General features: G+C 60.1%; 47 protein-coding genes, 1 rRNA gene and 2 pseudogenes (1 of these 50 running past the window's edge). 20 read left to right on the top strand and 30 right to left on the bottom strand.

The features are described from left to right. Together ACW55A_RS00250 and ACW55A_RS00245 are read left to right on the top strand one after the other, a co-directional pair. Window positions 1-261, top strand: the final stretch of a protein-coding gene (locus ACW55A_RS00250; RefSeq protein WP_003408535.1) for a sigma-70 family RNA polymerase sigma factor. Its footprint begins 312 nt before the window's first position; 261 of the gene's 573 nt are visible here — the last part of the coding sequence; its start codon lies beyond the left edge, outside the window; its stop codon occupies window positions 259-261. After that, the gene (locus tag ACW55A_RS00245; RefSeq protein WP_498810235.1) at window positions 258-923 is read left to right on the top strand and encodes a ChrR family anti-sigma-E factor; all 666 of its coding nucleotides are present in this window, start codon (window positions 258-260) and stop codon (window positions 921-923) included. The genes ACW55A_RS00250 and ACW55A_RS00245 overlap by 4 nt, the downstream gene beginning before the upstream one ends. A gap of 22 nt (window positions 924-945) precedes the next feature. Here the strand turns inward: ACW55A_RS00245 and ACW55A_RS00240 are convergent, their stop codons facing one another. The 3 genes from ACW55A_RS00240 to ACW55A_RS00230 form a co-directional block, all read right to left on the bottom strand. Further along, window positions 946-2,202: a 3-phosphoshikimate 1-carboxyvinyltransferase gene (locus tag ACW55A_RS00240; RefSeq protein WP_455807926.1), complete on the bottom strand. Its 1,257-nt coding sequence runs from the start codon at window positions 2,200-2,202 to the stop codon at window positions 946-948. A gap of 96 nt (window positions 2,203-2,298) precedes the next feature. Beyond that, window positions 2,299-2,781: a PAS domain-containing protein gene (locus ACW55A_RS00235; RefSeq protein WP_003365711.1), complete on the bottom strand. Its 483-nt coding sequence runs from the start codon at window positions 2,779-2,781 to the stop codon at window positions 2,299-2,301. 3 nt (window positions 2,782-2,784) lie between these two features. Continuing rightward, on the bottom strand, window positions 2,785-3,789 hold the full coding sequence (locus ACW55A_RS00230) for a response regulator (RefSeq protein ID WP_003433765.1): 1,005 nt from the start codon (window positions 3,787-3,789) through the stop codon (window positions 2,785-2,787). 265 nt (window positions 3,790-4,054) lie between these two features. On the opposite strand from ACW55A_RS00230, the gene parS reads away from it, so the two are divergent. After that, the gene (gene parS / locus ACW55A_RS00225; RefSeq protein ID WP_100072358.1) at window positions 4,055-4,504 is read left to right on the top strand and encodes a type II RES/Xre toxin-antitoxin system antitoxin; all 450 of its coding nucleotides are present in this window, start codon (window positions 4,055-4,057) and stop codon (window positions 4,502-4,504) included. After that, window positions 4,501-4,962 (top strand): RES family NAD+ phosphorylase, encoded by a 462-nt coding sequence (locus tag ACW55A_RS00220; RefSeq protein WP_003408520.1) that lies wholly within the window; start codon window positions 4,501-4,503, stop codon window positions 4,960-4,962. Before parS ends, ACW55A_RS00220 begins: the two co-directional genes overlap by 4 nt. 8 nt (window positions 4,963-4,970) lie before the next feature. Here the strand turns inward: ACW55A_RS00220 and ACW55A_RS00215 are convergent, their stop codons facing one another. From ACW55A_RS00215 to ACW55A_RS00140, 16 genes are all read right to left on the bottom strand, one after another. Then, window positions 4,971-6,149 carry an alginate O-acetyltransferase AlgX-related protein gene (locus ACW55A_RS00215; RefSeq protein ID WP_455807927.1) on the bottom strand — a complete coding sequence of 393 codons (1,179 nt, stop codon included), beginning with the start codon at window positions 6,147-6,149 and terminating at the stop codon, window positions 4,971-4,973. A gap of 11 nt (window positions 6,150-6,160) precedes the next feature. After that, window positions 6,161-7,576, bottom strand: coding sequence for an MBOAT family O-acyltransferase (locus tag ACW55A_RS00210; protein WP_498810231.1), 1,416 nt, complete (start codon window positions 7,574-7,576; stop codon window positions 6,161-6,163). Between the two features lie 18 nt (window positions 7,577-7,594). After that, window positions 7,595-8,269 carry an alginate O-acetyltransferase AlgF gene (locus ACW55A_RS00205; protein ID WP_498810229.1) on the bottom strand — a complete coding sequence of 225 codons (675 nt, stop codon included), beginning with the start codon at window positions 8,267-8,269 and terminating at the stop codon, window positions 7,595-7,597. Continuing rightward, entirely contained in the window at window positions 8,266-8,931 is a 666-nt protein-coding gene (locus ACW55A_RS00200) for an SGNH/GDSL hydrolase family protein (RefSeq protein ID WP_455807930.1), read from the bottom strand. The genes ACW55A_RS00205 and ACW55A_RS00200 overlap by 4 nt, the downstream gene beginning before the upstream one ends. A 16-nt stretch (window positions 8,932-8,947) precedes the next feature. Next, a complete protein-coding gene (locus ACW55A_RS00195) occupies window positions 8,948-12,823 on the bottom strand; it encodes a cellulose biosynthesis protein BcsC (RefSeq protein ID WP_498810227.1) in 3,876 nt (1,291 codons plus the stop codon). After that, window positions 12,799-14,010 (bottom strand): cellulose synthase complex periplasmic endoglucanase BcsZ, encoded by a 1,212-nt coding sequence (gene bcsZ, locus ACW55A_RS00190; protein ID WP_455807932.1) that lies wholly within the window; start codon window positions 14,008-14,010, stop codon window positions 12,799-12,801. The genes ACW55A_RS00195 and bcsZ overlap by 25 nt, the downstream gene beginning before the upstream one ends. 3 nt (window positions 14,011-14,013) lie before the next feature. Next, a complete protein-coding gene (gene bcsB / locus ACW55A_RS00185) occupies window positions 14,014-16,269 on the bottom strand; it encodes a cellulose biosynthesis cyclic di-GMP-binding regulatory protein BcsB (protein ID WP_498810224.1) in 2,256 nt (751 codons plus the stop codon). A gap of 14 nt (window positions 16,270-16,283) precedes the next feature. Continuing rightward, on the bottom strand, window positions 16,284-18,503 hold the full coding sequence (gene bcsA / locus ACW55A_RS00180; protein WP_003365732.1) for a UDP-forming cellulose synthase catalytic subunit: 2,220 nt from the start codon (window positions 18,501-18,503) through the stop codon (window positions 16,284-16,286). Window positions 18,504-18,558: 55 nt separating this feature from the next. Further along, a complete protein-coding gene (bcsQ, locus tag ACW55A_RS00175) occupies window positions 18,559-19,638 on the bottom strand; it encodes a cellulose biosynthesis protein BcsQ (protein ID WP_498810222.1) in 1,080 nt (359 codons plus the stop codon). Window positions 19,639-19,907: 269 nt separating this feature from the next. Further along, window positions 19,908-21,110, bottom strand: a complete 1,203-nt coding sequence (gene mltA, locus ACW55A_RS00170; protein ID WP_455807935.1) for a murein transglycosylase A — start codon at window positions 21,108-21,110, stop codon at window positions 19,908-19,910. A 243-nt stretch (window positions 21,111-21,353) separates the two neighbouring features. Then, entirely contained in the window at window positions 21,354-21,839 is a 486-nt protein-coding gene (locus ACW55A_RS00165) for a GNAT family N-acetyltransferase (protein WP_455807936.1), read from the bottom strand. A gap of 49 nt (window positions 21,840-21,888) precedes the next feature. Then, window positions 21,889-23,130 carry a phospholipase D-like domain-containing protein gene (locus ACW55A_RS00160; protein WP_455807937.1) on the bottom strand — a complete coding sequence of 414 codons (1,242 nt, stop codon included), beginning with the start codon at window positions 23,128-23,130 and terminating at the stop codon, window positions 21,889-21,891. Window positions 23,131-23,194: 64 nt separating this feature from the next. Continuing rightward, complete coding sequence (locus ACW55A_RS00155; protein ID WP_003365740.1) at window positions 23,195-23,845, bottom strand: MotA/TolQ/ExbB proton channel family protein; 651 nt, start codon at window positions 23,843-23,845, stop codon at window positions 23,195-23,197. A gap of 25 nt (window positions 23,846-23,870) precedes the next feature. Continuing rightward, window positions 23,871-26,153, bottom strand: a complete 2,283-nt coding sequence (locus tag ACW55A_RS00150; RefSeq protein ID WP_003433789.1) for a TonB-dependent receptor — start codon at window positions 26,151-26,153, stop codon at window positions 23,871-23,873. A gap of 20 nt (window positions 26,154-26,173) precedes the next feature. Next, the gene (locus ACW55A_RS00145; protein WP_498810218.1) at window positions 26,174-26,938 is read right to left on the bottom strand and encodes an energy transducer TonB family protein; all 765 of its coding nucleotides are present in this window, start codon (window positions 26,936-26,938) and stop codon (window positions 26,174-26,176) included. 2 nt (window positions 26,939-26,940) lie between these two features. Next, complete coding sequence (locus ACW55A_RS00140; RefSeq protein ID WP_003380333.1) at window positions 26,941-27,348, bottom strand: ExbD/TolR family protein; 408 nt, start codon at window positions 27,346-27,348, stop codon at window positions 26,941-26,943. 201 nt (window positions 27,349-27,549) lie between these two features. Between ACW55A_RS00140 and ACW55A_RS00135 the strand changes: the two genes are divergently transcribed. The 3 genes from ACW55A_RS00135 to ycaC all read left to right on the top strand — a co-directional run bounded on the left by ACW55A_RS00135 (window position 27,550) and on the right by ycaC (window position 30,462). Continuing rightward, window positions 27,550-28,113: a GNAT family N-acetyltransferase gene (locus ACW55A_RS00135; protein ID WP_455807938.1), complete on the top strand. Its 564-nt coding sequence runs from the start codon at window positions 27,550-27,552 to the stop codon at window positions 28,111-28,113. Next, window positions 28,110-29,681, top strand: a complete 1,572-nt coding sequence (locus ACW55A_RS00130) for an alkaline phosphatase D family protein (RefSeq protein ID WP_498810215.1) — start codon at window positions 28,110-28,112, stop codon at window positions 29,679-29,681. Before ACW55A_RS00135 ends, ACW55A_RS00130 begins: the two co-directional genes overlap by 4 nt. Before the next feature lie 154 nt (window positions 29,682-29,835). Then, a complete protein-coding gene (gene ycaC, locus ACW55A_RS00125; protein WP_455807940.1) occupies window positions 29,836-30,462 on the top strand; it encodes an isochorismate family cysteine hydrolase YcaC in 627 nt (208 codons plus the stop codon). Between the two features lie 176 nt (window positions 30,463-30,638). Here the strand turns inward: ycaC and ACW55A_RS00120 are convergent. Further along, window positions 30,639-31,895, bottom strand: a pseudogene (locus tag ACW55A_RS00120) (methyl-accepting chemotaxis protein); the annotation flags it as partial. 317 nt (window positions 31,896-32,212) lie between these two features. On the opposite strand from ACW55A_RS00120, the gene ACW55A_RS00115 reads away from it, so the two are divergent. Then, complete coding sequence (locus tag ACW55A_RS00115; protein WP_054080613.1) at window positions 32,213-33,172, top strand: GDP-mannose 4,6-dehydratase; 960 nt, start codon at window positions 32,213-32,215, stop codon at window positions 33,170-33,172. Window positions 33,173-33,249: 77 nt separating this feature from the next. On the opposite strand, the gene gmd is transcribed toward ACW55A_RS00115, so the two are convergent. Beyond that, window positions 33,250-34,296, bottom strand: a complete 1,047-nt coding sequence (gmd, locus tag ACW55A_RS00110) for a GDP-mannose 4,6-dehydratase (RefSeq protein ID WP_003365756.1) — start codon at window positions 34,294-34,296, stop codon at window positions 33,250-33,252. Window positions 34,297-34,685: 389 nt separating this feature from the next. Between gmd and ACW55A_RS00105 the strand changes: the two genes are divergently transcribed. Together ACW55A_RS00105 and ACW55A_RS00100 are read left to right on the top strand one after the other, a co-directional pair. Further along, entirely contained in the window at window positions 34,686-35,879 is a 1,194-nt protein-coding gene (locus ACW55A_RS00105; protein ID WP_498810212.1) for a GGDEF domain-containing protein, read from the top strand. A gap of 81 nt (window positions 35,880-35,960) precedes the next feature. Beyond that, window positions 35,961-36,398 (top strand): GNAT family N-acetyltransferase, encoded by a 438-nt coding sequence (locus ACW55A_RS00100; protein ID WP_455807942.1) that lies wholly within the window; start codon window positions 35,961-35,963, stop codon window positions 36,396-36,398. Between the two features lie 8 nt (window positions 36,399-36,406). Here ACW55A_RS00100 and ACW55A_RS00095 read toward each other — a convergent pair whose 3' ends face one another. Next, window positions 36,407-37,681: a methyl-accepting chemotaxis protein gene (locus ACW55A_RS00095; protein ID WP_498810210.1), complete on the bottom strand. Its 1,275-nt coding sequence runs from the start codon at window positions 37,679-37,681 to the stop codon at window positions 36,407-36,409. A 53-nt stretch (window positions 37,682-37,734) separates the two neighbouring features. Next, window positions 37,735-38,064, bottom strand: a pseudogene (locus tag ACW55A_RS00090) (MCP four helix bundle domain-containing protein); the annotation flags it as partial. A gap of 258 nt (window positions 38,065-38,322) precedes the next feature. Between ACW55A_RS00090 and ACW55A_RS00085 the strand changes: the two are divergent. Continuing rightward, complete coding sequence (locus tag ACW55A_RS00085) at window positions 38,323-40,335, top strand: alkaline phosphatase D family protein (RefSeq protein WP_096108033.1); 2,013 nt, start codon at window positions 38,323-38,325, stop codon at window positions 40,333-40,335. A gap of 86 nt (window positions 40,336-40,421) precedes the next feature. Then, window positions 40,422-41,141 (top strand): phosphatidylcholine synthase, encoded by a 720-nt coding sequence (gene pcsA, locus ACW55A_RS00080; protein WP_003433808.1) that lies wholly within the window; start codon window positions 40,422-40,424, stop codon window positions 41,139-41,141. Between the two features lie 66 nt (window positions 41,142-41,207). Here pcsA and ACW55A_RS00075 read toward each other — a convergent pair whose 3' ends face one another. The 3 genes from ACW55A_RS00075 to ACW55A_RS00065 form a co-directional block, all read right to left on the bottom strand. Further along, the gene (locus ACW55A_RS00075; protein WP_499140163.1) at window positions 41,208-42,416 is read right to left on the bottom strand and encodes a sugar transporter; all 1,209 of its coding nucleotides are present in this window, start codon (window positions 42,414-42,416) and stop codon (window positions 41,208-41,210) included. A gap of 268 nt (window positions 42,417-42,684) precedes the next feature. Next, the gene (locus tag ACW55A_RS00070; RefSeq protein ID WP_003365768.1) at window positions 42,685-43,116 is read right to left on the bottom strand and encodes a thiol-disulfide oxidoreductase DCC family protein; all 432 of its coding nucleotides are present in this window, start codon (window positions 43,114-43,116) and stop codon (window positions 42,685-42,687) included. A gap of 108 nt (window positions 43,117-43,224) precedes the next feature. Beyond that, on the bottom strand, window positions 43,225-43,566 hold the full coding sequence (locus ACW55A_RS00065) for a zinc ribbon domain-containing protein YjdM (RefSeq protein ID WP_003433812.1): 342 nt from the start codon (window positions 43,564-43,566) through the stop codon (window positions 43,225-43,227). A gap of 260 nt (window positions 43,567-43,826) precedes the next feature. Here ACW55A_RS00065 and ACW55A_RS00060 point away from each other — a divergent pair, with 260 nt between their 5' ends. From ACW55A_RS00060 to ACW55A_RS00050, 3 genes are all read left to right on the top strand, one after another. Next, entirely contained in the window at window positions 43,827-45,848 is a 2,022-nt protein-coding gene (locus tag ACW55A_RS00060) for an acyltransferase family protein (protein ID WP_455807944.1), read from the top strand. Between the two features lie 65 nt (window positions 45,849-45,913). After that, window positions 45,914-46,573, top strand: coding sequence for an HD domain-containing protein (locus ACW55A_RS00055; protein WP_455807953.1), 660 nt, complete (start codon window positions 45,914-45,916; stop codon window positions 46,571-46,573). 161 nt (window positions 46,574-46,734) lie between these two features. Beyond that, window positions 46,735-48,357: a methyl-accepting chemotaxis protein gene (locus ACW55A_RS00050; protein WP_498810205.1), complete on the top strand. Its 1,623-nt coding sequence runs from the start codon at window positions 46,735-46,737 to the stop codon at window positions 48,355-48,357. Window positions 48,358-48,414: 57 nt separating this feature from the next. Here the strand turns inward: ACW55A_RS00050 and can are convergent, their stop codons facing one another. Continuing rightward, window positions 48,415-49,053 carry a carbonate dehydratase gene (gene can / locus ACW55A_RS00045; RefSeq protein ID WP_003345939.1) on the bottom strand — a complete coding sequence of 213 codons (639 nt, stop codon included), beginning with the start codon at window positions 49,051-49,053 and terminating at the stop codon, window positions 48,415-48,417. Between the two features lie 170 nt (window positions 49,054-49,223). Between can and ACW55A_RS00040 the strand changes: the two genes are divergently transcribed. Next, window positions 49,224-49,631 (top strand): hypothetical protein, encoded by a 408-nt coding sequence (locus ACW55A_RS00040; protein ID WP_003365778.1) that lies wholly within the window; start codon window positions 49,224-49,226, stop codon window positions 49,629-49,631. 9 nt (window positions 49,632-49,640) lie between these two features. Here the strand turns inward: ACW55A_RS00040 and rimI are convergent, their stop codons facing one another. Together rimI and ACW55A_RS00030 are read right to left on the bottom strand one after the other, a co-directional pair. After that, window positions 49,641-50,093: a ribosomal protein S18-alanine N-acetyltransferase gene (gene rimI / locus ACW55A_RS00035; protein WP_003365779.1), complete on the bottom strand. Its 453-nt coding sequence runs from the start codon at window positions 50,091-50,093 to the stop codon at window positions 49,641-49,643. Continuing rightward, on the bottom strand, window positions 50,086-50,898 hold the full coding sequence (locus ACW55A_RS00030; protein ID WP_455807945.1) for an energy transducer TonB: 813 nt from the start codon (window positions 50,896-50,898) through the stop codon (window positions 50,086-50,088). Before ACW55A_RS00030 ends, rimI begins: the two co-directional genes overlap by 8 nt. A gap of 144 nt (window positions 50,899-51,042) precedes the next feature. Here ACW55A_RS00030 and mksB point away from each other — a divergent pair, with 144 nt between their 5' ends. The 4 genes from mksB to ACW55A_RS00010 all read left to right on the top strand — a co-directional run bounded on the left by mksB (window position 51,043) and on the right by ACW55A_RS00010 (window position 57,254). Then, entirely contained in the window at window positions 51,043-52,320 is a 1,278-nt protein-coding gene (mksB, locus tag ACW55A_RS00025) for an Mks condensin complex protein MksB (protein WP_003404706.1), read from the top strand. Next, complete coding sequence (mksE, locus tag ACW55A_RS00020; RefSeq protein WP_003365786.1) at window positions 52,310-53,017, top strand: Mks condensin complex protein MksE; 708 nt, start codon at window positions 52,310-52,312, stop codon at window positions 53,015-53,017. Before mksB ends, mksE begins: the two co-directional genes overlap by 11 nt. Next, the gene (gene mksF, locus ACW55A_RS00015) at window positions 53,014-55,833 is read left to right on the top strand and encodes an Mks condensin complex protein MksF (protein ID WP_455807946.1); all 2,820 of its coding nucleotides are present in this window, start codon (window positions 53,014-53,016) and stop codon (window positions 55,831-55,833) included. Before mksE ends, mksF begins: the two co-directional genes overlap by 4 nt. A gap of 173 nt (window positions 55,834-56,006) precedes the next feature. Continuing rightward, complete coding sequence (locus ACW55A_RS00010; protein WP_455807947.1) at window positions 56,007-57,254, top strand: right-handed parallel beta-helix repeat-containing protein; 1,248 nt, start codon at window positions 56,007-56,009, stop codon at window positions 57,252-57,254. A 122-nt stretch (window positions 57,255-57,376) separates the two neighbouring features. Here ACW55A_RS00010 and rrf read toward each other — a convergent pair. Then, window positions 57,377-57,492, bottom strand: a 5S ribosomal RNA gene (rrf, locus tag ACW55A_RS00005). Between the last annotated feature and the right edge of the window lie 179 nt (window positions 57,493-57,671).

Below are 57,671 nucleotides of genomic sequence, written 5' to 3'. Positions count from 1 at the left end.
GTGCAGAACTCGCTGGAACAACTCGAGCGTCTGGAAGCTCCGGTAGATCGAACACTCGATTACAGCCAGCGCCAGGAACAACAACTCAACATCGCCATCCAGAACCTGCCTGCCGATCAGGCCCGAGTGTTGCGAATGTCGTATTTCGAAGCGCTCAGCCACCGGGAGATTTCCGAACGCCTGGGTATGCCGCTCGGCACAGTAAAGTCCTGCCTGCGCCTGGCGTTTCAAAAATTGCGCTCGCGGATAGAGGAATCATGATGGGTCCACAACATCATCCGGACGACGCCACGCTGGTCAGTTATGCCGCAGGGGCGCTGTCGCAGGTCATCTCGTTAGTCACTGCAGCGCATCTGGAGCGCTGTGCCGAGTGCCGGGCGCGGCTCAGGCAGGCCGAGGCGATTGGCGGCGTGTTGATGCAGCAGCACACCAGCAGTGTGGTGCCGCTCAAGGGCAGATCGGCCATGCTGGCGCGGCTTGATGAGCAGCAAGCGTGGCTTGTACCCGCCCAGCACTCGATGCCGGCGGCCAATCAGGACCCGGACCTGATGCCGGTCTGCATGCAGGCGCATTTTGGTCGACACCTGAGCACATTGAAGTGGAAGACCCTGATCCCCGGCGTACAACGAGTACGCGCCGAAGGCATCGAACAGGGCAACCTGATGCTGCTGAAAATCGCCCCCGGCGTGAGCATGCCGGTCCACAGCCACGAAAGCGGCGAGATGACCATGGTCCTCAAGGGCGCGTATTACGACGTACAGGGGGAGTTCGGACTCAACGATGTGGCCGACCTGGACAGCCATATCCATCACCAGCCCATCGCCTACCCCGACCGGGAATGCATTTGCGTACTGGCCACTGAATCGAAGCTGCGTTTTCACGGGTTGCTGGCGCGGATGATGCAGCCGTTTTTCGGGATTTGAAAAACGGCCGCTGCGCCCGCGGTCAGCGCTGGACGGTGACGCCCAATGAGGCCAGCGCATCCCAGTAGCCGGGGTAGGTCTTGCCGACGCAATCAGGGTCGAGAATGCGGATGCCGGCGATCTTCAGGCCCGCCAGCGCAAAGCACATGGCGATACGATGGTCGGAGTGGGTGTCGATCAAGGCATCGACCGTAGTGCCTGCCAGCGCCGGGTTGGCGTTGACGACCAGATCGTCACCCTCTTCGACCGCCAGGCCGGGTGCGATAGCGCACAGGCCGTGGGACAGTGCCGAGATGCGATCGCACTCCTTGACCCGAAGGTTGGCGATGCCGACAAAGCGCACCGGTTGACGATTGAAGGCGGCCAGTACGGCCAGCGTCGGAATCGCGTCCTGCATCTGCGAGCCGTCGATCACGGCCGGCATGTTCGGGAAGCTGGCGATGATCTGGCTGGCCAGCGCATCGGGTTGCGTGAACGCGTCGCTGGCCACGCCCAGGTCGATAGCGCCCTCGGTCAGGGCCTGCGCAGCCCACAGGTAAGTGGCCGCCGAGGCATCCGGCTCGATGTGGAAATCCGTAGCGCGATAACCGGTAGCCGAGACTTTCCAGGCGGCGTCGCCGATGGCCTGAACCTCGGCACCGAACGCGTGCATGGCCGCCAGCGTGAGGTCAAGGTAACCACGCGCGCCGATCTCGCTGCCTGTCAGTGCAACTTCCACAGGCCCCTTGCCACAGGCACCGGCCATCAGCAGTGCCGACACGTACTGGCTGGACAGGTTGCCGTCGATTTCGATATGACCGGCCTCAAGACCGCCCTTGCCCTTGATGGCCACCGGCGGGCAACCACTGGGTGCGCTGACTTCCACGCCCATGCGCTGCAAGGCATCGACTAGCGGCCCGATCGGACGCTTGCGCATGTATTCGTCGCCATCCACCACGAAGTCGCCTTCGAAGTTGGCCAGTGCCGCGGTCAGAAAGCGTGTCGCAGTCCCGGCGTTGCCGAGGAACAGCGCCTGCTGCGGCGCCTGCCAATGCCCGCTGCTGGTGACCACGAAGGTGCTGTCATCCGGCTCGTCGACCTGCACGCCCATCAGACGCAGGGCTTCGGACATCACGCGCGTGTCGTCACTCTTCAGCGCGCCGGTCAGGCGGCTGGTGCCTTTGGCCAGCCCGGCCAGCAACAATGCGCGGTTGGTGATCGACTTGGAGCCCGGCGGGCTGACACGCCCGACCAGCGGGCGCTCGACAGGCAAAACAGTGAGGGTGGCTTGAGGTCGCATGATGTCCCTGAGCGTCAGCGGAAAAATCGCGATCCTAGCACGAGCGGGATCAAGCCCGCAGTGCCGGTTTCATTCATCGCCAAGCCCGGGCGCGGCTCAGCTTTTCGCTGAGCCCGACAGTTGCTGCAGCTTGTTGTTGGCCGCCAGCAACTGATTGCGGTTGGCCGCGACGTCGGTAACGTCATAGATCACCAGACACACATGGCTGATCGCCCCGGTGGTCGACCGCAGCGGGAACAGGGTGGTGTTCTGATACATGAACTCCTCCTGCCCGGTGATCGGCTGATAATTCTTGAAACGCACCAGATACGGCCGCTGCTCCCAGATGGTGAACGCCGGCGTGCCGAGGGTCACGACGTTATCGATTTTCTTGCTGAACCACTTCGCGTTGACCTCCGGAAAAATCTCGAAAAAGGTCTTGTCGACTGCCACGTAGGGCACCACACCCGAGCGGTTTTCCATGAAGGTATTCCAGACCGTCACGCGGTAGTTCAGGTCCAGCACCACGATGCCTACGTCAATGTTCTGCGTAACGGCCAGCAACCAATGAAGCTCGTTGATTTCAATAGCGTTGCTCATGGGTCAGCTCATCATGTAGGCAAGTTTTTTGGTAAGCAGCTCGACCGAATCTTCGGTGAACAGCATCAGCAGATCGAAATGCAGATTGTGGCCTTCTACGCTGTAACTGATTTCGACCGCCAGGGTCTTTTTCCAGCGCTGTTGATTGATGCGGATAAGCTCGTCGATGCCGCCCTGTGCACCCAGCAACTGGGGATGGCCCTGCGAAAAGGCAATGTCGATCTGTTCGGCAATTCCGCTCAGGCAGGCGCCGATCAGGATCGTGGACAGATCGAGCAGCATCTCCATGTCGGAACTGTCGGAGTGATCGCCGCCCATCAGTTGCGAGATTCCGGAGATTTCCGAATCATGAAAAATCAGCAGCGCTTCACCAGAGATACCGCCACCGATGTAGCCCTGACACACCGCGGTCAGACGCTGGTCGCTGTGAGCGTCGGCCAGCGCCATGTGCAACTCGCCAACTTCAAGCATGTTGACGTTGGGCACCGGCAGTTGCACGAACACGCCCAGCACCTTGGCCAACAACGCCGCTGCACGGCCCATGGCGACGTTGATGGTTTCGCGGAAGGCATCCTGAAAGCTGATCACCCCGCCCTTGTTGTTGAGGGCCGGCAGTGCAACCGGTGACGCGGCAGGCTTGCCCAGCAGGCCAAGGCGCTCCAGTGTGCTTTTGAGTTCGTCCGGGTCGGCGGGTTTTTTCAAAAACGCCAGCGCGCCCAGCTCCATGACCCGACGAACGGCCTCGTCCTGCACGTCGCCCGACACCACAATCACCTTGGCGTCGAGGTTTTCGGCACGAATCGCCGTCAGCGTCTGGTAACCGTCCATCACCGGCATGGTCAGGTCGAGCAGGACCACCTGGCCCTGACCTTTACGAATCGCCTCCAGGCCTTCCTGCCCCTGGGTGGCCAGCGTGACCGACACATCCCAGTCTTCAGGTAGCGCGCGCAACAGCTGCTTTCGCGCCATGTTCGAGTCATCGCATATCAATAGCGCAAGCGTGGACATCGTGTGGTTCTCACTGCAGGAAAATCAGGCTGACCACGGCGGACAGCACATATTCGTTAGACGGCACCATCGGAAGCGACTGACATCGAGCCTATAACGCGAGATCAGCAACATTCAAACTAAACCTATAGCCTAAGTCGGTGATTTTTGAAGTTTCTGTAGTTTTATTCGCAATTAGTTGCTGCGAATCACTATCACGACGTCTGAAACGTGCCTATTATCAATTGATAGATTCAATTGCAATCACTCGATAGACAGGTGTGCCATGTCTTTGCCCATAAGCGACTACCATCCGGCCCTGCCCCGGCAGGACGATTTCTGGCAACACCTGGGTATCCCCGCACGAGGCGCGCGGCTGTACTCGGCGCTGCATGACGGCTTGCCGTATGAAGTCTTCGAACGTCTGGCGCATTACACCGACCTGAACCGCTCGACCCTGGCCGAGCATCTGGGCATAGCGCCGGCAACCTTGCAGCGACGCCTGAAGGTGCGCCGCTTCAACGCCGAAGAAAGCGATCGGCTGTTCCGCCTGGCAGCGGCGTACAAGGCGGCACTGGACCTGTTCGAAAACGACGCCGAAGCGACTCGCCTCTGGCTGGCCAACCCGGTCTACGGGCTGGGCAATCGCAGGCCACTGGAAATGCTCGCGACCTCGGCAGAGGCTCAGGCAGTGCTCGACCTGATCGGCCGCCTGGAACACGGGGTCGTGGCGTGATAGCGGTCTATCGACTGGTCAAGCGCAAATGGCTGGCACAGGCCTTCGATGGCGAGGGCGCCAAGCTCTACGGCGGACGCTGGAACAGCAAGGGCAACGCCTGCGTGTACTGCGCGGGCAGCGAGTCACTGGCGCTGCTGGAAGTGCTGGTGCACCTGAACAACGCGACTGTGGCTCAGCACTACACGATGCTTGAGCTGCAGATTGCCGAGGAGCACGTCCTCAATGCGCGCCCGGACACCCTGCCCCGCGACTGGCGTGAAGAACCCGCGCCACCGGCAACCGCCTCGTTCGGCGACGACTGGCTGGCCTCGGCTCAGAGCCTGGCACTGGCGGTGCCCAGCGTGATCATCCCGCGCGAGTCCAACTACCTGCTCAACGTCCAGCACCCAGAGTTCAGGGCGGTAGTGGCAACGGCGAAAGAGCTGGAGTTTGTGGTCGATCCGCGTCTCAAATAATCCCGGCCTTATTTCACGGCCGTGGTTCCCGGTGTTGCTATGGCGCTGCGCTCGACAGGCTCGATCGCCACATAAGGCGTCTGCAGATCCCGCTCGGGGATTTCCCATATGAGCAGTTTGGGCGGCGTCTGGCGGAAGGCCGGGTTGTCGAAGTAGACGTTGGCAGCGCCCGAGAACTCGCCGCCGTCCCTGGCGAAGTTGCCAATCGGGGCGCCGAGTTCGCGCTGTAGAAACCCGACAAAACCCGAATTGCGCGAGAACGACGTGCCGATCAGCGCGACGTTGGGCAGGTTACTGTCGCCGAACAGGTCGTCAAGGTTGTCGCTGCCCGCCGCCGATTCACTGGCAAGCTCGGTGATCTGCGTGGCGGCTACGCTTTGCGGCGCAGGTTGTAATGACGACGGCAACCAGTCGAGTCCGGCGAGGCGCACTAGATCGCCGGGGCGTTCGGCAATGGGTAACGTCTGAATCTGGAATTGACGCTGCGGAGTGGCCTGAATGCCGGCTTTTTGCACTTGCAAGCCGATGGCTCTGGCAGCGCTGTTGGCGCCACTCTCGCTCCAGTGCGTATCAGTACGCAGGTAAGCTGTTTCGCCCAGCGGTTGAAGGGTTGCGGTCAGGTCCAGAGCATCGACGCCAGCCGCTTGCAAATCATGCGTCCATTGCTCGACACGCGCCTGCAATACGTCAGGCCGGTAAAGACCGCACAGTCGGGTGGCGGCAATGCGACTTTTGTCCGGGACCAAGGCGACCAACAATTCGATACCGCGTTTTTTGAGGCTGCGCTGCACAGCGATCACCGCCTGGACTTTGCGCTGCGCATTGGCCTGCGCGTCGCGGTTGAGCCTTAACTCATCGGTCAGGAACAACCAACCCGGACACCCCTGGCGCACACGCGGGCCGGTGTCGTGGAGCAGCAGCCAGCTCGCACCGCGCTCGATATTGGCCGCATGCTGGCTCAGAAAGCTCCCGGACAGTTGTTTCGCCAGTTGGTGAGTCACTTCGCCGTGCAGCGCTGCGTCGAGGGTCAGCGGCCTGGGTAGCAGCTCGACCTTGCCGCTGACCAGCAACATGCCCGAGGCCAGCAAGCCAACGCCGAGGAACAGCGCCAGGGTAATGCCCGCCACACCACAGGTGCGCACGGCCAGTTCACTGGGTGGAGGCGGTACAGCAGACGGAGTAGTCATGGGCACCGGCCTCAGAACTGGAAGTACAGAAACGGAACCGTTTCGCGGCTGGCAATCAGCGCGAACGACAGCAGAAATCCGGCCACCGGCCACAGCGCGGCGCCATAGACGAATAGCGTCCGGTTGCCGAAACGCTGCTCACAGCGAGCCTGCAGCAACGGCGCGAGCACGCAGGCCACGCCCAACAAGGCGGCCATGCCGTGTGCCGGGCGCAGGGTCACGGCCAGCGCATCGCCCAGGCCCAGGCCGTGCAGGCCGAACTGCCCGGCATACATGTTCATCGCGGTGGCAAAGTCCGGGGCGCGAAACAGCGTCCACGCCAGGCACACAAACAGCAACGTCAGCAGGTGCGCCAGCGGCCTTGGAACAGCAGGCAGATTCGAGCGCGACCAGGCGCGATCGACGCACAACGCCACACCATGCGCCGCGCCCCAGAGCAGGTAATTCCAGCTGTCACCGCCGTGCCACAGACCGGCGATGGCCATGGTCAGGAACAGGTTGCGGTAGGTGTTCCAGACGCCGTGCCGATTACCGCCCAGCGCGATGTACAGGTAGTCGCGCAGCCAACTGGACAGCGACAGGTGCCAGCGTCGCCAGAAGTCCTGAATACTGCGGGCCAGATAAGGCCGGTTGAAGTTTTCCGGAAAGTGAAAGCCCAGCATCAGTCCCAGGCCGATGGCCATGGCGCTGTAACCGGCGAAATCGAAGAACAGTTGCAGCGAATACGCCAGGCAGCCAAGCCACGCATCGATCAGCGACGGGGCCGGCAGGTGAAAGGCCACATCGACCAGCGGCGACAGGGTATCGGCCACCAGCACCTTCATGCTCATGCCGATCATGAAGCGCCGCGCGCCCAAGGCGAAGTTCTGCCGGGTGAAGTAACGCTGCACCAGTTCACGGCGCACCCAGTCGTAGCGAATGATCGGCCCGGCGATGGAGTGGCCGAACATCGAAATGTAGGTCGCGTAATTGATGAAGCTGCGCTCGACCGGCACGGTATGCCGGTGTACGTCCACCAGATAGGAAATCGCCTGCAGGACGATGAACGACAGCCCGGCCGGCAGCGCCACCCGCTGCCAATCGAGCGGCATCGCGCCATACCAGGTGATCAGCGCATTCCAGGTGCCGGCGACGATGTTGGCGTACTTGTACCAACACAGCACGGCGGTGTTGAACACGATCAACGCCACCAACAGCCGCACTCGCCCTTTCGAGCCTTGCCGCGCCCGGTCAACCAGCAGACCGCCGATCCAGGCCACCACGGTCAGCAGCATGTGCAGCGCCAGAAACAACGGGCTCAGCCAGCCGTAGAACAACCAGCTGCCGATCAACAGCACGACATTGCGCCACGCCGCAGGGCTCGCCGTGTAGGCCAGCAGAAAAGCGGGCAGGAACACCATCAGAAACTCGAGCGAGGCAAATACCATGACGACGAAAGAGCCTGATCAGTTGGACAATGTGTCCGTGGCCGACAACAGACGCGGGCCTGTGGCGGACGGCACCAGCAGCACGCTGTAGCGCTCGCCGGCCTTGAGCTCGCCCAGGTCCAGCGGCGCGCCGACAGTGGCGTTGGCGCAGACCAGTTGCACGGAAAGGCTGACCGGGTTGATCGAACGGCGTTGCAGGGTGCCCGTGGCAACCGACTTGAACAGGTCGGCGCTGCGACCGGCAGGACGCAGGCTCGCCTCACTGCACCCGGCATCCAGGCTGAAGAACGCCAGCGAGGCTTTCAAACCGTTGAAGTCATCGGGCTGTTCACGGACAGTCACCGGCTGGAGGCGACCGTCGGACTGTGCGGTGAGTACGACGGTGGCGAACTCGCCGGGCTCGACGCTGACGTCCATCGGCAGTTTTTTGTCGCCGCTGACCAGTGTGCCCTTTATCGAACTGCTGGCCTGCACCGGGAAAAACAGTGAAACCGGTTTTGCGCTGTCCAGTTGCAACGGCGCCTGGCCTTCACGAGCGATCACTTGTAGCGGCGCGGTGGCCGCATTGACGAAGCGAATGAACGCCGAATCCTGCGCAGGGCCGGTGGGATACAGGGCGATGTCGGCCGCCTGCGCTTGCAGGCCTAGCAATACGGCAGCCGCACTGGCGGCGATCAGGCGCAAGGCGATCATTGTCTGGCTCCTGCTGCGCTGACACTGCTGACCGGTAGTTTGCCCAGTGCATCACTGATCGCAGTGCCCCAGGATTTGTAACCGGCCACGGTAAAGTGCTGGCCGTCGGTGGTGATCCACTGGCCTGGCTTGGAAAAACTCAGCGAGTCGATATAGGTGCAGGGTGCCACGTTGCTGGCCAGGAACTGCGACATCAACTGGGTCCGTGCGTCGTTCTTCTGGTACATGCCGCCCGCCTTGCCCCACGCCGGGCCGACCCATGCGCATTTGGTGCCGGTGGCGGCAATGGCCTTGGTCAGGCCGGTTACGCTCTGCCACGCCCAGGCCTTGGGAAACGAAGGCTTGTCATACGAAGCCATGGTGTCACCGATCACGATGACCACCAGGTCGGGCTTGTCGGCAGCGATCAGTTCGCCAATCGGCGTAGTAGTCGCGTCACGGCCCTTGATGACGATCTTGCCGTTGCCTTTCTGTTCGGCACCGCAATCGACCTTCTTGCTGATCAGCCAGTCACCGGCACTGGCCCCGCAGGCGCCAATCGAATGCACGATCGCACCCTGACGGGTCAGGTTGTCATGCAGCGGCTCCATCAGGTGGTCGGCCAGACTCATGTGGCTTTCTCCCAGGACCAGAAGGGTCATACCGGCAAGAACGGAAGGCATCGAATTTCTCCAGAAATCAGTTGGAATAAGGTGAGCGGTAAGGGCTGACCGGCAGCTCCATGGGGCCAGTCATGTCCTCGAACATGTAGCGCAGGTAAAGCGCTCCGCTGAACTGGCGATAGTCGCGGGCATTGTCCAGGCCCAGGTTGGCGCCCAGGAACAGGCTGGAATCGAGCTTGTATTCCCCCGCCGCGCTCAGGTTGTAGCCCACACCGGTCTTGCTCTGCCCTGAGTAACGCTGGCCGGAAGCGGCTTGCAGAGTGCTGTCGTCGGGGAAGAATGCGGCGCCATCCTGCTTGAAGTGCTGCACGCCGACCGAACTCTTGACCTGATAGCTGAAGCGCTCGGTGCGCTGCGCCCACATCACTGGCACGCCGATGGCGTAGAAGTTCTGCGGACTGAAATAGCCACCATGACCGTAAGTGAAGTAACTCTGGTCGTTGGCGTAACTCATGCCCATCAGACTCAGGCCCGCGGTCAGCTTGCTGTCCTCGGCATTGCGCAAGTACCAGTAGACACCACCACCGACTTCGCCACGGGTGTTGGATTTGACGTTGGTGCCGACCAGCTTGTGCCAGGAACCGTAGCCATAGCCGCCAATGGTCTGATCGTCATAGCTGATCTGCCCGCGGCCGCCGTTGGCGGTCACGCCGCCCCAGGACAGACCGCTGCGCTCGTCGGTGGAACCGGCAAACGAAGTCACGCTGTCTGTCACCGGACGCCGTGACACGTTGAGGCCGTAACGCAGATCAGGGTTATTGCCCAACGGCCGGTCGACGCTCACGCCGCCTGCGACCGTGCTGTATTTGAAACCCACGGGGGTGGTGCCGATATCAGCCTTGAGGCCCTCTTCGGAGCGTTCGAAGGCGACCGCCAGACCGACGCCCTTGTCGCTCTGCGAACCTGCTGCGCCGGCCGTTCCACCGCCAAAACGAGCGCCCGCATCGGATTTCACACTGCCGGCATTCAGCGACACCGGCGTGACGCGCACGGCCACGCGGTTATCGCCGGCCGGCACGTTGATCTCCAGCGGCGTCTCGACCACGGTGAGCTTGCTCAGGCCGGACTCGCTGTTATTGCTGCGCACGGCGAGGCCCTGACTGACGAAGCCGCTGCGCTGTTCGAGAATACGATTGAGCGCCTGCTGTGCGCTGCTGGCCTGATCGCGGTCGCCAGCAGCCAGAAACGGATTGCCACGCACGCTTTGCGCACGTCCGGCTGACAACGGTTGCTGCGCAGCGCTCTGGCCGGGGTAGGCCGTTTCACGCGTGGCCGGCAAGCCCGTCGCCGCCCCGCCGCTGAGCGACACCTGTGCCGGTGCCGGGATGGCAGACGCTGCGGCCAGGCTGCGTGAACCGCCCGCCGCGAACGGATTGGACGACGTCACACCCGACCCGCCCTGCGTAGCCATCAGACGCTGTTTTTCGCTTTGTTCGATGGCCACAGCCTTGCGCAGCAACTCGGTGGCCGCGCCGGTCTGGCCCATGCTCTGGTAGATGCGCGCGGCCTCGGTGAGGGTCTGCGGGTCGTTGCGCTGCAACGCGCGGAACTGGCTCAAGGCCTTTTCGGCAAAGGCATAATCATGAGCCTTCACGGCCGCGTCAGCAGCCCCCAGGAGTACTTGCGGATCGTTGGGCTTACGCTGCAACAACGGCTTGTAGAGTTCGAAAGCCTTGGCGCTGTCACCGTTGGCGGTGTACATCCGGGCGAAGGCCGACACCGCCTGAATGTCGTCCGGACGCTGGGCCAGGGCCGGGGCCAACGTGTCGTACGCGCCAGCCAGATCGCCGCCCTCACGCAGCAAATCGGCATGACGAATGCGGTAGCGATACAGCAAGTCATCGAAGCGTTTACGGGTCTGCACGCCCATGGGCTGGCCCTGCACAGTGCGCAGGATCGCATTGACCTGCACGTCATCCTCCGCCGCGAGCAACAGGCTGGCGTATTGCAGCAGCAGATCAGGTGACTGCTCAGGTGCCTGAGCGATGGCTGCGCGGGCCATTTCCCGGCCACGCTCCGGCTCGCCGGCGTCGATGTAGGCACTGGCCAGCGTGAGCTGACGCTCCGGGCTGCCGCTGGCGACCGGTTGCAGGCGATCGAGCAGCGCCAGCGCTTCCTGACGCTGACCGCGCCGGGCGATACCGATGGCCAGGTTGATCTGCACGGTCATGTTGACTTCGTCGGCAAGCGCCTTCATGTCCGGGGTGCGCTGGTCGACAGGAATGCGCGCAAAGGTAGCCTGCGCGTCCTGCCACTGGCCCATTTCCACCGACAGCAACGCACTGGTGTAGAGCGCGTCGATATCGTTGGGCCGAGACTTGAGCAACTCGTCGATCAGCACGCGGGCCTTGGGCGCCTCGTCAGTCTTGAGGTACAGACGCGCCAGGTCGAAACGCGTCCAGACACTGTCTGGATCATTTTTTACTGCGTCCTTCAGGGCCGCCTGAGCGGCACGCAGATCGCCACGTTGCTCGGCCAGCCGTGCCGTCTGCGTGGCACGCAAGGCCTTGAAGCGACCGCTTTCGCCCAGCGCTGCCTGTTCGGCAGGCGACAGGGTATCGAGCAGGCGCAGCGCTTCATCGGCCTGGCCGCTTTGCGCCAATACGTTGATAAGCCCGCGCACGGCTTGCGGATTGCCGCGCTGGGTCGCCAGCACTTGACGATAGCCCGCCTGGGCCGCGTCGAGTTGACCGGCCTGTGCCTGCAAATCGGCCTGAGTCAAACGTACATCGATGCTGCTGGGGTTCTGCCGCTGCACCTGAGCCAGCAACTCTTGAGCCTTGCCGGTCTGCCCCTTGGCCTGCAGGTCGCGGGCCTGTTGCAAGGATGTCCAGAGCTGAACACTCTCAAGGGCGCTTTTCCAGCGTGTGCCACCAGGCTGGCGAGTCGCGCGGGTCAGCAACTGCTCCGCTTCGGCCAGTCGATTCTGTTGCTGGCGGACCACGCCCAGCCCACCCAGCGCATCGGCATCGTCGGCCTTGATTTTCAGGCGCGCGGCAAATGCTTGTTCAGCAGCGGCATGATCATTTTGCTCCAGCGCCTTCAGCCCACGCGCCACCAGCGGATCCTGCTGCCAGCCTGAGGCGCCGCCACCGGCGTGCTGCTGACGTCCCTTGTTGAGTTGATCACGAATGTCCTGATCATCGGGATGGACCTTGAGGAACGCCTCGAACAGCGGCACTTGCGCCGCCGTAGGCGGACCGATCCAGACCAGCGCCATGCGCCAGCTCTGATCGGCGTCCCCGGCGATGTCCGGGTGCGTACTCAGGCGCGCCAGCGCAGCGATCCCTTCGGCCCGGGTGTCTTCGCGGCGGGCCAGATGCTTGGCGAAAAACAACGCCAGAATCGAGTCGTCCGGATTCTGCCGGATCAGGCGTTCGAAGCCTTTGCGCGCTTCAGGCCAGTCCGCGCTGTTGAACCCCAGGTTGGTGTAGTACTCGCGCCCGATCGTGCCCTCGGGCAAACGGCCGTTGAACAGTTGGCGAAAGACCCCGGTCGCCTTGTCTCGCTCACCGGCATCGGCGAGGCGTCGGGCCTCATCCAGCAAGGCCTGATTCTGCGGCTGAGCGAGGGCGATGTCCTGCTCCAGTTGCACCGACTGCCACGGCACTGGCGACAGAGCCTGCAGACGAGCCAGGTAAGTCTGCGCCTGCTGCGGCTTGTTCTGTTTGACGCCGATCAGCCCCATGCCATACAACGCGTCGATCTGATTGGGGTCGATCTGCAGCACCTTCTGCCAGACCTCGGCAGCCCGCACCGGGTTCGAGCGAGCCTGCCAGTACTGGCCCTGCTCGATCAACTGCGCCTCGGCGGTGGCGGCCTGAGCCTGAGAAACGCTGGCTGCGATCGCGGCAACCAACCCGATGACTAACGTGTGGCGGCGCGCGGGCATGACGTCTCCCAGGATAATTTGAGGGTTCCGTCTTCACGGAACTGATAGCGTTTTTCGACCCAGCCCAAGGCAAACAGGCTGAGCATGAGGTTGTAATAGGCCGGTTCAGTGCGGTCTTTCGGGTCACGGGCCAGCGCTTGGCTGACCCCGGCTTCGACCCTGCGCTGTTGCTGCTCGGCCAGCCAGGTCTGACCCTTGGCGTGGAAGTACGGCAATAGCGCAGCCGAATAACCGAAAGGCCCCTGCCCCTCGCGTGTACCGCTGACCACCTGGACCTTTTCCGGCGGCGTACCGCTCGAGGCAGTGCTGCTCGACATCCCGTCGAGACGGGCCAGCAGGCGTGCTGCCAACGGATCGGACGCAGGTGTCATGCCCGCCCAGAGGTAAACGCGAATCGCGTCATAGCTGCCCAGTTCGCCTGTGCTCGGATCGACCACGAACAGACCGCTTTTCGGGGAGGTCCCGCGGTAGCCAACCCAATCGGCGATAAAGCCCTTGGGGCTCGATGCGTCGATCATCTTCGCGGTGTTGTCGGCAATTTCCTTCCATGGCCCGCCGGGTGCTTCTTTCGCCAGGCGCCGTAGCAGCGGAATGGGCAGGTAGCTGGCGTTCAAGCGCCATAGATGGTCGGGCTGCGCGAAACCTTCGGGGCCGGGCAGGAGCATTTTGCCGAGCCCAGGCAGATTGACCACCAGCCGCGACTCCACGTTCTTGAGCAAGGCCAGCGCATCGTCTCGATAGGCCGGGTGCTGCCAGACGCGCGCCGCTTCGAGCAGCGCGTAGATGATCCACAGGTCGGCATCGGACGCGGAGTTGGCGTCCTGAAGCGTCCAGTTGCCATCCTCGCCCTGCCCCCACAACCAGCCCGGCAGACGCGTTTTGACATCAGCCCCCATCATGTTCGCGGCGGTCCACGTCCACAGCGCGTCGAAGCGCGCGCGGTCATTGGCCACCAGCGCAAAGAGCATGCCGTAGGACTGACCTTCGGAGGTGCTGTGGTTGACCTTCAGGCTCGACTCCAGCATTCGGCCGTCGGCCTGCACATAGCGCGTGGCATAGTCCTGCCAGAACGGCCAGGCCACGGCATCGCACGCGCTGTTCGCCAGCACCGGCGTCAGGGTCGCCGACGCCAGCAGGCCGACCAGCCAGCCCGAGGCGCGGCGCAGTTTCAGTGCACGGAGCGGCATGGCTTATTCCTGCTCCAGACGGCGCTTGGCGAGCGAGCGCAGGGTCAGGTAGGCAACTCCGGTCACCAGCACCACACCCACGGCAACCACCAGCAGCAGCCACAGCACGTTGCGCGACATCAGCCACTGCACGTATTTGATCGGCCCAAGGTCACCGACGTAGTACTTCTGCTCGGCAACCAGCGCCTCGACCGAATCGCCGCGTACCACTACCAGGCTGCCCTGTACCTTGTCGCTGCTGCTCAGCGCACGGGCAACGTCGCTCATGCCGCCGGGCTGACCGCTGGAGATCAACACGACACTGCGCCCCTTGTGCAGCGGCGATTCGAAACCGGTCAGGAAGGTGCTGCGCGCGTCACTGGAAAACGCCATGGCCACCCGCGCCCGACGCTGGTTTTCATCCGGGTCCGGGCTCATCCAGTCGCGCAGACGGAAGGCCAGATCGGAAAGCTCGAAGCCCTGTTGCTGAGCATTGCCGGAAATCGGCAAACTGTCGGCCCACTGTTTGAGCAACGGCTGATCGCTGCCCGAGGACATGACCAGTATGTCCTTGTCGGCGGCACTGGCGATCTGTGCAGCGTGAATAACCGACACACCGGTCGCCGGGTAACCGGTCGATTCGCCGAAACGGCCCAATACGCTCAAGTAAGCGCTGACATCTTCAGTACTCGGCTGATCGGCCAGCACCACAGCAGTCTGCGACAGGTCCGCCAGGCGTGTGAACGGAAACCCGGAATCCTTGAACACACCCAGGTTCGGCATGGCCATGAAGTGGTCGTAACCGCTGAAATCCAGCGTCGATTCCGGATCGATGCTGCCGCGCATGTTATCGATGATGATGTCGCCACATTCGCCCTGCTTGAGGTAATCGAACATGTAGCGCAGTTGCAGGCGAGATTGCAGGGCCACGGAGTTGAGCGGCAGGTACACATGCGCTTCACGGCTGATCGTGTCATCGCCGCCCGTCAGTCGCGAGACGATCGAGTTGTTCAGGTTCTCGATCGACGGCAGCGGCTCGGCCTTGATCAGCGTGTCGTTGAGGCTGACCATGATCGACGAATTGTTCGAGCGTTCCTGCGGTGTGTAGCGGTATTTGAGGTTCAACGGCACGCCGTCTTCACGCCAGCTGAACAGGTCTGGCGGCAGGTTCAACGGCACGGTGATGTCACCCGGATCGTAACCGGAGACGTTGAGTTTGTTGGCAGGCATCAGCTCGCCCAGTTTGATCGGCCGATCACTGGGCAGCCAGTTCGGCGCGTCATACGGTTTGCGCGGCGCGAGCAGGTCGACACGCTCGATCAATGCGCTGCTGCCGACCAGACTCTGACCGCCGACCACCAGCGCATTGACCGCCCGCTTGAGTTCCGCCGAATCACGCCCGGTGATCACCAACAGCTTGCTGTTCGGGTCGTTGGGATGGGTCACCATCGTCAGGGTCGGGCCTTTCGGCGCAGGCATCGTCAGCGCGCCGAGCTGCAATGGACCATCGCCCTTGAGCAATACCAGCGCATTGCCCTTGGCCGGCAGCTCATTGAAGTGCGCCGGGAAGCTGGCCATGCGCGAGCGGGTCTTGGCCGCGCCAATCCATGAAGCCAGCGCGCCTGCAGCTTCGAGCGTCGCGTTATCGGGTGCCGCGCCCATCACCACGGGCAGATTCACGTCACGGTCATCGCGGCGGTCGAAGAACGGCAGCGGCAGAATCGCCAGGTCGTTGGGCAGCGCGAATGGCGTGACACGGATGTCCAGACGCGTGTCATTGTTAATCCGTGCCCAGAGGCTGGAATGCTTCGGGTCTTCGCAGCTCATCGTGTAATGGCCGATGAACTGCAGGCTCAGGCGGTTGAACTCGGTGATCATCTGCGGCGGAATCTCGATCACCTGCGTCTGCGGCTTGCCGGCACCTTCCTTGGGCAACGGAAGGGTCGCGGCCACTTCGTCGTTGATCATGACGTTGATCTGCGACAGGTCCGCCAGCAACGCCGGCGAATAGCTGTAGCTCAGCGACAGGCTTGCGCCGGTCACCACCTGATCGGCACGCACATTGAAGTTAACGCTGTCGGTGGCTTCCACACCGCGCAGGTTCATCGGGTAATTGCGCCCCAGTTGTTGCAGCGTCACGCTGTAACCCTCGTTGGCACCCGTCGTTTCAGCAGCGCTTGCCCACATCCCGGTGGAGAGCACGGACAACGCACAAGCCAACAGGGCCCATGAGCGGCGAACGGCGAAGCGTTCGGCACCGAGAAAATACCGTTTAGTCATGACTACTCAATCCATCAATTTGCGGGAGGTGGGGAGATTTTTTTACGGGTCGGCAGTAACCGGCTGAAATCCTTGCGAGTGGCCTTGAGCAACTCGACGACGCCACGAACACCGATGTGGCTGACTTCGCGCAGCGCAGACAGCGGTGTGTCCGGCTTGCCGCGGCCCCAGGTCGACGCCCAGGTGTCGGCACGGCCAAAGGTCAGGCGTACCAGCTCGCTCTGCTGACGCAGCGACAGATCATCGAAACGAGTGCCCAGATAACCGTCGCGGCAGAACATCACCGTGGCAGGGAAATGGCTGGTCTGCGTACCGCGATACAGCGACACCGTGATGCTGTCGCCACTGTCGATGCCCGAATCGGCGGGCATCACCAGTCCGAGGCCGGTCTGGGAAAAATCCTGAGTCACGGCGTCGAATACCACGCCGTCGGCGCGGGTAACGCGAATCGGCAGTCTGGCCTGGACCCGGGGCTCGGTGCGCACCTGACGGATCTCGCTGGCCACCGCAATCGCAGCGCTGGTGATGATGATGTTGTAGATCGTCCAGGCCATGTTGATGACGATGGTCAGGGTGATCGCATCGTTATTCCAGCCCAGTTGGTAGAGGCTATAGATACCGAGTGCGAAGACCACTGCGTTCAACGTCAGCAGCACGATGTAAGGCCGCGCCAGCGTCCAGTCGAAAAACTTCTCCTCGACCACTCCGCCCTTGTCGGTCACGTTGAAGCCACCGAATTTCGGATTGACCAGCGCCATCAGCACCGGGCCCATGATGTACCACGCCAGCACCGCCTCGTAGACCTCGTTCCAGAACGAATGGCGGAAGCGGCCCTGAATCCGCGAATTTGTCAGGCTGGCGTGGGCCAGGTGCGGCAACACATAGGCGGTGATCATCAGCGCCGAGGCGTGCATGACCTCGGCGCCGAACAGCAGGTACGCCAGTGGCGCGGTGAGAAACACCAGACGCGGCAGGCCGTAAAAGAAGTGCAGCATCGAGTTGGCGTAGCACAGCCGCTGGCCCAGTGACAGACCTTTGCCCAGCAGCGGGTTGTCAGTGCGAAAGATCTGCGCCATGCCCCGCGCCCAGCGAATACGCTGGGCAACGTGACGTGACAGACTTTCTGTCGCCAGCCCCGCCGCCTGGGGAATCGCAAGGTACGCCGTGTTGTAGCCGGCCCGGTTCAACTTCAGCGCTGTGTGCGCATCCTCGGTCACGGTTTCAGTGGCCACACCACCGATGTCCAGCAACGACGAGCGCCGCAGCACCGCACAGGAGCCGCAGAAGAAAGTCGCGTTCCACAGGTCGTTGCCGTCCTGCAGCAGGCCGTAAAACAGCTCGCCCTCGTTAGGCACGCTGCGGAATGTATCGAGGTTCTTTTCGAACGGGTCGGGCGAGAAGAAAAAGTGCGGCGTTTGCAGCATCGCCAGTTTCGGGTCCTTGAGAAACCAGCCCATGGCGACCTGCAGAAAGGAGCGGGTCGGCACATGGTCGGCGTCGAACATGGCGATGTACTCGCCATTCGTGGCCTTGAGCGCTTCGTTCAGATTGCCCGCCTTGGCATGTCGATTGTCGCCGCGGGTCAGGTAGCCGACACCGATCTGTTCGCAGAACTCGCGAAAATCCTCGCGACGACCATCATCGAGCACATAGACCCGCAGCTTGTCGCGCGGCCAGTCGATGGACTGGGCGGCAAAGATGGTCAGTTTGACGATGCTCAGCGCCTCGTTGTACGACGGAATAAACACATCGACGGTCGGCCACTGGCTGGAATCGCTCGGCATGATCACCGGCTTGCGCTGCAACGGCCAGGCTGTCTGCACGTAACCCAGCACGATGACGATCAGCGTGTAGAACTCGGCGATGATCAGCCCATAGCCCAACAGGCTGTCCAGCCAGTTGTCGAAATCCAGGGTCGAGGTCAGGCGCCAGTACATGTAACGAAACGAAGCCAGCAACGACAGGGTCACCAGCGCCAGTACCGAAATACGCCCCGGTATCCGGCGAATCACCAGCATCGCAGCGAAGCATGCCAGGGCAAAAAAGCACTGTGCATAGAGGTCCAGCGGCACGGTGACGACCAGCGCCATCAGCAGCAGGCCGACGACAATCGCCACGCTTTTCAAGGTGCGTCGCAGGGTCGTCGACAGACCGCCGAACCACGCCAGCAAAGCATGCAGCCACAATGATGAGCGCGTCCGGGGTACGGACGCGTCGAGCGACAGGTTGGTCATGACAATCGGTTCTCTTCTACGTCCTGAGTCAGCAGTCGGGCAATCAGCACATTACTCAGCACGCAAAGTCTTGGGTGCCGGGAGAGGCACTCGGAGCCTGGACCGCGTTGTGGCCGTAGGCCAGCGCTTCTGCGAGCGCGTAATCATCGCGAACGACGCCCAGCAGGCGCTCGCCCAGACGTCGCGCCAGTACGTCGTACATGTCGCGACTGAAGGTGCGCGAAGCATCGAACCGGTTGATGACGTAATGACAGGCCGGCGGCTGCGACCCCGCCAGAACCGGCTCAAGCCAGCCCTGCATCTGATCCAGTGTCACGTAGCACGCCGCATCGGCGGTCAGCACCACCAGGACCTGGCTGGCAGCAGTCAGCGCCTGTTGCAACATGCGCAGGTCACCGCACGGCACATCGAGAATCACCACGTCGCGGGCATCGAGCTGCATGCGGGCGATCTGACGGACCAGCCAGTGTGGATCGTTTTCCTGAAAATGCTCGAGGGAACGACGCTCATCGAGCGGCAGCGCACCATATGGCAAAACCTGCGTGTCGCAGGAACCGGTCAGCAACAGCGTGCGCCAGTTTTCGCCGCTCAGGCTGGCACCGCCGAGGCCGGCCACATCCGGGCTGGCATTAAGGTGGTGCATCAAGGCGTTTTGGGGGTCGAGATCGATCGCCAGTGTCTGCGCGCCGGGCACTCTGACCAGGCTGGCCATTGCCGCGCTGAGCGTACTTTTACCCACACCGCCCTTGGCTGACACCACCGCAATCACGCGCGCCGCTGTTCTCGGCGGCTGGCCCTTGAACAGCGATTGGACCAGTGCTTCGTTGTTGCGTGCCTGCGCTTCAGCCTGGCGTGCCTGTGCGGCCTCGGCAAGCAGATTTGCCAGGACGCCGGAGGCTGCACCTTTGGCTGTGGGGGTCATCTGAAGGTCAGGTGCCGTGTCGGGCGTCTCGGCCGGTTGCGCCGCACAGGTCTGCTCAGGCACCGGTTGATCGGTTACGCGTGGCGGCGTAGCAGGAAAGACACTGTCTACGGGCGTTTCGTGGTAGTCCAGGCTGTCGTCGATCTCCAGATAACCCTCGGAGCTCGCGCCAAAACGCTGAAACAAATTGGCTACATCGTCAGCTCGATTCATCCGGAACGACCTCAAAAGGGGCCGCTACGCACGATCCCTGTGTAAATGCATTAATACCAATGTGTAATGTCATTATGACAGTGTCAAGAAACCGATATATGTCGTCCACAATTTACCGATGAACGGTAAATTGTTCTTTTCTTGACATATTTCTGGCGTTGAAAAACCGTGCATTTGGCTGTTTCAAATGCGTTTGGAAGGAAAACGGGGTGCGAAAAGATAGCTACCTGTCCATTGAGCAGGACGGTAGCTATCGAGGTGAGAGGATGTCAGTGGCTGGCAGGAGCCGGGGTTGTTGCAGGAGCTGTTTCTGCGGACTGAGGCAGTGGCATGCCCTTGGGCCACAGCAGCCAGATATTGCCTTTCTGCTTCATGTCGCCAGCCAGCTTGCCCGCCTCATCGCCGGTCCCCCAGAACAGGTCGGCGCGTACCTCACCGGCAATCGCACCGCCCGTGTCCTGCGCCGCGACCGGACGGACCACGCTGCTGCCATCCGGCCGCGTCGTGGAGAGCCAGAGCAGACTGCCCAACGGAATCACCTTGCGATCGATGGCCACGCTGTAGCCGGGGGTCAGCGGCACATTCAACGAGCCGCGCGGGCCTTCGTTGCTGTCGGGGTTACGGGCGAAAAACACGTAGCTGGGATTGCTCGCCAGCAGCTCGCTGATACGCTCCGGATGCGCCTTGGCCCAGGCGGCGATACTGCCCATGGTCACGTCTTCCTTCTTCAACTGACCCTGCTCTACCAGCCAGCGACCAATCGCGCGATACGGGCGACCGTTCTGATCGGCGTAGCCCAGACGCAGCTGCGAGCCATCCTCCAGACTCACGCGCCCCGAGCCCTGAATTTGCAGGAACTGCAGATCCATCGGGTCGGTCAGCCAGGCAATCACCGGCGCGTTCAAGCCTTGCGCGCTGATCGTCGCAGCGTCGTCGTAAGGCTTGAGCACCCTCCCCTCAAGCCGACCGCGCAGCCGCTTGCCTTTGAGCTCGGGGTAAATGCTGTCCAGATTGACCACGATCAGATCGTCCGGGATGCCATAAACCGGCACATTGGCGGTGGTGGTCTGGGTCAGGCTGCCCGCATAAACAGGCTCGTAATAGCCGGTGATCAAACCATCGGCACTGCCTCCATCGGCGCGCAGGCTGTAGACCTGCAACTGCTCCTGCAAAAAGGTGCGGATCTGCGCCGCATCCGGTGCGGCCGCGAGACTCACAGCCGCCGCACACGTCGGCCCCCACACCGCATCGGCTTTCAAACGGACACAGGCGCTGCGCCAAGAGGCAAAACCGGCCTGCAAATCCGCGTCGGACACCGCTGGCAACGCGTCCCAGCCGGCCTGGCTATAAGTGGTGTGCGGCGCCGCAGGCGGCGTCACCGGCTTGTCGGACTTGTCACACGCGGTCAGCAACGCAGCCAGTGGCAAAATCAGCGCCAGGCTCCGCAACCATGGTTTGAAAGAGAGCATCATCAGTAGCACCAATCCTTTTACAGCCCGCAGCAGGCTGGTGGGTGAAAGGAGTCATTGTGGCTGAAGCGGGCAGAGGGGCCTAGGGTTTGTCTGAAAAGTCAGCCTGGATGATGCTGCGTAAGAGAAAAGATGGAGTCGAGCAAATCAGCGCTCATGAGTGGTAAGCGTTGCGCCGGTGCGGCACGCCCCCCCCTTTGTACCTGATAACAGATAGGCTGCATTCAAAGGGGCTTTTAAAATACGTCAGTAGACTGCTGCCATGCTGAAAGCGTCTATGTATTCGCCATCTCGATAGGCGAATTTCCTGTGCGTCCCCTCTATGACAAAGCCATTCTTTTCATACAGTGCGATAGCGGGCTTGTTATCAACGAAAACAGTAAGCTCCAGGCGCTTTAAATTCATCCATCGCGAGGCAGTAGCAGTGAGCTCGTTCAATAACAAGTCACCAATACCCTGGCGATGATGGTCGTCTGCGGCCCCCATCCAGAAATCAGCTACGTGCTGTCTGCGCCCCTGAAAACGATAGAGCATGGCGCAGCCGACAACCACGCCATCCCGCTCGGCAACCAGGGACAGTCCAGAAGCACTTCGACTTTCAACAAGCTTTTTTATGTCGTTGATTGACTGGTACGGCATACGAAGCGTCCACCAACGGAATACCGGTTGTTCAAACATCTCCGCCAGCGGAGACCAGTCACTGTCTGCCATGGCACGGACGATCAAGCTCATTTCAGCCCCCTCACTAACGCTACCCTTTCGGCTACCCATCTGCTTACTGTCAAGGCTTGCCCGGATGCGGCTCCGGATAGTCGCGATTGATGTCGATGGGCTTGCCGTACGGCCCATCCCAAAGCTGCTCGTGCAACTGGCCGATGCGTTTGGCCATCGAGCCGTCGTGCATCACCACTTCCAGATTGCGCGAGTTATCGAGGTAGCCGCCCAGCCAGTTGCTGGTGCCTACCCAGGCCACCTGATCATCAATATCCATGGTCTTGCTGTGGATCACGCGTGCATAGGGGATAAAACCCTGAGCCGCCATCGGCAATGTGACGACGCGCACCTGCACGTTGGGCACCAGCGCCAGGCTCTTGAGGTAAGCGACTTCGGGCATGCCGGTGTTCCAGTCGGACACCATGAGCTTTATCGACACGCCGCGGGCGGCCGCGCTGCGCAGGGCATTATCGATGACCGCATAGTAAGGCCGGGTTTTGTCCGGCCCGTAGGACAGAGGCGCGTAATCCAGCAACTGGACACGAACCTCGCTTTTGGCTTGCGCCAGCAAACGCGGCAGTTCGGCCTGGGAGTCGACGACCCCTGGCGGGTTATAGCGCTGCGGGCTGGCGGTCAGGTAGTTGCCGTTGGGCGATGGGCTATCGATCGGGTGCGGCACGGGAGCCGCTTTGCCCTCGGTAATGGCAGCCTGGGCAAGCCAGTCCTGATCGAATATGGCCTGCGTCTGGCCCACGATGGTCGGCTCGTCAATGCGCAGGCCGGTTTCGTGGATGTGCTCCAGTGAGCGCCAATCGAAGTTCTGACTGCCGATGAACGCCTGTCGGCCATCCACGACCAGAAACTTGGCGTGAATGATGCCGCTGCCCGTGAGCTTTGCGTAGGGCAGTACGCGCAGGGTGAGATTGGGAATGGCTCGCAGTCGCTCAAGGGTCTGCGGGTCGGAAAGTTTCAGGCCTTTTTCTTCCAGCAGAAAACGGATTTTCACTCCGCGCTGCCCGGCTGCCGTCAGGCTTTCAAGCACCTTGTCCATGACCGAGCCTGCGTGGTCTGCGACATAGAACTGTTCGATGTCGATACGCTTGCGAGCCCCGTCAAACAGCTCCCGCCAGACCTCGTCGGGTGCTCGCAGGTCAGGCGTCTGCAGGTCAGACCCGACCGGCACGGTGTGGACCAGCTCGAAACCCGGAATGGCGAAATCTGCCTGCGCGCACGAACTGCCCAGCAGTAACGCTGCGATCACGGCGCGGTAGCTCAGGGACAGTCGACGATACGAAGGGTAATAGGGCATTGCGAACCTCATCGCCAGACACAGACAAGATGGCGCACGCCATAGGCACGCGCCGCCAGGTGGATCAGGCCGTCCGGTATTTCGGTTGAGCCGAAGCAGCCGGATGCTCGGCTTCGTCATGCACACGTGCTCCGCTGGAAGCGCGGATCAGCAGGATCTTGAGTTGGTCGTTGATGCGCTCCAGGCTGTCCTGAAAGTAGTTGTGAAAGACCACGCAGAACAAGGCAATGGCGATACCCAGCCCAGTCGCGAACAGCGCTGTACCGATACCGGCGGAAATCTGCCCGGGATCGGATACCCCGGCACTGGCCAGGGCCTTGAAGGTATCGATGATACCCAGAATCGTCCCCAACAAGCCCAACAGTGGCGCAGCGGTGGTGATGGTTTCGATCAGCCAGAGGCTGCGGGCCAGCGGTGCGCGAGTGCTCAGGTACTGGGTTTCGATGACATCATCCAGATCCCTGCGCGAGCCCTGCGCATTTTTTTGCGCCAGCACCGGCAGGACCATTTCCAGCGGCAGGCTGGTCCGGCGTGTCAGCGTCTCCGGCAGATCCTTTTCACTGTGCACCGAAGCACCGAGTGCCGTTTGCAGCGCCCGCGACTGGCGACGCACGTAAGCAAAGTAGATGCCTCGTTCGATCGCGACAAAGATCGCTATCGCGATGGCGGCGTACATCACATAGAACGTGATGTCGTGAAGCTGATTCATGTCCATGGCACGGACCTCTGGTCAATGAAGATTAGAAATTGGCTTCAAGAGAAACGGTAACGGTACGCTCGACCCCGACGATGTAGGCCGGGTCGCCGTCGCGGAAACCGCTGTAAGTGCCCGCGTTGGTTTTGGTGGTGTAAACGCCGTCCAGGTATTCCTTGTCGAACAGGTTGTCGACGTTCAGACGCAGAGTGGCGTCCTTGACGATTTTCTTGTCCACCGGAAGGTAGATCCCCGCGCCCAGATTGAAGATGGTGCGCCCCGGAATGCTTTCGTCGTTGGTCAGGTCGCCATACAGCTTGCTGGTGAGCTTGGCGCCAAAGGTCCCGTAATAACTGCCGTCGTCGTAGCCGATGTTGGCGGCCAGCATGTTCTTCGGCACGTTGGTAAATTGCTTGCCACTGGTGGGCAGCTCAATGGCGGTGCCGTTATTGAAGACGGTCAGGTCATCTTTCTGTTTGGCGCGGGTGTAGGTGTACGAGGTGTAGTAATTGAAATGGTGCGGCAGCAAGCCACTCCACTCCAGTTCCAGCCCGCTGTTGTCGACTGCACCGGCGTTGATGTCGGCAAAGTCGCCGTTGATATCTTTTGATGACACCTGCCGGTCCTTGAACTGCAGGTAGAACAGCGTGGCCGCCAGCGTCATGTCCTGTTCGGTGTAGCGCCAGCCCAGTTCGTGGTTCCAGCTGGTTTCTGGCTTGCTGTCGATGGAGCCGGTGCCCGGGTCATACAGAACGTAGTTCTGCGGCACGCGCATGTTGCGTGACAGGCTGTAGAACAACTGGTCGCGCTCATCCAGCTGGTATTTGAGGCCGACGTTCGGCAACAGCTTGTTGTAGGTCTGGTCCCGTTTTTCCGGCCGCTCGGTCAGGCTGCCGTGGTTGGTGCCTTCGCGCTCGACATTCATGTAGGCCAGACCGCCGACCAGCGTCCAGTCCGGGGCGAAATACCAGGTGTCCTGAGCCCAGACTTTTTGGGCAGGCGTCACGGTATAACGGTCACGGCCCTGGATCTCGTTGCCGTTGGCATCGACCATGTAGTCCGAATCCGGCTGGATACTTTCAGGCTTGCCGTTGCTCTTCAGGCGGATGAAAGGCTGAGTCTGCGACTGTCGCGCGCGTTCATACCAGTAGCCGACCTGTACGCTGTGTTCGTCGTTGACGTCCCAGTTCAACTTGGTGGTGATGCCCGGACGCCACGTCTGGGTGCGCGACGGCCGGTAATAAACGCCAGTGGTCGATGATCCGTCTGCGTTATAAGCCGCCGCCGTCGGCAGGTTGCTCAGGTCGAACACACCGTTCTGGTTCGAACCGCGGTTGAGCGCATAGGAAGAACTGTTCACGCCGCTGCCATTACCCCAGAAATAATAGGGGATGACGGAAAGAGACAGGTTGTCGGCCAGTTTGAATTGGGTATTGAGCACGCCGGTGAACGTCTGGAACGGGTTCTGCGCCAACTCGTAGTAGCTGGACAGTTTACCGTTGCTGCCCAGCGCTGGCGTCGAAGGATAAGGGTCAAACTTGCGGCCGTTTTGCTGGAACTGACTCTTGGTGAGCTGGCTGTAGCTGTTGTTGTCCTGCTCGTGGTACTTGAGGATCAGGTTGGCGGTATTGCCCGAGCCCATGTCGAAGAAACTGTTCCACTCAACCTTGTCGGCACGCACCGCGCCATCGCCGCGCCATTTCTGACCTTCGGTGTGAGACATCGACAGCCAGTTGCTCAGCCCGTTGATCTCTCCGGTGTTGAGTCGTGCGAAGGTCTTGTAAGTGCCATTGCTGCCCGCCACCTGCTTGACGAATGCGCCGGTTTCCTTGGTGGGCCGGATGGTGACGATACCGATGTTGCCGCCGCTGGAACCGATGTGCGGGCCGTCACTTTCGGCAGAGCCTTGAGTCACGAAAATCTGATCGATGTTTTCCGGATCCCCCAGCAGATTGGAATACAACGCGTAGTTACCGGAGTCGTTGATCGGCATACCGTCCACCGACATGCCGACCTGATCGGAGTTGAGCCCGCGCATGGTGAATTTGAAACCAGAAAGACCTGTGGCGTCTTCGCTGGAGATATTCAGGCCCGGTGTGTACTTGAGCTTATCGATCGCATTCCCGGTCGCCGTCTGCTTGTCGAGCGCTTCCTTGGTGACAGTGGAACGCGCCTTGATGCTCTCCTCCTGCACCATGTAGCCACCCCCAACCGTCGCCTTGCCTTGCACACCAATGGTGCCGACATCACTGCCACTCGAGTCGGCCATAACCATGCCGTGACTCATGCCCGCGGCGACCAACGCAAGGTGAATTCTGGAAAACTTCATCACTCTGTTCCTTGTCAGTGCTATTGCACGCTGTAGTTGAAGGTGGCGGTGAAGCGCTGTTCGCTGCGTCCACCAAAGGCTTGCTCGGGAAACGGCTTGACCTGCTTGATGCGTCGCAGACTGTTGGCGGCTGCGCGGTTGAGCAGCATGCTGGAGGCCTGGGTCTGAATGCCGGAGTCCAGCACTCGCCCCTGGCGGTCGACCAATAACCACACCACAACCTCGCCACTCGGACGCTCCAGTGAGGCCTGACGGCCAGTCGGGTATTGTTTGTAACCGTCCAGTTCACTGCGCAGCCCTTTGAGGTAGCCACCTTCCATACCCTGGGTGTCGACCTTCGGCGGTGCGGGTGGCGCAGGCGGTGACGGCGGCGCAACCGGGGCGCTGGCGATCGGCTTGCTGGGTGCCTGAACCGGCTCGACGGGTTTTGCCACTGCCGGTTTGGGCAAGGGCTTAGGCCTTGGTTCTGGCTTGATCTCCGGCTTGGGTTTTGGCTTGGGAACGGGCTTGGGCGGCGGTGGAGGTGGCGCCGGTTCGGCCTCTTCGCTTTCGACTACAGGCGGCGGAGGTGGCGGCTCGTCAGGTTGTACCGGAGGCGATTCGGGCTGCGTCAATGGCTCAGGGGGGGGCTGCTCGGGCTCGACCAGCGCCAGCTCGACGGCAGATTCGTCGTAGACCGGCTCCATTTTCAGAGGACGGGTCTGTACACCAATCACGATTGCGATGAGCGCCACCAACGCAGGCAGGCCACCAAGCCACTGACGTACACGGAACAGGAAATACATGGTCAGGATTTGCGCGTGGCGATGGAGACTGACGTGAAACCACCCAGACGCAGGGTGTCCATGATCTCGACCAGACGAGCGACTTCCACGCCCTTGTCACTGTTAACGATGATCGTGGTTTTAGTATCGGGCTTTTCCAGCGCTTTCAAGGCAGGCACCAGGGCGTCGACCGTGGTCGCCTTGCCGTCGAGCTGTAATTCGCCGTTGAGCCCCAGAGTCAGGATCGATTTGTTCTGCGGTTTCAGTTGCTGCGAACTGCTGGCACTCGGCAGCTGGGTTTTCATCCCCAGCGCCGGAATCACGTTCAGGCTTACCAACACGAAAAAGACCAGCAGGAACATCATCACGTCGATCATGGGGATCAGTTCGATGTGCGCCTTGCGCTTTTTAGGTTCGTCCCACGTTCTCATGCCAGCCTCTCGCTTTCTTGTTAGAGGCCGAGAATCTAGCAACCGAACATGACCGATCGGTTAGTTTTACAAGACCGATACATGACTGTTACATGGCTGTTACCTGTACATTTCATGGCACTTAAATGATTCTTGAGGCCGTCACGGAAATGCCATAACAACGCGCCAGCGTTTGAGCATTCAACCCGACGGAAAATACGGATGAGTCACCCGCTGCCCACTATCAGAACCTCGCGTCTGCTGCTCGCCGCGTTGCAGCCGGAACAGGCACTCACCTTGTCACGCCTGGCCGACGAGCCGACGATTGCGGCCATGACTTCTGCACTGCCCAGCCCCTACACCCTTGAGCATGCGCGGGCATTCATTGCACAGACCCACGACCAATACACCGCCGGTCAGATGTTGAGCCTCGGGGTTCACATTCAGGAAACCGGAGAGCTGACCGGGATCGTCTCGCTGCGCCTTTCGATGCCGCATCGCAGCGGCCATCTGGGTTACTGGACAGGAACGCACTATCAAAATCAGGGTTACGCCTGCGAAGCGGCTCAAGGCTTGCTGAGGCATGGCTTCACGGACATGAACCTCAACCGCATCGCCGGCCAGTGCTTCAGCGACAACCCGGCCAGCGCCAGGGTCCTGGAGAAGTGCGGGTTATCGTATGAGGGCTGTACCAGAGAGGCATTTCTGAAAAACGGTGTGTTCAAGAACATGTTGCTGTTCGGACTGTTGCGCTCGGAATACGCATCGTCGGAGGCTACGTCATGACCGACTTCAATCCGGATCGTCGACGCATCATTACCGGAGTCGCCGGTGCAACATTGCTGTCGATCCTCAGTCCATTTGCGCGCAGCGCGGGGGTCGATTATCCATTCACGCTCGGCGTGGCATCTGGCGAGCCGTTGCCGGATGGCTTCGTGATATGGACACGTCTGGCGCCCAAGGTGATGACGCCCTCGGGCGATGGTGGCCTGAACAAACCCGTCGAGGTGCGCTGGAAGATCGCCAGCGATGCGGCCATGCTTCACGTAGTCCGCACAGGACAGGCCACCGCCCATCCGCGCCTTGCCCATTCGGTGCATGTTGAAGTGAGCGGCTTGCAGCCAGGACGCCCGTATTGGTATCAGTTCGAGAGCCTGGGGGCGCAAAGCGCTGTCGGGCAGGCCTGTACTGCTCCGCTGGCAAGTGCCATGGTCTCGGCGCGGTTCGGCTTCGTGTCGTGTTCGCACTGGGAGGCCGGGTATTTCAGCGCCTATCGACACCTGGCGGCAGAGCGCCCGGATCTGGTGTTCTTTCTTGGCGACTACATTTATGAGATGAACATATCCCCGGAAAACCCTCGGTTCCCGCGTCACCACGCTGCACCTGATCCCATGGACCTGGCGGGCTATCGTAATCGCTACGCTCAGTACAAGACCGACCCCGACCTGCAAGCGCTGCATGCCTGTGCGCCGAGCGTGGCCACCTGGGATGATCACGAAGTACAGAATGACTACGCCGCGCAGTGGTCCCAGGACCCGAACGTTCCGGTGGACAGTTTTCTACGTCGCAGAGCCGCCGCTTATCAGGCGTTTTACGAGCACATGCCCTTGCGCGCCAGCAGCCTGCCCAAAGGACCGGACATGCGTATTTACCGGAACCTGGACTATGGCCGCCTGGCACGCTTTCATGTGCTGGACGGTCGGCAGTATCGTTCCGAACAGGCGTGCATCCAGGCCAACGGCAGCCGTCGAGGCTACGTAGCGCCCAGCGACTGTCCGGATCTGAGTGACCCCAAACGCACCATGCTCGGCTGGGAGCAGGAAGCCTGGCTGGACCGCAGCTTCGCTGAATCACCTGGGCAATGGAATGTCATTGCCCAGGACTTGCTGGTCGCTCCACTGGAACAGCGCAATCTCAAAACCCAGGCGCTGGGCCACTGGACCGACGGCTGGGACGGCTACGCGGCGACCCGCGAGCGCATGCTGGCATCCCTGCAACGCCACCAGACCCGCAACCCGGTGTTCTGGGGTGGCGATATCCATTCGTTCTGGACCACCGACCTGCACGCCGAGGCAGGCAATCCGGATTCAGCCATCGTCGCCACCGAATTCGTCGGCACCTCGGTAACCTCCAGCGGACCACCGTTCGACGCCTTCAACAGCATTCTCGGCCTCAACCCACACGTGAAGTTCTTCGACAGCCGTCAGCGCGGCTATGTGGCAGTGGACCTGAACGAACAGCATATGCAGACCCGCTTTCAAGTGGTGTCGGATGTGCTGGACCCTGCGGCGAACGTGTCGACGCTCAAGCGCTTTGTGGTGGAGGCTGGCAAGACGGGGGCTGTTGCCGGGTAGGCGACGTTTTGGATTGGCCATATTGTGGACAAAATTGTCCACTGTGAAGAGACAGTAAAACCCGCTTCAGGCGCTTTTTCCCTTTCCGGTGAGCTACTAACCTGAGCCCATGTTGCACGCCAGACCTCACCTACCCAAACGAAAGGACTTGACCATGACCCACACCACCTACAACCGCCTGAACAAAGATGACGCCATCGTTTTGCTAATCGATCATCAGACAGGCCTGATCTCGCTGGTGCAGGACTTCTCGCCGAACGAGTTCAAGAACAATGTTCTGGCCCTGGCTGACCTGGCCCGCTTCTTCGAACTGCCGACCATTCTCACCACCAGTTTTGAACAAGGCCCCAACGGCCCGCTGGTTCCGGAACTCAAGACAATGTTTCCCGATGCGCCGTACATTGCCCGGCCGGGTCAGATCAACGCCTGGGATAACGAAGACTTTGTAAAGGCCATCAAGGCGACCGGCCGAAAACAGTTGATCATTGCCGGGGTAGTGACCGATGTGTGCGTGACCTTTCCGACCCTGTCGGCATTGGCTGAAGGGTTTGAAGTATTCGTGGTCACCGATGCCTCCGGCACCTTCAACACCACGGTTCAACAAGCCGCGTGGTCGCGCATGACGCAGGCAGGTGCGCAACTGATGAACTGGTTCTCGGTGGCCTGTGAGCTGCAGGGCGACTGGCGTAACGATATCGAAGGACTGGGTAACCTGCTTTCCGAGCGCATCCCGAACTACCGCAACCTGATGAACAGCTATTCGGCGCTGACTGCTCGGTAGAGGCTGTCGACAAGTAGGGTGATAGGCGTCTCGTGCCCATGCGTTGGCATGCCGTTCAGGATGCTTAGCGTCCGATCTTGATTGCGCGACGAGGCGCAGAGGTGGATGGCCAGACTGCAAGGACCGGCCATTTCCACACCGCACAACACACCACAGAGTCCGCGAAACCAGAAAGACTACTTCAACTGATTGGCAAACCGCCCCACGGCACCCACCACCTGTTTGGCTCCTTCCTGAATCTCGACGATCACGGCACCGGCCTCGTTGGCCAGCACCAGGCCCTGCTCCGCTTGGGTGCGGCTGTTGGCCATGCCGCGCACTGCCTCATCGGCCAGCGACTGGTTTTGCTGCACGACGCTGACGATTTCTTCGGTTGCGGCGCTGGTGCGGCCTGCCAGTTGGCGGACTTCGTCAGCCACCACGGCAAAGCCCCGGCCCTGCTCACCGGCACGTGCGGCCTCGATGGCAGCGTTGAGCGCCAGCAGGTTGGTCTGCTGGGCGATGCCGCCAATGGTCTGCACGATGGAATTGATCAGCAATGACTGCTTGCCCAGCGCTTCGATGCCCGAGGAGGCTGACTGCATCTCTTCGGAGATCTTGCGCATGGTCTTTACAGTGTTTTGCACCACGTCCGCGCCGCGCTGGGCGCTGACGTCGGTCTGCTGGGAGATTTCAAACGCCACGCTGGCGGCCTGACTGACTTCTTCTTCGCGGGCCACCTGGTCGGTCACCATCGTGGCGAACTTGACCACCTTGTAAAGTTTGCCCTGAGCATCGTGGACCGGGTTGTAGGTTGCTTCCAGCCAGACCTCACGCCCGTTGCTGTCGAGACGCTTGAAGCGCCCGGCCACGAACTCGCCACGGTTGAGCATCGCCCAGAATTCCCGGTACGACGCCTGAGAGGTTTCCGCAGGATCGCAGAAGATGCTGTGATGCTTGCCCTTGATCTGCGCCAGGTTATAACCCATGCCGCGCAGGAACTGATCGTTGGCGGTCAATACCTGGCCGCTGAGGTCGAACTCGATCACGGCGGTCGAGCGTAACAGCGCCTGGATGAACGCGGAGTTCTCGGCAGCCGTTTCGACGATCTGGGTGATGTCCGAACCGTAGCATTGCAACGTCATCAGCCTGCCTTGCTCATCCAGCACTGGCTGCCAGAGGGCGCGAATCCACACCAGCCGGCCATCGGCATGCAGAAAACGGTACCTGTCGATGACCGACTCGCCCTTCTGCACCGCCACTTTGAGACTGCGGTAGCAATCCAGCTGTTTGACGTAAGTAGGCACCAAGTGATCGAGATCCTTGCCCTGCAGTTGCTCCAGCGAATAGCCAAGCGCATTGAGAAAGTTTTCATTGGCGTGGACGATGTGGTGGCTGGCGTCCAGAGTCAGACAGACCATTTGCGCATCCATCCCTTTCTGCATCTGTCGGTACATGGATAACTCGGCCTTTTGTGCCTGTAATTCCTTTTTCAAGCGAGCGTTGAACATGACGGCACCCATAGTGAGGTTGTACGTATATATCGACACAAGCGTAGACGGGATTAAGGCATTTCGTCTGATGGTGGCAGGATGGGTTGGGTTATGTTGTCTTGGTGCGTGCGGGCTTTAACTGCAAACACCCTTGAATATGTCAGGCTGCTGAACAGCGCCTTGAGGCGAAACAAAGGGCATGCGCAGCAGGTCAAACGGATCGACCCGCCCTTGCTAAACTCATTTACTTGCAGCACGTCCCACGAGGAGGCCACACGATGCAACGCATTCTGATCACTGGTGCAAACGGTTTCGTCGGGCAGATGCTGTGTCGCAAGCTACAGCAGGCAGGACATCATGTAGTTGCATTGGTGAGCCCTGAGTCTCCTGAGTCCGCTTGTGCCGCCGAATCGCTGCATTGCGACATTCGCGATGCCTCTGGCTTAGAGCGTGCGGTGTCCCGATCAAACCTCACTCATGTTGTACATTTGGCTGCAATCACTCACGTACCCGCCAGTTTCGAGGACCCCTTGATGACCTGGCAAACCAATGTCATGGGCAGTATGAACCTTCTGCAGGCATTGCAACGCCAGAGTCCACAGGCATTTGTGCTGTTTGTGAGCTCATCGGAGGTCTACGGCGAGGCATTCAAGCAGGGTATTGCCCTCGACGAAAACAGCGTATGCAGGCCTATGAACCCGTATGCCGCCAGCAAACTTGCTGCTGAAACGGCCTTCCACGAAAACTTTCGTCGCGGACAGAGGGGTATCGTCGTACGCCCTTTCAATCATATTGGCGCCGGGCAATCAGCTGACTTTGCAACGGCCTCATTTGCTCGTCAGATTGCCTTGATAGAAGCAGGCAGGCAGGCACCGCAATTAAAAGTTGGAAATTTGCAAGCAGAGCGAGACTTTCTCGATGTCAGTGATGTGTGCGATGCGTACATCGCCCTGTTGAAAATGGCCGACACGCAGCAAACCTACGCTCGGTGCCTGAATATTTGCCGTGGCGAGCCCATACGTATCGAGGCCATACTCAACCAACTCACGGCACTGAGCTCAAGCACGATAGAGGTGGTCAACGATCCTGACAGAATGCGGCCGTCCGATATACCCAGCGCGTTCGGCGATAACTCCGCTATCCGCAGAGCGACTGACTGGGAGCCTACTACGACGCTGCGGGATACGCTGGCAACGCTATTGAATTACTGGCGCAATGAAGTAGCTGAGATGGTTTGAGCGATCAGGCCTCGGTGCAAGTGACGTTATACCCGTTAGCACCCGAGGCTTGAGTCGGACAGTATGGAAAGGGTTGATCAGAACGATGTCCCTTGCTGATTACGCTTCAGATCTGCGTCCACCATCAACCGACAAAGCTGCTCAAGGTTAGTACTTGCCTCCCAACCAAGCACCTGCCTGGCTTTCTCAGGATTGCCTATCAGCAACTCGACTTCAGAGGGACGGTAGAACCTGGGATTGACCTGGACGAGGGTCTCGCCCGTCGCCACATTGATGCCCCGCTCGTTCTCCGCGCTGCCTTTCCATTCCAGATCTATGTCGACAGCCTTGAACGCCATGGCCACAAAGTCACGAACCGTTTCGGATCTGTGGGTCGCCAGTACAAATGAGTCGGGCTCGTCGGCCTGCAACATGCGCCACATGCCTTCCACATACTCTTTGGCAAACCCCCAGTCACGCTTGGCGTCCAGATTGCCTAACTCCAGAAGTTGCGACATACCCAGTGAAATGCGTGCGGCAGAATCAGTTATTTTGCGGGTGACAAACTCTTTGCCGCGCAGCGGAGACTCATGGTTGAACAAAATGCCGCTGGCGCCAAAAATCCCATAGGACTCTCGATAGTTGACCGTCATCCAGTGCGCATAAAGCTTGGCGACGCCATAAGGACTGCGCGGATAGAACGACGTGCTTTCGACCTGTGGGACTTCTTGCACCTTGCCGAACATTTCGGAAGTCGATGCCTGATAAAAGCGTATCTTCGGGTTCACGATGCGTATCGCTTCGAGCAGGTTGACTGCACCCAAGCCGGTAATTTCGGCAGTCGTTATCGGTTGGTCGAAGGAAACGCCGACAAAACTCTGCGCCGCCAGGTTGTAAATCTGAGTGGGTTCGGCTTTTTGCAACAAGCGAATGCTGGCACTCAGATCAGTCAGGTCATGTTCAACAAGGTGCAGATTCGGATGGCTGGCTACGCCAAGCTCTTCGAGACGCCAGAAATTGACCGAGCTGGTACGGCGATAGGTGCCGTAAACCTTATGCCCTTTCTCCAACAGAAGTTGAGTCAAGTACGCGCCATCCTGGCCAGTGATGCCCGTGATAATTACAGATTCTTCAGGTGTATTCATAAATAGGAGCTCGGTCCGGGTTCGCTTGGCTTCATTTATTATGCCGAGATAAATTCATGAATCCCGGCGCGCCTGCTTCGAAAGCAGCCCACATTGTTTGAGTCGAAGCATAAGACCACTATAGATGGGGATCTGAAGTGCAAGCAGTCATTTTTCAGACATCTCTGCCTCCCCTAGGCTGCCGGAGGGTGTCGCCAAGAGAAACTCACCGCCCTCCTGCAAAATCCCCAGGACATCGATGATCTAAGGTGCAGGACACAGTAGAAGCTTTACCCACGTAGGCAACAGCCACCACCGGTCGACTTTGGGAGAGTGACACGATACATTGATGGCACTAAGACATCACCTGTGATGTCCTATGTCTCTCGATGTTAATGTCCCGGTGTCACATGCTTGTTTCTGCCCTTGAACGTCCCAATCTTGACGATGCGCAACTCCTTGCCGAGGTCGAGCAGACGATCACTTCAGGTGTTGGCTCGTTACGCTTCAGCCGTGTTCTTGAGCAACGCTATCAGGAAGAAACCCGGCTACCGCGGCGCGAGTTCCTGACGGCGGTAGGGATTGGCGGCAGTCTGATCTACAACCTGTTCCTGATCAGTGACTGGTTGATACTGCGGGATGTGTTTTTCTATGTAGCCGTGGGCCGTCTGTGCCTGATGACGCCGATGTTTATCGCGCTATTGATACTGGCTCAACGCGTTACCACGCGCTGGGCGATGGAAACCATCGCTGCATTCGCCACGGTCGTGTGCTCGCTCATGCCATTGCTGGTCATGATTCACAGCGACAGCCCTTATCAGATCTTTTATCAACTCGGCATGCTGTTGATCATGGTCTACTGCACCATGATCCAGCAATTGCCGTTGCGTCATGCCGCTGTCGCCATGTCATGCATGCTGATCATCCAGTTGGTGACTACCTACATTGCCGACTTCGCCGACTTCGTGATCTGGCAGGCCAACGCCGTGTTGTTCGTCTCGACGGTAGCACTGCTGCTGATGGCCTCCTACTTTCTGGAGCGGGCAAGCCGCATGAGCTACCTGTTTGCGCTCCGCGGGCGCCTGCTTCAAGTGCAATTGATGGAGTTCGCGCGTACCGATGGGCTGACCCGGCTGTTCAATCGACACTACCAGGATGAAGTGATGACCTCCGTCTGGGAGCACGCTCGCAATACGCCGGCGAACGTGGCGACCATCCTGCTGGACATCGACCACTTCAAATCCTACAACGACAACTACGGGCACCCGCAAGGCGATACCTGCCTCAGATTGCTTTGTCAGAAAATCCAGCAAAGCGCGCATGAGCATGGCGCTGTGGCGTTCCGGTTCGGCGGCGAAGAGGTTCTGGTGCTGATGATCGGCGATGCCGTGCAGGCCAGAGAAGTGGCCGCGGCCCTGCAGAGCGCTGTTGCCGAGCTTAAATTGCCGCACCCGGTGCTGGGCGAAAACGCGCTGGTCACCATCAGCCTCGGCGTGGCGTGTGCGACAGCGCCCCTGACCAGCGCCGAGAACCTGATTGGTGCGGCTGACAATGCCCTCTACGCGGCCAAGCGCGCCGGACGTAATTGCGTGTGCTTTGCGTGAAATGAAACACCGCAGGATCCTGCTTTACGCCACGCCCCTGCCACTTTAATCTCGGCGCACACCAAGGCTGGGAGCCATCGCATGAGCATTCACATTGACGTCAACACCAACCCTACGGAAGAGGATCGTCTGGCGATTCTGGAACCACTGAAACGGTTCAACGCCGAGCAGGCGGGCGACGGCAAGTCCGGGAAAGTGGCGATGTTCATTCGCGATGATCAAACCCGGGAAGTCCTCGGCGGCCTGCACGCTCGTATTCTTTATGAGTGGCTGTTCATCGAGCTGCTGGTCGTGCCGGAACAAGCCCGTGGGCAAGGCATGGGCTCGCGTCTGATGCAGATGGCCGAGGATCTGGCGGTTGAAAAGGGCTGCACGGGAATCTGGCTGGACACCTTCGACTTCCAGGCCCCCGACTTCTATCGTCGCCACGGTTACACCGAGTTCGGCCAGATTGACGACTATCCGCCTGGCAACAAGCGCTTCTTTTTCCAGAAGCGCCTGCCGAACACAATGGCCTGATGCTTGCGTCAGACCTTGAACTTGCCTACCAGATTGTTGAAGGAAATGGCCAGACGCGACAGCTCCTGGCTTGAAGCACTGGTCTGGTGCGCACCTGCGGCGGTCTGGGTGGAAAGGTCCTGAATGTTGACCAGGTTGCGATCCACTTCGCGCGCAACGTGGGACTGCTCTTCGGAGGCCGTCGCAATCAACATGTTGCGGTCGTTGATCTCGGCGATGCTCTGCGCAATGCGCTCCAGCGACTGCCCCGTGGCCTCAGCCAGGGTTTGCGTGTTGCTGGCCAGCGTGCGGCTGTTGCCCATGGCCCGCACGGCCTGATCGGCACTGGCCTGGACACTGCCGATCATGGTTTCGATTTCGCCAGTGGATGCCTGGGTTCGAGCGGCCAGCGCCCGTACTTCGTCCGCGACCACAGCGAAGCCGCGCCCCTGCTCGCCTGCACGCGCAGCCTCGATGGCGGCGTTGAGGGCCAGCAGGTTGGTCTGCTCGGCGATCCCACGGATCACGTCCAGCACCTGCCCGATCTCACGAACGCGTCCGGCGAGTTCTTCGACCATCGTGGTCGAACTGCTGATCTCGGCACTGACGGTATTGATCGCATTCACGGCATCACGGGCCTGATCACGACCGGCAGCCGCGTCGGTGCTGGTCTGTCGGGACGCTTCCGACGTCGACATGGCGTTACGCGCGACCTCTTCGACCGCAGCGGTCATCTCGTTCACCGCCGTAGCGGCCTGCTGAATCTCATCGTTCTGACGGATCAGACCGCGACTGCTTTCTTCAGTCACCGCATTCAGCTCTTCAGCGGCCGAGGCCAACTGGTCGGCGGCGCTGGATATTTGCCCGATCGTGCTTTTCAGGTTGTCCTGCATATCGCTCAGGGCAACCAGCATCATGCCGGCTTCGTCGTGATATTGGCTGGTAATCGGCAGGGTCAGATCACCGCTGGCAATTCGCCGGGCATTGGTCACTGCCGTATTGATTGGCGTGCTGATGGCGCGACTTATGAACAGACCCATCACAAACGCGGCCAAGAATGACAAACCAATGCCGATGTACAGGTTTCGTTGCGCAGCGTCCTGTGTCTGGTCGGAAGCGACAGCGGCCTCCCCCGCCTGACGATTATTGGAGTTGACGATGGTGGTCAGCTGATCCATGACCTTCAGGTAACCGCTGCGTACATCACCGTCGATGATCGCTCTCGCACCCGCAATGTCACCGGACAGGGCAGTGCCTTTGGCCTGCTCGATGAGTGCCTGATAGCCAGGCCAGTCTCTGTCCATCTGATCACCGGCGGCGCGCTCGTCATCGTCAAGCGGCGTAGCCCGGTAGGTGGCGTAGCCCGGTAGGTGGCGTAGCTTTTTTCAGCCTGAGTCCTGTTAACGGTCATGCTCGCGAGAATATCGTCCTTGACGCTTTGCGGGGCATTGCCTGCCATGGCGGCCAATAAACGATAAAGATCACGGTTCTGAGCAATGACCGAGGCCTTGACCTCGCCGGTTTTTGTAACCGACAGCAGGCTGTTGGTAAACACGTTATCCAGACTGACGGACAAGGCACTGATGCCGCGACTGCCTATTACGCCTACCCCTAGGGTGAAAAGCGCACATAACGCAAAAGACATAAAAAGCTTGGCCGACAGCCTCGCGTTGTAGAACCATTTCATAGCTGAAACCCTCATGAGCAAATATGGCACAACGCCATAAAAACTTTATGGAATTCAGATGCCTGTTGCATAGTCATGTATCGGCATTTTCAGCGCACTCTGCAGACGGTTAACAAAGTCTTCATACGGACATGGTCGAGCGGGCCGCCTCGCATGCCTGCAATGTCCGGAAACACGCGCTCGCGTGGTGTAACAAGAACTTTCCAGGCCCGTTGCGTTACCATTCCCGCCTGTGTCCCGCCAGAGTCATGAGTCAGGATGTCTGCTTCTTCCATCGAACAACTCACTTCCTTACCGTCCATCCTTGCCGGCCCGCTGTTGCGCCGTCAGGAAGCCGGCCGCCTGGTGTTGTGGCTGGCAGGGTCTCGTCCGTTGCGCCTGACAGTGCGCCTGCGCCATGCCGCTACCGATGCCCCCACGGCGGGCTTCAACGATTACGTACTCGACGACCGGCAATGCCAGGTCATCGCAGTCGGGCGCCAAGCGTTCATTCACCTGATCGATCTGCAACTGGAAGCCGAACTGCCCCGCGACACCTGGATCGAGTACGACCTGCTGGTGGAAGGCGAAGGCGGCATTGCCGAGTGGGCGCCGCACCTGCTGTACGAGGGCAACCGCTACCCGAACTTCGTGGTGCGCAGCAGCATTGATCACCTTTTGCATGGCTCGTGCCGCAAGCCGCACCACAGCGCGGCCGAGGGTCTGCTGTGCGTGGACCGCCTGCTGGCCGACGTCAAGGAGCCGCTGCAACGCCCTGCGCTGTTGATGATGAGCGGCGATCAGATCTACGCCGACGATGTCGCCGGGCCGATGCTGCGCGCCATCCATGTGCTGATCGAGCGGCTGGGGTTGTTCGACGAGCGACTCGACGGTGCCATCGTCGATGACAGCCCTCGTCTCTATGCGCATCCGGCCAGCTATTACCAGCGTGCCGACCTGCTGCCGGCCCTGAAAAGCAACGACACGCTGCGCGAGCGTTTTTTTGGCGGCACCAGCAAGCCGGTATTCACCAGCAGCACAGCGGATAACCATCTGGTTACCCTGGCGGAAGTCATGGCGATGTACCTGCTGGTCTGGTCACCCACGCCCTGGACCCTGATCGAACCCGGCAGGCCGCGGCTGGAAGACGGGGAAGTCGAACGCTACGCCAGGGAGCAGCAAGTGGTCGAGGCGTTTGCCGAGGGCCTGGGCGGCGTAGCGCGGGCGATGGCGCATCTGCCGTGCATGATGATTTTCGACGACCACGACATCACCGATGACTGGAACCTGTCGGCGAACTGGGAGCAAACGGCTTACGGCCACCCATTCTCCAAACGCATCATCGGTAACGCCCTGCTCGCCTATCTGCTTTGCCAGGGCTGGGGGAATAACCCGGATGCGCTCAACGGGCTGGTCAGGCAGGCTCACGCACTGAGCACCGAGGCCGTGTCGAACGACAACTGGCTGGACAGCCAGGCCCAGGACCAGCTGATTGATCAGCTGTTGAAGTTTCAGCAATGGCATTACGTGTTACCCACCAGCCCGGCACTGGTGGTACTGGATACCCGCACCCGGCGCTGGCGCAGCGAGTCGAACTTCAACCACCCGTCCGGCCTGCTCGACTGGGAAGCGCTCAGTGAACTGCAACAGGAGCTGATCGACCATAAATCAGCGATTATCGTCTCACCTGCCCCCGTGTTCGGCGTCAAGTTGATCGAGGCCATACAACGGATATTCAGTTGGTGCGGCTATCCGTTGCTGGTCGATGCGGAAAACTGGATGGCGCACCGTGGCGCCGCCAACGTCATTCTGAACATCTTTCGCCATTCCAGAACACCGGGCAATTACGTGATCCTGTCGGGCGATGTGCATTACTCGTTCGTCTACGAAATCCTGATTCGCCAGCGCAGTGGCGGGCCTCATATCTGGCAAATCACCAGCAGTGGTATCAAGAATGAATTCCCCCGTCGTCTGCTGGACACTTTTGATCGGCTGAATCGCTGGTTATACTCTCCCCGCTCACCTCTTAACTGGTTCACCAAGCGCCGCCTGATGAAGGTTGTTCCGCGCACGCCCGAGCACAGCAAGGCCGGTGAACGCTTATGGAACTCGGCAGGTGTCGGGCAGGTACTGTTCAACGAACAGGGCCAGCCGACCCTGATCAACCAACTCAATGCCAACGGTGACCCGCCTACCTGTTTCGTCGAACCGGAAGAATACAGAGACCAGCGATCTGACCCAGAGCGTGGCTTTATGGAAAACAACCGGAAAACAAGGGAGAGTCACCGCTAAACTTATCGGCAATTGCCGGGTCGATAGTTGCTACCGGTCAGGTTGCGGCACACCCTGGCAAGCATTATTTCCTGGAGAGCGCCCCCGTGATAACCAATCAACGCATAGCCAGACTCAACGCATGGGGGGCGCATGGCTTCACCGCCACCGGCGTAGTCCTTGCGTTCCTGGCGACCATTGCCTTGTTCAACAATGAACCCAAAGCCTGCCTGTTGTGGCTGGGCGCGGCCCTGATCGTGGATGGAGTCGACGGCTCACTGGCTCGCAAGGTCAACACCACGTCGGTCCTGCCGCACTTCGATGGCTCGGTACTGGATCTGGTCATCGACTACCTGACCTACGTGTTCATCCCGGCACTGTTCATCTACCGCTATATACCGGTACCGGATTACACGCTGCTGCTGAGCGTCTCGGTCATTCTGGTTTCGTCGCTGTTCTGCTTCTGCAACGTCGACATGAAAAGCAAGGACAACTACTTTCAGGGCTTCCCCGCTGCCTGGAACGTCGTTGCACTGTGCCTCTACATTCTGTCACCTGCGCCCTGGCTGACGTTCATCACCATCATCGCTCTTGCGCTGCTGACCCTGACCCGCATGAAGTTCCTGCACCCGTTCCGCGTGCGCCGCTTTATGCCGATCAATATCGCTGTGACCACCGTATGGTTGCTGTCCAGCGCACTGCTGATCATCAACCACCCGCACAATGGCCCGGTGGTCATGGGGCTGTGGCTGGCGATGTCGGCGTATTTCCTGGGGATTTGTATCTGGAGAACGTCGCTGGAGTGGCTGGGTCGGCTTAAAGCCTGACACTCAAGTCAGACCAAAAAGCTCGCTGAACGCATTGCGCGGTCAGCGAGCTTTTTTATGCGCGACCTATTTGCTCTCGGCCTGCATCTCGGCAGCTGGCCGGACCTTGCCGAAGTGATGCGTTGTATAGCAGCAGAACCCCAGCCCGCCGAGGGCCAGCAGGCCGCCGACGATACCGACATTGGCAACCCCGAGATGGCTGCTGACCACACTGCCGAGCAGCGCGCCGCCGCCAATACCAATATTGAAGATGCCCGAGAACAGCGCCATCGCCACATCGGTTGCATCGGGTGCCAGCGACAGCACGCGCGCCTGCAGGGTCAGGCCGAAGCACATGATCGCAATGCCCCAGATAATGGTCAGCGTGCCGAGCGTCACGGCGTCACCGGAGAGGGGCAACAGCATCAGCAGGCAAACGGTCAGCGTACCAATGGCGGTGATCAACAGTCCGTTCGGGAAGCGGTCGCTGAACAGGCTGAAGATGATCGAGCCCATGATCCCGGCACCGCCAAAGACCAGCAGCAGGATCGTGGTCATTTCGCCGCTGAGTCGAGACACAGTCTGAGTGAACGGCTCGATATAGCTGTAGGCGGTGAAATGAGCGGTCACCACAATCGCCGTCAGCAGGTAGATAGCCATCAACCGTGGGCGCTTGAACAGGATCGGCAGGCTGCGCAACGAGCCGGAGTTCTGGCTGGGCAGCAAAGGCAGCGCGCGAGCCAACAGGAAGACTACCAGCGCAGCGATGCCGGCGATGCCCAGAAAGGTAGTCCGCCAGCCCAGTGCTTCACCCAGCACGCGGCCCAGCGGAATACCCAGCACCATCGCCAGCGACGTACCGGTCGCCAGCAGGCCCAGCGCCTGGACCTGCTTGCCAGGCGGCGCGATGCGCACGGCCAGCGACGCCGTGACCGACCAGAACACCGCATGTGCAAAGGCGATACCGACCCGACTCACCAGCAGGATCGCGAAGCTGGGGGAGATTGCCGAGAGCACGTGGCTGACCACAAACAGGCCGAACACGAACATCAGCAACTTGCGGCGCTCGATGTTGCGCGTCGCCAGCATCATCGGCAACGACATCAGCGACACGACCCAGGCATAGATCGTGAGCATCAACCCGACCTGGGCCGGGGTCATTTCGAAGCTCTGGCCGATGTTACTCAGCAGACCGATCGGCACGAACTCGGTGGTATTGAAAATGAAGGCCGCCAAGGCCAGCGCGAATACGCCAAGCCAGCTACCTGCCTGCTCGTTTGGAGGTGAAGTTATCAAGAATCACAACGCCCTGAAAATGTTCCGACCCGAAGGCCGATCGCCACGCGTGAACACGCACGCCTGACACCTGTATGGAAGACGGCGGCTCGCCCCACTGAAAAACCAACGCAAAAACGCTCCGCTCGACCTTCTGAATCGGGCGCAGTGTGCAAAGTGGATTATTGTGGATATGGGGAGTGAAGCCAGATGACACGAATTCTACGGACCGCCAGAGTGGATCACAACCCGTGCACTCATAACAGACTTTACAAATGACCGCCGGTCGTCAGCCGTCAAGGAAGCGCTGCCGGTCCTCAGGCGACGGCAACAGGCAGTGATCATAGCGCCCGAACAGGCGATATCGGTTGAGCGCGATACGGTTGTAGGCCCAGTCCCTTAGAAAGCGTGGAAAAATCCCCAGCACTTTGAGCAGCGGCCACGGCGCAGGCAACAGCCCCATGATGTGCAGAAAGGCATCCGAGCGTACGAACACCCGATTGTTGACGATGACCGCGATGGTATGAAAATCGTCGAGTGGCAGCCCGGCCCACTTCAGCAATGCCTGCCCTTGCTCCGACTGCACGGCGGCCAAGCGCAGACGCTGATGCGGATCATGGCGAATCAGAAACTTAACCACGCCATTGCACAGTTTGCAGACGCCATCAAACAGCACGACACATTCATCGGGTTTCAGATACGGGGCGGGGGTACTCGGCACAGTATTCACCTGTTCAGGAAAAACAGCCCTGGCGCGCCCGGAAACATGAACGCCCCGCCAATCGAAGGACCGGCGAGGCGTTCAAGCTAAAGCCATTGCCCGACAGAATCAAACTTTGCGGACGAACTCCGACTTCAGTTTCATCGCGCCGATGCCGTCGATCTTGCAATCGATGTCATGGTCGCCATCGACCAGGCGGATGTTCTTGACCTTGGTGCCGACCTTGACCACCAGCGAGGAGCCTTTGACTTTCAAGTCCTTGATCACCGTGACGGTGTCGCCGTCCTGCAGCACGTTGCCCGTTGAATCCTTGATGACTTTCACGTCGTCGGATGCATCGGCGCCAGCGGCGTCGGCAGACCATTCATGGGCGCATTCCGGGCAGATCAGCAGGCTGCCGTCTTCGTAGGTGTATTCGGAATTGCATTTCGGGCAGGACGGTAAGCTCACAATGGTTCTCGCATCGAGGAGGGTAAAACCATGCATTATAAAGGGCTTTTCCTGTTTCAGGTGGGAAGAGACTGATCTGTCGTCATAAACCTGCTTCAGTCATTGGACAGAAGCGAAGACCTGAACTAAAAAATACAGCACGCTCTGTCCTGCAACTCCTCTTCGACCTCTCCCTACACGACCCCTGCGCCTCGCGTTGGCGGTAGCTATTGCAGCGTGCACTTACCGTCTCTTGCCACTTACTGCACTGAGCACATCACATGGGCATGCCTCACAACCCGGCACTCGGCTATCGGCCCGAGATCGATGGTCTGCGCGCGCTCGCAGTCATCCCGGTCATTCTGTTCCACGCGGGCTTGCCGCTGTTCAGCGGCGGATTCGTGGGCGTCGATATCTTTTTCGTGATTTCCGGCTATCTGATCACGTCGATCATCATCGCGGAGAAGATCAAAGGGCGTTTCTCGCTGATCTACTTCTACGAACGACGCGCGCGGCGCATCCTGCCTGCGCTGTTCGTGATGATGCTGATCTGCCTGCCTGTCGCGTGGTTGACGCTCGATCCGTCTGACCTGAAATACTTCGCCAAGAGTCTGGTGGCGGTGCCGACCTTCTCATCCAACGTGCTGTTCTGGCTGGAAAGTGGCTATTTCGACGCCACGGCAGAACTCAAACCGTTGTTGCACACCTGGACGCTCGCGGTGGAGGAACAGTATTACCTGTTCTTCCCACTGCTCTTGATGCTGACTTGGGGCTTGGGCCGCAGGAGGCTGATTGGGCTGCTGATGGTCGTCGCCCTGGCCAGCCTGGCGATGGCGCAACCGAGCGCCCATCAAGACACCAGCAACGCGTTTTATCTGCTGCCGGCACGCGCCTGGGAATTGCTGGCGGGCTCATTCATAGCCTTCTACTTTGCCTGGCGACCGCGCAACACCGGGGGTGCTAGCGTTATCGATCAGACGGCAGCGGCGTTGGGGATTTTGCTGATCGGTTATGCCGTGGTCGGTTTCGACAGCAGCACGCCCTTCCCCGGCCTTAATGCACTGGTGCCCGTGCTGGGTGCGGTGTTGGTCATCGTCTTCGCGCATGGCAAAACCTGGGTTGGAAGCGCGCTGAGTACACGTGTGCCGGTCACGATCGGCATGCTCAGCTACAGCGCCTACCTGTGGCATCAGCCCGTTTTTGCCTTCGCCCGCCAGTACAAGCTGAATGAACCGGGCCTGCTGCTCATGCTGGCGCTTGCCCTTGTGTCTCTGATGCTGGCCTGGTTGAGCTGGCGTTTCGTCGAGCAGCCGTTTCGCAAGGCGGGCACCTTCAATCGCCGTCAGATTTTCACCACGGCAGGCGCTGCCTCAACGCTGTTTATCGCGCTGGGGCTGGTCGGCTATGTGAATAACGGCTTTCCCCAGCGCTTCGCTGTCGACCCGGAGCTGCATCAGGCATTCGCCGATCCGTTGATACGCGACAAATGCGACCCGCCCTTGGCCGGCAAAGGCGGTAACGTCGATTTTTGCCTGTTCGGGCTCGCTGACAGTCAGGCAGTGCCGGATATGGCGCTGTTCGGCGACAGCCACTCCGAGGCGCTGTTATCCACGTTCGACGCCGCCGCTCGGGATCAGGGCAGAACCCTCGCGCATATCGGCCTGGGCGGCTGCCTGCCCTTGCTCGGCGTGGACGTGGCCAACGGTAACTATGCTGCGGGGGTCTGCGAAGCGCTGGCCGATCGGGAGTTCGAATACGTGAAACAGCAGCGGATCAAGAAGGTCGTGCTGGTGGCGCGCTGGACGCTGTATACCGGCGACGATTACAGCGAGAGGGCGATGAGCAAATATTTCCTGACCTCACGCGCCGATCCGCAGAAAAGCCGGGAAACCTCGCGCAGGGTATTCAGCCGGGCGCTTGAACACACGATCGAGGCCTACCGCAGTATCGGCGCCGAGCTGTTCATCGTTGCGCAGGTACCGCAGCAAATGATCAACCCTGAAAGTCTTTATTACCGCCTGGCGCGGGATGCTTCGGACAGCGATGCGCAGGCATTACAGCGGGTCAGCGAACTGTCGGTGCCGGTCGAAAAACACGACCTGTTGCAGCGTTTCACCCGCCAGCTGTTCCTGCGCGCCAGCCAATCGCAACACATCAGCCTGATCACGCTGGATGACGCCTTCTGCAAGGACAGGCAATGCCTGATCGGCGACCTGCATTCGTACTACAAGGATTTCAACCACCTCAACGCCCGGGGTGCAGGGCTGCTTGCCGGCCAGATCAGCCATATTCTTGAGCAGTGACAGGGTTTTATCAGGCGGCATTGTCTGTAATGCTGGTGCCTGACCAGACGCCCGAGGACCACCGCATGACCGCCGCCAGCTTTACCCCCTTCGAGGATCTGGCCAACCTGCTGATACCCCACACTCACGCAGAGAAAATCGACGGCTCGCACGATGTCTCGCACTTGCTGCGTGTGTGGAAAAACGTCTGCGCCATTCGTGACCGTGAAGGCGGCGATGCCCGCGTCCTGATTGCGGCGACACTGCTGCATGACTGCGTTTCAGTCGAGAAAGACTCGCCGTTTCGCGCCAGCGCATCACGACTGGCGGCAGCGCGGGCCAGCGAATTGTTGACCGAGATGGGTTGGGATGAACAGAGCATCGCCTCCGTCGCCCACGCCATCGAAGCGCACAGTTTCTCGGCGGCGATCACGCCCTTGACCCTCGAGGCGAGAATACTGCAGGACGCCGACCGTCTGGACTCGCTGGGCATGATTGGTGTGGCACGCACCTTCTACGTATCAGGGCGGCTCGGCAAAGGGCTCTACGATCCGGATGACCCGCATGCCAGCCGGCGTCCCTATGACGACCTGAATTTCGCCGTCGACCACTTCCACACCAAGCTGCTGCACCTGGCTGACGGTTTTCAGACCGATACCGGCGCACGGATGGCGAAAGTACGGCACCACCGAGTCAAACGCTTTCTGGACGAACTGATGGAGGAAGTTGCGTTTCCCCAGCCATGATTCGTCAACTGCACGGCAACCCTTCAAGAGATGTCATAAAGACATCACACAATTACCCTATAAACGGCTCTCCGAGAAGGTCCGTGTGTTTATAGGGGTTGTGTGCCGTGAAAAGATTTATGCCTCGTTTCCTACGTCGGCAAGCCACAACGACAACACTCTTGCGCCGCTTCAAAATCACGCTGCGCCTGGTGATCTGCTTCGCTGTCACCTCCCTCTTGATGGTCGCGCTTGGCGCATTCTGCCTGTTGCAGATGCAAGCTATCCGCACCCAGGGCGAGGCGGTCGAGAGCGGCGCCCTGCCCAGTATCGCCACTGCAGATGCCATCGCCATCGGCCTGGTCAAACTGCGCAGCGAAACCACCCGTCTGATCGCCAACGCCGACGATCCGGGTGCCGTCATCAACAGCAAGATCAATGTCGAACAACTCAGGAATGAGGTAGAGAAAGGCTTCTCTGAATACCTCGCACGCGTTCAGTCGGGCACAGAGCATGACTCCATTGTCGCGTTGCAGGATGCCTACAAGGCCTTCATGCCCGGCTTGCAGGATCAGATCGCGCTGATCGAGCAGAACAAGCTGGACGAGGCCAGGATGCTGGCCAACACCATGCTCTCGCTGCAAGGCGACCTGATGGACATGCAAGTGCAGCTGTTGCGCGAACTGAACAAGCAGAGTGCGGCCACCGCTGTAGAGGCCGCAAGCGCCAGCTACGAGCAAACGCGGATCATCGCGCTGAGCGCCATCGGCCTGGTTCTGGCACTGACCCTGTTGCTGGCCTGGCGCCTGAGCGTCAGCATCATCCACCCGGTGCGGCAGGCTTTACACATCGCCAGCACCATTGCCGATGGTGACCTGAGCGAACACCCGATACCGGACGGCAAGGACGAGACCGCGCAATTGCTGATCACCCTGGGGCGCATGCGCACCAACCTGCACAGCACGATCGACCAGATCTACGCGGCGGCGGCACAGTTGTCGCAATCGGTTCAGGAAATGGGCAGCATCGCCGAAGCCAGTGCGCTCAATCTGCAGCTGCAGAACACTGAAATCGAGCAGGCTGCTGTCGCAGTCAATCAGATGAGTCAGGCGGCCATCGAAGTGGCAGGCAACGCCAGCAATACCGTGACCGAATCAGAGGCGTCGACCAAAGCGGCAGCACAAGGGCAGGAAAAGCTGTCGGCAACCATTCTTTCGATCAAGGAACTGACCAAGAATGTGCTGGATTCGTCGCATCAGGCTGAAGGGCTGGCCGAACGCACCCAGAGCATCAGCAGCATCCTCGATGTGATTCGTGCAATTGCCAATCAGACCAATTTACTGGCGCTGAACGCAGCTATCGAGGCTGCACGGGCAGGCGAAGCCGGGCGCGGCTTTGCCGTGGTGGCCGACGAGGTCCGCTCACTGGCGCAGCGCACCAGTGCATCCACTGCGGAAATCGAAGGGCTGATCAGCGGCGTGCAGCAAAGCACCCAGCAAACCGCCAGCTCGCTGCGCCACACGGCGACGCAGGCCAACCTGACGATGGAACAGGCCGCCTCGACCGGCGAAGCCTTGCAAGTGATCATCCAGTCAACCGCCACCATCAACGACCGCAACCTGCTGATTGCCAGTGCCGCAGAGCAGCAGGCTCAGGTGGCGACTGAAGTGGACCGCAACCTGAGCAGTATTCGCGACCTGTCCAGCCAGACCGCATCAGGCGCGCAGCAGACCACCGTCGCGAGTAACGCACTGTCGATGCTGGCCAATGACCTGAACCTGATGGTGCAGCGTTTCGTGCTGTGATGGGTTGAACGTCGCCAGCCAGCCTGCAACAACAGGCTGGCTGGCGACGATCGGCTGTCAGTCCTGCGGACGCAGACGGTACTGCGGCGGCAGTTGCTCGAAACCGCTGATGGTCACGTCGAGGCTTTTCCAGCGGCCATCCTTGATACCGTAGATGCAGCCATGCACAGACAGGCTCTGCCCACGGTGCCAGGCGTTCTGCACAATGCTGGTGTGACCGACGTTGGCCACTTGCTGGATCACGTTCAATTCACACAGGCGGTCGACGCGCTCTTCCTCGGTCGGCAGCTTGGCCAGCAACTCGCGGTTTTCGTAATACAGATCACGAATCGTGCGCAACCAGCCGTCGATCAGGCCGAACTGGCGGTCCTGCATGGACGCCCGCACGCCGCCGCAACCGTAGTGGCCTGTGACCAGAATGTGTTTGACCTTCAACACGTCCACTGCGTATTGAATCACTGACAGACAGTTCAGGTCGGTGTGCAGCACGACGTTGGCCACGTTGCGGTGAACGAACAGATCACCCGGCAGCATGCCGACGATTTCGTTGGCCGGCACGCGTGCATCGGAGCAACCGATCCACAGGAACTCAGGGGTTTGCTGGCGGGCCAGTTTGGCGAAAAACTCAGGGTCTTCCTGCTTTATCGCATCGGCCCAGCGTGCATTGTTATCAATCAGGTCTTGTAGCTCGTTCATGCTTTGACGCCTCGATAATGATGCCCAGCCTTGGACTGGAGTCGAATCCTTCAAGTCACGCCTGTTTGCCACTACTGGCAAAATTCACCAACGCTCGTCGGTCAACAAAAAGGAATCTTCAAAGTCATGGCCGGTCCACTTTTTACGACCACCTGAAATGAGGATTTCCCATGAACGATTCACGCCGTCCGTTCGGAGCTACCGAACCGGAACCCATCGACGATAACGAAGACCGTATGGGCTCCATGGAAACACTCGATTTCGACGAGGAAGAACCGGGCCGTATTGGCGATCTTATCCCTGAAGGCGAGCTGCAACATGAAATTCCGGATCAGCGCGTGCGTGAGGCCGGTCTCACGGGTGCTTCCACGGATGATCATCACTCGACTGACGATGATCTGTCTCCGGAAACCCTGATTCGTGAAGACGGTGCTCGTTCACCGTCCGAGCAGGGCGATGGCGACCCGGCTGATCTGGACCTGACCGTAGTCGACGAAGACGACATCGGCGGTGGCAACGGTCTGGACGAAGAAGAACTGGCAATCATCGACCCGCTGGACGGCAACACCCAGCGCTGACAGCCAGTATTACTCGAAAAGCGTGCAGGCCATGACCACTGCGTCTTCACGGCCGCCCACTGCCGGGTAGTAATCGCGACGCCGGCCTATCTCGTTGAAACCGTAGTTTTCATACAGACGATAGGCTGGACGGTTGCTGTCACGCAGCTCCAGAAAGCATTCCCGTGCATTGAGCTGATAAGCACGTTTCATCAGATGGTCGAGCAGTAACAAGCCAAGACCCCGCCCCTGGTTTTCAGGTTTGACCGTGATGTTGAGCAGGTGCGCTTCGTCGATGATGACCTGAATGACGCCGTGCCCGACCTGCTGCGCGCCCTCGAACATCAGCCAGATCTCGTAGGACTTGAGCCCGTCGAGAAAGATGCCGCGTGTCCAGGGATGACTGAACGCCGCGTATTCGATTTTCAGCACCGCGTCCATGTCGGCTTCGGTCATGCGGCGGAAGGTTACGGCATCACTCATCGATCGATTTCCAGCGCGTCATCAGCCGACGCATGGCTTTCCAGACATCCGCCTTGCGCTCAGGCTCGTCCATCAGTAATTCAAGACCTGGCAGCGCCCAGGCCGTGCCCAGGCCTTCAATCTGCAGTTCACGGTGGTAAGACTCGGCATCGGCTTCACCGGCGTACTTCATCGACGGCAGCCCGATCAGCCACAGGCAGGCGCAGGGCTCGTCCTCGAGCCGCGCGCCGACGAAGCCCTGCACGAAATCACGTGCGGCCTCCGGGCCCTGGTCCATCTGGCCGCGGACCAGCAACGGCCAGCGCACGGGCTCGCCGATGATCTGTGGGCTGTCGGGCAGACCGGCGGCGCGCAGCATGTCCTTGAGCAGCAGGTAGGAAGGATCACGGCTCTGAAACGGCTGACCGGTGGTGAGTTCGACCAGTAACAGGCAGCGTCCGGCGCGCAACAATTGCAGGGCAAAACGCGGTGGCGGTACCACCGGCGCCTTGGGCGGCGCCGGCTCGGCCTCTTCGGCGGCCGGGGTGGCTGCGCGCTTGCTGGCCAGTGAAGGGCGCGGCACCTCGACCCTCGGGCGTTCGGGCTGCCGTGCCATCGGCTCGACGTTCGACGTTTCGGCAGGTGCAGCGTGCTCCGCTGGCGAAGCAGCAGGCGCGACACGTTGCACCTCGACCGGCAGCGGCAACGGCAACGGCACAAGCAGCTGCGGGCGCGACGGCGCGGCGAATGGCAGTTCTGTGCGCGGCAGCCAGTTGACCACCTGCATGGCAGTCAAATAAGCGCGGCGACGGGACTCGTTGAGCAAGGGTCAGCCACCTGTGGATAAGTTAAGCGCGCAATTCTAGCGTTGTTCGTCTTTTTGCGCTGCAGCATATCGCCCGCAGGTGAAATATCAGTCGGCTGATGCAGTACAATTGCCGCTTTTCACTTGCCAACAGTCGGCCTAACGATGATCGAACCCAAGCGCGTTCTGCGCGCCCTTGCCGAGCACTGGGCGCTCCTTGAGCCCTTATGCGAACATTTCGACCAGGGTACGTTGAGCCTGAGCGAGCTGCGCCTGCAACTGGGCGCTCAGCAGCAGGACAGCACTCCGCAAGACATCACCAACCTGCTGGACGTGTGGATCCGTCTGGACATTCTGGTGCCCGTCGCGAAAAGCCCGAACCGTTTCGAGCTCAACGCACAGATCCATGACTTCCTGTCGTACCTGCGCCGCGAGCACCGTCTGGGCCTGTGCCTGGAAATCGAGGCCTACCTGCGCCACCTGGAGCGACTGGCCGGTTACATTCAGGATGCATTCGAGGTTCGCGACGCCAACGATCTGGCCAGACAACTGCGGCTGCTGGACATGCGCGTGCGCGACGTACTCAAGAAGCTCGCCAACGACGAACAGGCGCTGGTCGCCGTGGCCGACCGGGCCAAGACCAGTGACCGGCAGATCCCGTTGCGTCAGCGCTATGCCGAAGTCTTGGCGACGTGGGACGAATACGTCGAGCCGATGATTCAACTGGTCAACGCAGACGGTGCGTTCGAACAGGGCGTGCGCAAGGTCGAGAACGTCCTGCTGCGCCTGCTGACCGAGCAACAACGTCTCGGTCACCTGGTCGACGACGACATGCTGCTGCGCACCCACGCGCGTATTCTGGAAATGCAGACCAGCGCCCAGCTGACCTTGCGCCATGCGCGCGAACTGCTGCTGCCGTTGCGCGAAGAAGCGCGTCGCCACAATGCGGTGACCCGTGGCGCAGCGCTGGCCTTGTCCGCCATTCGCCGCAAGGGGCTGGATGCGGTGCCGCAGGCTGCCATGCCGATGTTCACCCGTCCGCAAAGTACGTTCCTGGGCAGTGCCAGTCAGGTCGAGGCCTACGTGTATGCCCTGGCGCGTTTTGAGCCGAAACCCGCGAGATTCCCCAAGGCCAGCGGTACCCGCAAGGGCCAGGCGCCACGCGCACCGCGTACGGTCAAGGAGATGCTCGAACGCTGCGAAGACGCCTTGCCGATGCCTGACCTGATGGTCTGGTTGCTGGAGCAGGAGCCGACCGGGGAGACCGACGAGCTGCTCTACTGGTTCTCGCGCCTCTCGCGCGACAAGCGCTTCGCCCGTGAACGCCTCGAGCGTCGCGAATATTTCACCCGGGAGCACCGCGTCAGCCTTCGCTCCTTTGCCCTGCTCGCTGCAAAAGACGAGCAGGCCGAGCATTCCGAGAGCACCGTTCATGCATCTTGATCTATCCGAAATGTCCCAGCTCGCGCCGATCTTTCGCGAGCTGTTCAAGGGCTATCACATCAGCCGCCGCGACCCGGAGCTGTACACCCAGCTCTCCAATTGTCAGGACCAGTACCGCACGCTGTTCAAGGCACTGGGCTTCGAACTGGTCTGCGACACGCGTGGCTTTTATTACTTCGTGCCTGAACTGGCTGCCGCGCAGGTCAACAAGACCGCCCAGCGCCTGGCACTGTTCACCTTCATTCTCGTTGAACATCTGGCAGATCAGGGCCGTGACCCCATGTCGGTGCTCGACGGTGGCAGCCTGGGCCGCGACGAGCTGCCTTCGATGCTGGAAAAGTACCGCGACCTGTTTCTCCAGGCTGAAGTGCAGACCCCCGAAGAGCTCGAAGAAAAGATCATGCGCCGCATGACGCAGTTGGGCTTTGCCAGTGAGGAAGTGGGTATCTACCGCTTCCTGCCGCCGATGCACCGTTTTCTCGATGTGTGCCTGTCGGTGCAACAGGATCGCGATCTGGCCGCCAGCCTGCATAGCGCCCTGCCCCTGCCGACGCCCGTGCTCATCGATGACGACAGCGACGAGAAACTGCTGGAAACCGATGACCCGCTGGACCTGGCTGAATTCGGTGAAGAGACCGAGGAAGAGGCACTGGCCCGGGCAATCGCCGATGAGCAACGACAGGAGATGGACACATGAGCCAGGAACGTTATGGCATCCGCCGCTTTGCCCTGTTGAACACTGCCGGTTACAGCCTCGGCCTGTTCCCGCTGGAAAATCCGCTGTCGGTATATGGTGCGAACAACCTCGGCAAAAGCGCCTCGATCAACGCCCTGCAATTCCCGATTCTGGCGCGCATGTCGGACATGAGCTTCGGCAAGTACAGCCTGGAACAATCGCGGCGCTTCTACTTCGCCTCCGACACCAGCTACATTCTGGTAGAAGTTTCCCTGCCCCACGGCCCGCATGTCATCGGCGTCGTGGGTCGCGGTCCGGGCGGCGGCTTCGGCCATCAGTTCTTCGCCTATGCCGGCGAGCTGGATCTGGGTCATTACCAGAAGAACGACACCTGCCTGCGTCAGAAAGAGCTGTTCAGCAACCTGGAAAGCCAGGGCCTGAAAGCCTACGAGCTGAAGCCTGACGAACTGCGCCGTCTGCTGGTCGGCGGGCACACGTCGATTCCGCTGGACCTGACGTTGATCCCGCTGCGCTCCACCAGCGAGCAAAGCCTCAAGACCTTCCGCGCACTGTTCATCAACCTGCTGCACATGCGCGAAATCACCGCTGCCAAACTCAAGCAGCTGTTTCTGGATGCCTTCGAGCACAGCCTGCGTTCGGGCAGCGTCGACTACATTGCCGCCTGTGAAGAAGCCTTCCGCGATGTACGGCGCATGGAACAGGATTACAACTCGCTGGTGCTGGCCGGCCCTCTGGTCGAGGCGCTGGCCGCTGGCGTCAAACAGCGCGATGTGTTGCGCGGCAAACTGCATCGTCTGTCACCGATCCTCGATTCACTGCTCGGCACCTGGTCGGATTACTCCGGTGCGCGCAAAGAAGAGCTGGTGATCCAGGCTGAGCATTACCGTGCTCAGCAGGATGAGATGCAAAACGATCAGCGCAGCAGCACCCAGGAACTGATGCGCCTGGAGCGCGAGATCAGTAGCATCCAGCGCTGGGTCGGCGAGCTGTCGGTGCTGAAGAATCGTTTTGCGCTGGTCGATGACGTCAAGGTGCTGGAGCAACAGCTGCTCGCCGCCAAGGACGCTCACGATGAGCTGGCCGGTGCGCTGGCCCAGTCCCGGCAGTTCAGCGCCGAAGACCTGGACGAGCGCCTGCGCGATCTTGAAAAACGCCTCAAGTCGGTCAAACAGCAGCTCGATCATGCGGACAACAACAGCTACGCCCGCCTGCGCGAAGAGTTCTCCCAGCCGGACGTCGAACGTCTGATGCGTCTGTTCAACAGCGCACTGTTCAGCTTGCCGTTGGGTGAGCAAGGTATTGCGCTGGATGATGGCGATGCGTGGGTCAAGTCGCTGGAGACCATTCTGGATGGCTTCAAGGGCGATCAGTTTGCAGTACCGGGGCTGACCATCAACCTGTCGAGCATCGAGCCGCCTGCCCTGCAGGCGCTGGCCGATCGTGCCGCGTTACGCGATCAGAAAGAGCGACTGGAGAAAGAACTCAAACAACTGAAAACCCAGCAGGCTGTCGCTGCCGACCGTTCGGCGAGCAAGACCCAGACCGAAGCGCTGTACCAGCAAGTGCTGGATGCGCAAAAGGCGCTTGAAGACTTCCGCCGTTGCCAGACCTTGAGCGCAGAGGAATCCACCAAGCTGGAAGAACTTGCGCAGATGGAAGCCGCTCAGGATGAACTGAAACGCTCCAGCGACGCGTTCACCGAGCGCGTGCAGCAACTGTCAGCCAAGCTGCAATTGATCGCACGTCAGATCGGCGATATGGAATCCAAGCAACGCACGCTGGACGACGCGCTACGTCGCCGTCAGTTACTGCCAGCAGACCTGCCTTTCGGCACACCGTTCATGGACCCGATCGACGACTCCATGGATAACCTGTTGCCGCTGCTCAACGACTATCAGGACAGCTGGCAGGGCCTGTTGCGCAGCGACGGGCAGATCGAGGCGCTGTACGCACAGGTTCGCCTCAAGGGTGTGGCCAAGTTCGACAGCGAGGACGACATGGAGCGTCGCCTGCAGCTATTGATCAATGCCTACGCGCACCGTACCGACGAAGCGCTTACGCTGGGCAAAGCGCGTCGCGCTGCGGTCACGGATATCGCACGTACCCTGCGCAACATCCGTAGCGACTACGACAGCCTTGAGCATCAACTGGCACTGTTCAACCGCGAGATCAACAAGCGTCAGGTCTCGAACCTGGCAAGCTTCCGTATCGTGCTCGCCCCTAACAAGGAAGCGCTCAAGCACATCGACCAGATCATCCACAGCGCCGGGCAGTACGAGGAAGGCGAGACGCTGTCGGTCTTCGACCTGAGCCAGAGCGCAGAGCAGGACAACAAGAACGAAGAAGCCAAGGAATATCTGGCCCGGCTTGTGGCTGCCAACCACAACCAATTGGGCTTGAAAGACCTGTTCGAACTGGCATTCGAAATCACCAAGGTCAATGGTCAGCCGGTTATCCACACCGATATCGATGGGGCTGCCTCCAACGGCACCACGATGACCATCAAGGCATTGACCAACATGTACCTGCTGTTGCACTTGATGGATCGCGATCAGGCCGGGCGGGTGCGTTTGCCTTACTACCTCGACGAAGCCGCAGACATCGACGAGAAGAATCAGGCAGCACTGCTGGAAACCAGCCTGCAACTGGGCTTCGTTCCGATTCTGGCCAGTGTGAAGCCACAGGTCTCGGCCCACGTTGCCATCGACCTGGAAGGCGGCAGCGGACCCAATGGCATCTACATTGATGAAGCGGACTGGAAATACATTCAGCATCGTGACGATGTGAAACCAGAGGTTCCGGAACTGGCCTCTTAAAGGCTGATTGCTGTGAACAGAAGGCCGCATGAAAATGCGGCCTTTTTTATCGTCTTTGAATTGAGTGAGGCCGTGTTGCGGGCCTCAGGCGAGCAGACTCTTTATTCATCGAATTCATAATGAGGTGCAGCAAACACGCATACGATTACACCAGGCAGGCTTGGAGTGATCCCATGAGAACGATACTGCTGACGGTCTTGCTGGTCGTCGCTGCAACAGCGCATGCAACTGACTACTACGTGGCCCCCAACGGCGATGATCACGCAGCGGGTACCAAAGCCTCACCGTTGCGCACCATCATGCGTGCGCAGCAAGCCGCAAAGGCCGGCGACACGGTGTACTTTCGCGGCGGCCTCTATGCCTACACAGCCGGCATCAACCGCTGCGCTAGCCGTACGGACACGGTCAATGCCATCACCCTGAACAATAGCGGCAGCGAAAACAAACCCATACGCTACTGGGCCTATCCGGGCGAAACACCGGTTTTCGATTTCTCGGCCATGAAAGACGATTGTAGGGTGAAAGGCTTCAACGTTACCGGTAGCTGGCTACATCTGAAGGGGCTGGAGGTGACCGGCGTACCGCAGCAGCCGGAAAACCATCTCAACCACGAGTCATGGGGCATCTGGAACAGCGGGAGCCACAATACCTTCGAGCAACTCAATCTGCATCACAACATGGGACCCGGCCTGTTCATTCAGAACGGCGGCTATAATCTGGTGCTAAATTCCGACTCTCACCACAACTACGATCCTTACACCTCAAACGGCGCAGGTCAGAGTGCAGACGGCTTCGGCGCACATATCAAAGCGGGCCATCCAGGTAATGTATTCCGCGGCTGCAGAGCGTGGGCCAATTCCGACGACGGCTTTGACCTGATCAATGCCTTTTCGCCAGTCACCATCGAAAGCTCATGGGCATGGCAGCAGGGTTACCTGCCTGGCACGCGAACAAAACTTGAAGCAGGCAATGGTAATGGCATCAAGGCCGGCGGATACGGTGGCAAGTATGTGCCTGACGGCGTGAAACACATCGTCCGTAATTCAGTTGCCTTCGACAACAAGTCCGCTGGTTTCTATGCCAATCACCATACCCTGGCACTGGACTTCATCAACAACACGGCTTTTGCAAATGGCGTGAACTACAACATGGCAGGTATCGCCCCGGATGGTTCGCTGATCCCTCTCGGTAAACTGCTCAACAACATCGCCTACAAGGGACGGTTGACCGTTAACACCGAGGGACTGGATATGGCACACAACTCCTGGACATTGCCAACGCCGGTAACCGACGCAGACTTTGAGGATGTTTCGGAGACGGGGTGGGATGCGCCACGTCAGCCGGACGGAAGCCTGCCAGTGCTGCGCAGCTTCCACCTTCGACCTGGCAGCAGACTGGCAGGGATGGGGGCGTTTCACTAAGCCTTGGGGGTCTCTGGCGCCTATGCGGCTGCATTGCAATAGACAGAGAATGCAGAGATTTCTGCAACCCCAGACAAACAAAAACCCTCAACGCGTAAGCGAAGAGGGTTTCTGGAATTCAATCTTGACGATGACCTACTCTCACATGGGGAAACCCCACACTACCATCGGCGATACATCGTTTCACTACTGAGTTCGGGATGGGATCAGGTGGTTCCAATGCTCTATGGTCGTCAAGAAATTCGGGTACCGAATCGTGCCATGCGGCGCGCTTCAGCAAATCGGGTATGTGATCGTCGGTTCAGGTGTCGTTCGTGACGCAAACTTTCGGTTCGTGTCATCTTCACAGTCACCGCAATCTGGTCATTCGACGCAAATTGCTTGGGTGTTATATGGTCAAGCCTCACGGGCAATTAG

This window comes from Plantibacter cousiniae (nom. nud.), from assembly GCF_977070315.1.
The sequence above is the reverse complement of the archived record's forward strand: the minus strand, read 5'-3'. Positions and strand labels throughout refer to the sequence as shown.

Coding starts and splice junctions, on each gene's coding strand:
- ACW55A_RS00245 (WP_498810235.1), top strand. CDS start 258: ATGATGGGTCCACAACATCATCCGGACGACGCCACGCTGGTCAGTTAT.
- ACW55A_RS00240 (WP_455807926.1), bottom strand. CDS start 2,202: ATGCGACCTCAAGCCACCCTCACTGTTTTGCCTGTCGAGCGCCCGCTG.
- ACW55A_RS00235 (WP_003365711.1), bottom strand. CDS start 2,781: ATGAGCAACGCTATTGAAATCAACGAGCTTCATTGGTTGCTGGCCGTT.
- ACW55A_RS00230 (WP_003433765.1), bottom strand. CDS start 3,789: ATGTCCACGCTTGCGCTATTGATATGCGATGACTCGAACATGGCGCGA.
- parS (WP_100072358.1), top strand. CDS start 4,055: ATGTCTTTGCCCATAAGCGACTACCATCCGGCCCTGCCCCGGCAGGAC.
- ACW55A_RS00215 (WP_455807927.1), bottom strand. CDS start 6,149: ATGACTACTCCGTCTGCTGTACCGCCTCCACCCAGTGAACTGGCCGTG.
- ACW55A_RS00210 (WP_498810231.1), bottom strand. CDS start 7,576: ATGGTATTTGCCTCGCTCGAGTTTCTGATGGTGTTCCTGCCCGCTTTT.
- ACW55A_RS00205 (WP_498810229.1), bottom strand. CDS start 8,269: ATGATCGCCTTGCGCCTGATCGCCGCCAGTGCGGCTGCCGTATTGCTA.
- ACW55A_RS00200 (WP_455807930.1), bottom strand. CDS start 8,931: ATGCCTTCCGTTCTTGCCGGTATGACCCTTCTGGTCCTGGGAGAAAGC.
- ACW55A_RS00195 (WP_498810227.1), bottom strand. CDS start 12,823: ATGCCCGCGCGCCGCCACACGTTAGTCATCGGGTTGGTTGCCGCGATC.
- bcsZ (WP_455807932.1), bottom strand. CDS start 14,010: ATGCCGCTCCGTGCACTGAAACTGCGCCGCGCCTCGGGCTGGCTGGTC.
- bcsB (WP_498810224.1), bottom strand. CDS start 16,269: ATGACTAAACGGTATTTTCTCGGTGCCGAACGCTTCGCCGTTCGCCGC.
- bcsA (WP_003365732.1), bottom strand. CDS start 18,503: ATGACCAACCTGTCGCTCGACGCGTCCGTACCCCGGACGCGCTCATCA.
- bcsQ (WP_498810222.1), bottom strand. CDS start 19,638: ATGAATCGAGCTGACGATGTAGCCAATTTGTTTCAGCGTTTTGGCGCG.
- mltA (WP_455807935.1), bottom strand. CDS start 21,110: ATGATGCTCTCTTTCAAACCATGGTTGCGGAGCCTGGCGCTGATTTTG.
- ACW55A_RS00165 (WP_455807936.1), bottom strand. CDS start 21,839: ATGAGCTTGATCGTCCGTGCCATGGCAGACAGTGACTGGTCTCCGCTG.
- ACW55A_RS00160 (WP_455807937.1), bottom strand. CDS start 23,130: ATGCCCTATTACCCTTCGTATCGTCGACTGTCCCTGAGCTACCGCGCC.
- ACW55A_RS00155 (WP_003365740.1), bottom strand. CDS start 23,845: ATGGACATGAATCAGCTTCACGACATCACGTTCTATGTGATGTACGCC.
- ACW55A_RS00150 (WP_003433789.1), bottom strand. CDS start 26,153: ATGAAGTTTTCCAGAATTCACCTTGCGTTGGTCGCCGCGGGCATGAGT.
- ACW55A_RS00145 (WP_498810218.1), bottom strand. CDS start 26,938: ATGTATTTCCTGTTCCGTGTACGTCAGTGGCTTGGTGGCCTGCCTGCG.
- ACW55A_RS00140 (WP_003380333.1), bottom strand. CDS start 27,348: ATGAGAACGTGGGACGAACCTAAAAAGCGCAAGGCGCACATCGAACTG.
- ACW55A_RS00135 (WP_455807938.1), top strand. CDS start 27,550: ATGAGTCACCCGCTGCCCACTATCAGAACCTCGCGTCTGCTGCTCGCC.
- ACW55A_RS00130 (WP_498810215.1), top strand. CDS start 28,110: ATGACCGACTTCAATCCGGATCGTCGACGCATCATTACCGGAGTCGCC.
- ycaC (WP_455807940.1), top strand. CDS start 29,836: ATGACCCACACCACCTACAACCGCCTGAACAAAGATGACGCCATCGTT.
- ACW55A_RS00115 (WP_054080613.1), top strand. CDS start 32,213: ATGCAACGCATTCTGATCACTGGTGCAAACGGTTTCGTCGGGCAGATG.
- gmd (WP_003365756.1), bottom strand. CDS start 34,296: ATGAATACACCTGAAGAATCTGTAATTATCACGGGCATCACTGGCCAG.
- ACW55A_RS00105 (WP_498810212.1), top strand. CDS start 34,686: ATGCTTGTTTCTGCCCTTGAACGTCCCAATCTTGACGATGCGCAACTC.
- ACW55A_RS00100 (WP_455807942.1), top strand. CDS start 35,961: ATGAGCATTCACATTGACGTCAACACCAACCCTACGGAAGAGGATCGT.
- ACW55A_RS00095 (WP_498810210.1), bottom strand. CDS start 37,681: ATGGACAGAGACTGGCCTGGCTATCAGGCACTCATCGAGCAGGCCAAA.
- ACW55A_RS00085 (WP_096108033.1), top strand. CDS start 38,323: ATGTCTGCTTCTTCCATCGAACAACTCACTTCCTTACCGTCCATCCTT.
- ACW55A_RS00060 (WP_455807944.1), top strand. CDS start 43,827: ATGGGCATGCCTCACAACCCGGCACTCGGCTATCGGCCCGAGATCGAT.
- ACW55A_RS00055 (WP_455807953.1), top strand. CDS start 45,914: ATGACCGCCGCCAGCTTTACCCCCTTCGAGGATCTGGCCAACCTGCTG.
- can (WP_003345939.1), bottom strand. CDS start 49,053: ATGAACGAGCTACAAGACCTGATTGATAACAATGCACGCTGGGCCGAT.
- ACW55A_RS00040 (WP_003365778.1), top strand. CDS start 49,224: ATGAACGATTCACGCCGTCCGTTCGGAGCTACCGAACCGGAACCCATC.
- rimI (WP_003365779.1), bottom strand. CDS start 50,093: ATGAGTGATGCCGTAACCTTCCGCCGCATGACCGAAGCCGACATGGAC.
- mksB (WP_003404706.1), top strand. CDS start 51,043: ATGATCGAACCCAAGCGCGTTCTGCGCGCCCTTGCCGAGCACTGGGCG.
- mksE (WP_003365786.1), top strand. CDS start 52,310: ATGCATCTTGATCTATCCGAAATGTCCCAGCTCGCGCCGATCTTTCGC.
- mksF (WP_455807946.1), top strand. CDS start 53,014: ATGAGCCAGGAACGTTATGGCATCCGCCGCTTTGCCCTGTTGAACACT.
- ACW55A_RS00010 (WP_455807947.1), top strand. CDS start 56,007: ATGAGAACGATACTGCTGACGGTCTTGCTGGTCGTCGCTGCAACAGCG.